The organism is Flagellimonas eckloniae, from assembly GCF_001413955.1.
GTDB classification, from domain to species: Bacteria; Bacteroidota; Bacteroidia; order Flavobacteriales; family Flavobacteriaceae; genus Flagellimonas; species Flagellimonas eckloniae.
In genome coordinates this window covers 2565929-2623599 of record NZ_LCTZ01000002.1, presented here as the reverse complement: position 1 = coordinate 2623599, position 57671 = coordinate 2565929, and the positions used below count along the sequence as shown (strand labels likewise).

Annotated in this window: 59 protein-coding genes, 1 tRNA gene and 1 pseudogene (2 of these 61 running past the window's edge); 29 read left to right on the top strand and 32 right to left on the bottom strand. The window is 37.7% G+C overall.

All coding sequences use genetic code 11. The features are described from left to right. A protein-coding gene (locus AAY42_RS11205) for a polyphosphate polymerase domain-containing protein (RefSeq protein ID WP_139063724.1) crosses the window boundary here: on the bottom strand, window positions 1-328 show its start. The gene continues 428 nt to the left of window position 1, outside the view; 328 of the gene's 756 nt are visible here — the first part of the coding sequence; its start codon is at window positions 326-328; the stop codon falls past the left edge of the window. A gap of 264 nt (window positions 329-592) precedes the next feature. Then, the gene (locus AAY42_RS18575; protein WP_262491955.1) at window positions 593-721 is read right to left on the bottom strand and encodes a hypothetical protein; all 129 of its coding nucleotides are present in this window, start codon (window positions 719-721) and stop codon (window positions 593-595) included. A 34-nt stretch (window positions 722-755) separates the two neighbouring features. Here AAY42_RS18575 and AAY42_RS11200 point away from each other — a divergent pair, with 34 nt between their 5' ends. From AAY42_RS11200 to AAY42_RS11180, 5 genes are all read left to right on the top strand, one after another. Continuing rightward, a complete protein-coding gene (locus AAY42_RS11200) occupies window positions 756-1388 on the top strand; it encodes a Crp/Fnr family transcriptional regulator (protein WP_055397899.1) in 633 nt (210 codons plus the stop codon). Between the two features lie 65 nt (window positions 1389-1453). Further along, window positions 1454-3187: a SulP family inorganic anion transporter gene (locus AAY42_RS11195; protein WP_055395212.1), complete on the top strand. Its 1734-nt coding sequence runs from the start codon at window positions 1454-1456 to the stop codon at window positions 3185-3187. Between the two features lie 57 nt (window positions 3188-3244). After that, on the top strand, window positions 3245-4654 hold the full coding sequence (locus tag AAY42_RS11190) for an MBL fold metallo-hydrolase (RefSeq protein ID WP_055395210.1): 1410 nt from the start codon (window positions 3245-3247) through the stop codon (window positions 4652-4654). Between the two features lie 8 nt (window positions 4655-4662). After that, window positions 4663-5049: a rhodanese-like domain-containing protein gene (locus tag AAY42_RS11185; protein WP_055395208.1), complete on the top strand. Its 387-nt coding sequence runs from the start codon at window positions 4663-4665 to the stop codon at window positions 5047-5049. Between the two features lie 60 nt (window positions 5050-5109). Beyond that, complete coding sequence (locus AAY42_RS11180; protein WP_055395206.1) at window positions 5110-5979, top strand: DUF5694 domain-containing protein; 870 nt, start codon at window positions 5110-5112, stop codon at window positions 5977-5979. A gap of 10 nt (window positions 5980-5989) precedes the next feature. On the opposite strand, the gene AAY42_RS11175 is transcribed toward AAY42_RS11180, so the two are convergent. After that, window positions 5990-6865 carry a sterol desaturase family protein gene (locus AAY42_RS11175; RefSeq protein WP_055395204.1) on the bottom strand — a complete coding sequence of 292 codons (876 nt, stop codon included), beginning with the start codon at window positions 6863-6865 and terminating at the stop codon, window positions 5990-5992. Between the two features lie 247 nt (window positions 6866-7112). Between AAY42_RS11175 and AAY42_RS11170 the strand changes: the two genes are divergently transcribed. From AAY42_RS11170 to AAY42_RS18500, 5 genes and pseudogenes are all read left to right on the top strand, one after another. Further along, window positions 7113-7319, top strand: coding sequence for a YgaP family membrane protein (locus AAY42_RS11170; RefSeq protein ID WP_055395202.1), 207 nt, complete (start codon window positions 7113-7115; stop codon window positions 7317-7319). A 2-nt stretch (window positions 7320-7321) separates the two neighbouring features. Next, window positions 7322-7879 (top strand): YeeE/YedE family protein, encoded by a 558-nt coding sequence (locus AAY42_RS11165; RefSeq protein WP_055395200.1) that lies wholly within the window; start codon window positions 7322-7324, stop codon window positions 7877-7879. Between the two features lie 2 nt (window positions 7880-7881). Next, entirely contained in the window at window positions 7882-8295 is a 414-nt protein-coding gene (locus AAY42_RS11160; protein WP_055395198.1) for a DUF6691 family protein, read from the top strand. A 48-nt stretch (window positions 8296-8343) separates the two neighbouring features. Next, window positions 8344-8415: transfer RNA gene (locus AAY42_RS11155), tRNA-Arg, on the top strand. A 45-nt stretch (window positions 8416-8460) separates the two neighbouring features. Further along, a pseudogene (locus tag AAY42_RS18500) lies at window positions 8461-8648 on the top strand (hypothetical protein); the annotation flags it as partial. Window positions 8649-8767: 119 nt separating this feature from the next. Here AAY42_RS18500 and AAY42_RS11150 read toward each other — a convergent pair. Then, window positions 8768-9604 (bottom strand): helix-turn-helix domain-containing protein, encoded by an 837-nt coding sequence (locus tag AAY42_RS11150; protein ID WP_055395197.1) that lies wholly within the window; start codon window positions 9602-9604, stop codon window positions 8768-8770. 93 nt (window positions 9605-9697) lie between these two features. Between AAY42_RS11150 and AAY42_RS11145 the strand changes: the two genes are divergently transcribed. From AAY42_RS11145 to AAY42_RS11105, 9 genes are all read left to right on the top strand, one after another. Next, on the top strand, window positions 9698-13687 hold the full coding sequence (locus AAY42_RS11145) for a hybrid sensor histidine kinase/response regulator transcription factor (protein ID WP_055395195.1): 3990 nt from the start codon (window positions 9698-9700) through the stop codon (window positions 13685-13687). Window positions 13688-13797: 110 nt separating this feature from the next. Beyond that, window positions 13798-15081 (top strand): OmpA family protein, encoded by a 1284-nt coding sequence (locus tag AAY42_RS11140; RefSeq protein ID WP_055395193.1) that lies wholly within the window; start codon window positions 13798-13800, stop codon window positions 15079-15081. Between the two features lie 10 nt (window positions 15082-15091). Continuing rightward, window positions 15092-16042 carry a PPC domain-containing protein gene (locus tag AAY42_RS11135; RefSeq protein WP_055395191.1) on the top strand — a complete coding sequence of 317 codons (951 nt, stop codon included), beginning with the start codon at window positions 15092-15094 and terminating at the stop codon, window positions 16040-16042. 34 nt (window positions 16043-16076) lie between these two features. Next, window positions 16077-16745 (top strand): hypothetical protein, encoded by a 669-nt coding sequence (locus tag AAY42_RS11130; protein WP_139063723.1) that lies wholly within the window; start codon window positions 16077-16079, stop codon window positions 16743-16745. Window positions 16746-16755: 10 nt separating this feature from the next. After that, complete coding sequence (locus AAY42_RS11125) at window positions 16756-17172, top strand: hypothetical protein (protein WP_055395187.1); 417 nt, start codon at window positions 16756-16758, stop codon at window positions 17170-17172. Beyond that, entirely contained in the window at window positions 17159-18064 is a 906-nt protein-coding gene (locus AAY42_RS11120; protein ID WP_175288761.1) for a DUF2059 domain-containing protein, read from the top strand. The genes AAY42_RS11125 and AAY42_RS11120 overlap by 14 nt, the downstream gene beginning before the upstream one ends. 153 nt (window positions 18065-18217) lie before the next feature. Then, window positions 18218-18985 carry a hypothetical protein gene (locus tag AAY42_RS11115; RefSeq protein WP_055395183.1) on the top strand — a complete coding sequence of 256 codons (768 nt, stop codon included), beginning with the start codon at window positions 18218-18220 and terminating at the stop codon, window positions 18983-18985. 263 nt (window positions 18986-19248) lie between these two features. Next, window positions 19249-19659: a lipocalin family protein gene (locus tag AAY42_RS11110; protein ID WP_139063722.1), complete on the top strand. Its 411-nt coding sequence runs from the start codon at window positions 19249-19251 to the stop codon at window positions 19657-19659. A 57-nt stretch (window positions 19660-19716) separates the two neighbouring features. Then, window positions 19717-19929, top strand: coding sequence for a hypothetical protein (locus AAY42_RS11105; protein WP_055395179.1), 213 nt, complete (start codon window positions 19717-19719; stop codon window positions 19927-19929). A gap of 418 nt (window positions 19930-20347) precedes the next feature. On the opposite strand, the gene AAY42_RS11100 is transcribed toward AAY42_RS11105, so the two are convergent. Genes AAY42_RS11100 through AAY42_RS11075 form a run of 6 tightly spaced genes read right to left on the bottom strand, consistent with a single transcriptional unit; the run spans window position 20348 to window position 25211 of the window. Beyond that, window positions 20348-22030: a PhoX family protein gene (locus AAY42_RS11100; RefSeq protein ID WP_055395177.1), complete on the bottom strand. Its 1683-nt coding sequence runs from the start codon at window positions 22028-22030 to the stop codon at window positions 20348-20350. A 16-nt stretch (window positions 22031-22046) separates the two neighbouring features. After that, window positions 22047-22451 (bottom strand): Fur family transcriptional regulator, encoded by a 405-nt coding sequence (locus tag AAY42_RS11095; RefSeq protein ID WP_055395174.1) that lies wholly within the window; start codon window positions 22449-22451, stop codon window positions 22047-22049. 11 nt (window positions 22452-22462) lie between these two features. After that, window positions 22463-22921 (bottom strand): hypothetical protein, encoded by a 459-nt coding sequence (locus tag AAY42_RS11090; RefSeq protein WP_139063721.1) that lies wholly within the window; start codon window positions 22919-22921, stop codon window positions 22463-22465. After that, on the bottom strand, window positions 22905-23345 hold the full coding sequence (locus AAY42_RS18495; protein ID WP_055395171.1) for a hypothetical protein: 441 nt from the start codon (window positions 23343-23345) through the stop codon (window positions 22905-22907). The genes AAY42_RS11090 and AAY42_RS18495 overlap by 17 nt, the downstream gene beginning before the upstream one ends. After that, on the bottom strand, window positions 23338-24588 hold the full coding sequence (locus AAY42_RS11080; RefSeq protein WP_055395169.1) for an ABC transporter permease: 1251 nt from the start codon (window positions 24586-24588) through the stop codon (window positions 23338-23340). Before AAY42_RS11080 ends, AAY42_RS18495 begins: the two co-directional genes overlap by 8 nt. Next, window positions 24585-25211, bottom strand: a complete 627-nt coding sequence (locus AAY42_RS11075) for an ABC transporter ATP-binding protein (RefSeq protein ID WP_055395167.1) — start codon at window positions 25209-25211, stop codon at window positions 24585-24587. Before AAY42_RS11075 ends, AAY42_RS11080 begins: the two co-directional genes overlap by 4 nt. A 134-nt stretch (window positions 25212-25345) precedes the next feature. On the opposite strand from AAY42_RS11075, the gene AAY42_RS11070 reads away from it, so the two are divergent. Next, window positions 25346-25756 (top strand): MerC domain-containing protein, encoded by a 411-nt coding sequence (locus AAY42_RS11070; protein ID WP_055395165.1) that lies wholly within the window; start codon window positions 25346-25348, stop codon window positions 25754-25756. Between the two features lie 127 nt (window positions 25757-25883). Here AAY42_RS11070 and AAY42_RS11065 read toward each other — a convergent pair whose 3' ends face one another. The 12 genes from AAY42_RS11065 to AAY42_RS11015 all read right to left on the bottom strand — a co-directional run bounded on the left by AAY42_RS11065 (window position 25884) and on the right by AAY42_RS11015 (window position 43836). Next, complete coding sequence (locus AAY42_RS11065; protein ID WP_055397896.1) at window positions 25884-27305, bottom strand: DUF3526 domain-containing protein; 1422 nt, start codon at window positions 27303-27305, stop codon at window positions 25884-25886. Continuing rightward, window positions 27302-28738, bottom strand: a complete 1437-nt coding sequence (locus tag AAY42_RS11060) for an ABC transporter permease (protein ID WP_055395163.1) — start codon at window positions 28736-28738, stop codon at window positions 27302-27304. The genes AAY42_RS11065 and AAY42_RS11060 overlap by 4 nt, the downstream gene beginning before the upstream one ends. 61 nt (window positions 28739-28799) lie before the next feature. After that, window positions 28800-29660, bottom strand: a complete 861-nt coding sequence (locus AAY42_RS11055; RefSeq protein ID WP_055395162.1) for an alpha/beta fold hydrolase — start codon at window positions 29658-29660, stop codon at window positions 28800-28802. Continuing rightward, window positions 29647-30861 carry an alanine racemase gene (gene alr, locus AAY42_RS11050; RefSeq protein WP_055395160.1) on the bottom strand — a complete coding sequence of 405 codons (1215 nt, stop codon included), beginning with the start codon at window positions 30859-30861 and terminating at the stop codon, window positions 29647-29649. The genes AAY42_RS11055 and alr overlap by 14 nt, the downstream gene beginning before the upstream one ends. A gap of 206 nt (window positions 30862-31067) precedes the next feature. Beyond that, window positions 31068-32297, bottom strand: a complete 1230-nt coding sequence (locus tag AAY42_RS11045; RefSeq protein ID WP_055395157.1) for a DUF4374 domain-containing protein — start codon at window positions 32295-32297, stop codon at window positions 31068-31070. A gap of 26 nt (window positions 32298-32323) precedes the next feature. Then, on the bottom strand, window positions 32324-34621 hold the full coding sequence (locus tag AAY42_RS11040) for a TonB-dependent receptor (protein WP_055395155.1): 2298 nt from the start codon (window positions 34619-34621) through the stop codon (window positions 32324-32326). Between the two features lie 423 nt (window positions 34622-35044). Beyond that, window positions 35045-35347: a hypothetical protein gene (locus AAY42_RS18160; RefSeq protein ID WP_139063719.1), complete on the bottom strand. Its 303-nt coding sequence runs from the start codon at window positions 35345-35347 to the stop codon at window positions 35045-35047. A 154-nt stretch (window positions 35348-35501) separates the two neighbouring features. Beyond that, window positions 35502-36467 (bottom strand): CE1 family esterase, encoded by a 966-nt coding sequence (locus AAY42_RS11035; RefSeq protein WP_175288760.1) that lies wholly within the window; start codon window positions 36465-36467, stop codon window positions 35502-35504. A gap of 16 nt (window positions 36468-36483) precedes the next feature. Beyond that, window positions 36484-38109 (bottom strand): leucine-rich repeat domain-containing protein, encoded by a 1626-nt coding sequence (locus AAY42_RS11030; protein ID WP_055395151.1) that lies wholly within the window; start codon window positions 38107-38109, stop codon window positions 36484-36486. Between the two features lie 146 nt (window positions 38110-38255). After that, window positions 38256-38999 (bottom strand): LytR/AlgR family response regulator transcription factor, encoded by a 744-nt coding sequence (locus tag AAY42_RS11025; RefSeq protein ID WP_055395149.1) that lies wholly within the window; start codon window positions 38997-38999, stop codon window positions 38256-38258. A 9-nt stretch (window positions 39000-39008) separates the two neighbouring features. Further along, the gene (locus tag AAY42_RS11020) at window positions 39009-41000 is read right to left on the bottom strand and encodes a tetratricopeptide repeat-containing sensor histidine kinase (RefSeq protein WP_055395147.1); all 1992 of its coding nucleotides are present in this window, start codon (window positions 40998-41000) and stop codon (window positions 39009-39011) included. 145 nt (window positions 41001-41145) lie between these two features. Further along, window positions 41146-43836, bottom strand: coding sequence for a leucine-rich repeat domain-containing protein (locus AAY42_RS11015; protein ID WP_055395145.1), 2691 nt, complete (start codon window positions 43834-43836; stop codon window positions 41146-41148). 202 nt (window positions 43837-44038) lie between these two features. On the opposite strand from AAY42_RS11015, the gene AAY42_RS11010 reads away from it, so the two are divergent. Next, window positions 44039-44479, top strand: a complete 441-nt coding sequence (locus AAY42_RS11010; protein ID WP_175288759.1) for a molybdenum cofactor biosynthesis protein MoaE — start codon at window positions 44039-44041, stop codon at window positions 44477-44479. A gap of 3 nt (window positions 44480-44482) precedes the next feature. Then, a complete protein-coding gene (gene moaC / locus AAY42_RS11005; RefSeq protein WP_055395143.1) occupies window positions 44483-44914 on the top strand; it encodes a cyclic pyranopterin monophosphate synthase MoaC in 432 nt (143 codons plus the stop codon). On the opposite strand, the gene AAY42_RS11000 is transcribed toward moaC, so the two are convergent. Beyond that, window positions 44911-45858 (bottom strand): NAD-dependent epimerase/dehydratase family protein, encoded by a 948-nt coding sequence (locus tag AAY42_RS11000; RefSeq protein ID WP_055395141.1) that lies wholly within the window; start codon window positions 45856-45858, stop codon window positions 44911-44913. The two genes, moaC and AAY42_RS11000, sit on opposite strands and share 4 nt — an antisense overlap. 64 nt (window positions 45859-45922) lie before the next feature. On the opposite strand from AAY42_RS11000, the gene AAY42_RS10995 reads away from it, so the two are divergent. Then, window positions 45923-46420 carry a hypothetical protein gene (locus tag AAY42_RS10995; RefSeq protein WP_139063718.1) on the top strand — a complete coding sequence of 166 codons (498 nt, stop codon included), beginning with the start codon at window positions 45923-45925 and terminating at the stop codon, window positions 46418-46420. After that, the gene (locus tag AAY42_RS10990; RefSeq protein WP_055395137.1) at window positions 46410-46907 is read left to right on the top strand and encodes a nuclear transport factor 2 family protein; all 498 of its coding nucleotides are present in this window, start codon (window positions 46410-46412) and stop codon (window positions 46905-46907) included. The genes AAY42_RS10995 and AAY42_RS10990 overlap by 11 nt, the downstream gene beginning before the upstream one ends. Before the next feature lie 3 nt (window positions 46908-46910). Here the strand turns inward: AAY42_RS10990 and AAY42_RS10985 are convergent, their stop codons facing one another. The 4 genes from AAY42_RS10985 to AAY42_RS10970 all read right to left on the bottom strand — a co-directional run bounded on the left by AAY42_RS10985 (window position 46911) and on the right by AAY42_RS10970 (window position 51309). Then, the gene (locus AAY42_RS10985; RefSeq protein WP_055395135.1) at window positions 46911-47606 is read right to left on the bottom strand and encodes a hypothetical protein; all 696 of its coding nucleotides are present in this window, start codon (window positions 47604-47606) and stop codon (window positions 46911-46913) included. A gap of 125 nt (window positions 47607-47731) precedes the next feature. After that, window positions 47732-48106 (bottom strand): hypothetical protein, encoded by a 375-nt coding sequence (locus AAY42_RS10980; RefSeq protein WP_055395133.1) that lies wholly within the window; start codon window positions 48104-48106, stop codon window positions 47732-47734. A gap of 121 nt (window positions 48107-48227) precedes the next feature. Continuing rightward, the gene (locus AAY42_RS10975; RefSeq protein WP_055395131.1) at window positions 48228-49037 is read right to left on the bottom strand and encodes an SDR family oxidoreductase; all 810 of its coding nucleotides are present in this window, start codon (window positions 49035-49037) and stop codon (window positions 48228-48230) included. After that, window positions 49030-51309 carry a M28 family peptidase gene (locus tag AAY42_RS10970; RefSeq protein ID WP_055395129.1) on the bottom strand — a complete coding sequence of 760 codons (2280 nt, stop codon included), beginning with the start codon at window positions 51307-51309 and terminating at the stop codon, window positions 49030-49032. Before AAY42_RS10970 ends, AAY42_RS10975 begins: the two co-directional genes overlap by 8 nt. Before the next feature lie 121 nt (window positions 51310-51430). Here AAY42_RS10970 and AAY42_RS10965 point away from each other — a divergent pair, with 121 nt between their 5' ends. Continuing rightward, window positions 51431-51901 (top strand): CBS domain-containing protein, encoded by a 471-nt coding sequence (locus AAY42_RS10965; RefSeq protein ID WP_055395127.1) that lies wholly within the window; start codon window positions 51431-51433, stop codon window positions 51899-51901. A gap of 6 nt (window positions 51902-51907) precedes the next feature. On the opposite strand, the gene AAY42_RS10960 is transcribed toward AAY42_RS10965, so the two are convergent. Together AAY42_RS10960 and AAY42_RS10955 are read right to left on the bottom strand one after the other, a co-directional pair. Continuing rightward, window positions 51908-52261 (bottom strand): hypothetical protein, encoded by a 354-nt coding sequence (locus tag AAY42_RS10960; RefSeq protein WP_055395125.1) that lies wholly within the window; start codon window positions 52259-52261, stop codon window positions 51908-51910. Window positions 52262-52271: 10 nt separating this feature from the next. Further along, window positions 52272-52844, bottom strand: a complete 573-nt coding sequence (locus AAY42_RS10955; RefSeq protein WP_055395124.1) for a pentapeptide repeat-containing protein — start codon at window positions 52842-52844, stop codon at window positions 52272-52274. Window positions 52845-52974: 130 nt separating this feature from the next. Here AAY42_RS10955 and AAY42_RS10950 point away from each other — a divergent pair, with 130 nt between their 5' ends. Both AAY42_RS10950 and AAY42_RS10945 read left to right on the top strand, forming a co-directional pair. Beyond that, entirely contained in the window at window positions 52975-53724 is a 750-nt protein-coding gene (locus AAY42_RS10950) for an SDR family oxidoreductase (protein ID WP_055397892.1), read from the top strand. 37 nt (window positions 53725-53761) lie between these two features. Continuing rightward, window positions 53762-54343, top strand: a complete 582-nt coding sequence (locus tag AAY42_RS10945; RefSeq protein WP_055395121.1) for a TetR/AcrR family transcriptional regulator — start codon at window positions 53762-53764, stop codon at window positions 54341-54343. 4 nt (window positions 54344-54347) lie between these two features. Here AAY42_RS10945 and AAY42_RS10940 read toward each other — a convergent pair whose 3' ends face one another. Together AAY42_RS10940 and AAY42_RS10935 are read right to left on the bottom strand one after the other, a co-directional pair. Beyond that, window positions 54348-54824, bottom strand: a complete 477-nt coding sequence (locus tag AAY42_RS10940) for a DUF6265 family protein (RefSeq protein WP_055395119.1) — start codon at window positions 54822-54824, stop codon at window positions 54348-54350. A 36-nt stretch (window positions 54825-54860) separates the two neighbouring features. Continuing rightward, window positions 54861-55565: an SIMPL domain-containing protein gene (locus tag AAY42_RS10935; RefSeq protein WP_055397890.1), complete on the bottom strand. Its 705-nt coding sequence runs from the start codon at window positions 55563-55565 to the stop codon at window positions 54861-54863. 127 nt (window positions 55566-55692) lie between these two features. Between AAY42_RS10935 and AAY42_RS10930 the strand changes: the two genes are divergently transcribed. Next, the gene (locus AAY42_RS10930) at window positions 55693-56829 is read left to right on the top strand and encodes a glycerate kinase (protein WP_055395117.1); all 1137 of its coding nucleotides are present in this window, start codon (window positions 55693-55695) and stop codon (window positions 56827-56829) included. On the opposite strand, the gene AAY42_RS10925 is transcribed toward AAY42_RS10930, so the two are convergent. After that, window positions 56826-57422, bottom strand: a complete 597-nt coding sequence (locus AAY42_RS10925) for a GNAT family N-acetyltransferase (RefSeq protein WP_055395115.1) — start codon at window positions 57420-57422, stop codon at window positions 56826-56828. The two genes, AAY42_RS10930 and AAY42_RS10925, sit on opposite strands and share 4 nt — an antisense overlap. Window positions 57423-57586: 164 nt before the next feature. Between AAY42_RS10925 and AAY42_RS10920 the strand changes: the two genes are divergently transcribed. Then, window positions 57587-57671: the beginning of a carbonic anhydrase family protein gene (locus AAY42_RS10920; RefSeq protein ID WP_055397888.1), read on the top strand. It continues 665 nt past the right edge of the window; only the first 85 of its 750 coding nucleotides appear in the window; its start codon is at window positions 57587-57589; the stop codon falls past the right edge of the window.

The following is a 57671-nucleotide window of genomic DNA, read 5'->3' as shown; positions in this document are numbered from 1 at the left end:
TCTGTTTAATTTCAAGAAAACAAGTATTGGACTCCACGTATTTTCGAATTCTAATTTTTGTTCTACGGATTTTTTTATTGTGATGATCCGTATAGAATTTTTTTAAGGGTGTATCAAAATACAATGACGAATAGGTGATTATCCTATGTTTGTCCGTTTCAAGAATCCTATATTGATTTTGAATGCTTTCCAGAATGGAGGGCAGATCTTTTTCATGAATTACAAACTTGGTGTCTGTTCTTTTCATCAATCTCACCTCGTCCATTTCTTCCAAAGAAATAGGGGATAATTTTTGGGTCAGTTGTGTTATGTCTTGTGCTATTTTCAATGTTATGTAAACTTTACGTCCCGATTGTTTCTCCCATTAATTGAATTGGTATGTTAACTCATGGGCCACTTTTTTTTGAATCTTAAATTCTTAATAGGCATTGACACACATAGTGTTAGGGACTTTAGAAGTTTAGATGTGATTGTTTTTAAAAACTTGCGGTGTTAACTTAAACTTATATTATTGTTAAGTGTAGCGGACTATTTTTAGAAGGTTACTGAAGAGGTTTATCAAAAAAAGTGTGAGCCTTTTTCAACCCAATAATCAACCAGCCAAGTTTACATCGTCAAAAAAGGGTAAGCTTACGGGCATATTTTGGTCATTGGTGGATTGTCTGGACCCCGCCAAAGTGTGGTTTTTTAAAAGCTCTGTTTCCAACTGTATTTTCCTCATGGGTGAACTACTTATTAATGGGTATTTTTGCTTTATGAAAGAGGAACTTCTAAACACCTTTGGAGCACAATTTGAACAACCTTTGATTGATGAAATTGCCCAGACCGGGAAATTGCATGAAATAACTGCAGGTGAAACCATAATGGATATTGGAAACTATGTAAGAGCAATACCATTGCTTCTTAATGGGGCAATTAAGGTTTTGCGTGAAGATGAAGAAGGCGATGAATTGCTATTATATTATCTGGAAGAAGGAGAAACCTGTTCTGTGACCATGGCGTGTTGTCTAGGACAGACCAAAAGTGAAATCAGGGCCATTGCGGAAACGGAAACAAAAATTATTATGGTCCCTGTCCAAAAAATGGAAGAGTGGATGGCAAAATATAAGGGGTGGCGTAACTATGTTTTTGAAAGCTATCATAATCGTCTGAACGAATTGTTGCATACAGTGGATAGTATTGCCTTTAAAAATTTGGATGAGCGGCTGGTGGAATACCTTAAAAAGAAATCAGAAGTTACCAATGATAACCGCATTCGAAGTACGCATCAGGAAATTGCGTATGATCTTCACACCTCAAGAGTTGTAGTTTCCAGATTACTGAAAAAGCTGGAAAAAATGAAAAAACTGGAACTCCACAGAAACCATATTGTAATTGTAGATTTATAGCTTTTGTCTCTTTTGTTACTAAGAAACAGTAGTTAACACTGTATTTTTGCAAAAAGAAGTGCTAAATGTTCAAACGGTATTTTCCAATCTTATCTTGGATAAAAGAGTATAATCGTTCCTTCTTTTATAACGATTTAATTGCTGGTGCCACCCTTGGTATTATGCTGATTCCGCAAGGAATGGCATACGCAATGATTGCGGGAATGCCACCTATTTATGGGCTTTATGCCGCCTTGGTTCCACAATTTATTTATGCTCTTACGGGAACATCAAGACAATTGGCTGTAGGTCCCGTAGCTATGGATTCCTTATTGGTTGCAGCAGGGATTGGCGCTTTGCAGCTTTCCAATATCCAAGACTATATTTCAGTCGTCCTATTTTTAACTTTGATTATTGGAGGGATTCAATTGATTTTGGGCTTTTTGAAAATGGGCTTTTTCGTCAATTTCTTATCCAAGCCAGTTATTAGTGGGTTTACTTCTGCCGCTGCAATATTAATTGGGTTGGGGCAAGTGAGGCATGTTTTGGGAATTGAGTTTGCCCAGTCAAGTAAAATTCATACCCTACTCGAAAACATCTTTGGAAACATAAATCAAACCAATATATATGTTCTTTTGTTGGGCCTGGGAGCAATCCTTTTTATACTTCTCATGAACAGAATCAGCAAAAAGATACCTACTCCACTCATACTGGTCATTTTAGGTATAGTTGCAGCAGTATTTCTTGGTCTTGAAGCAAAAGGCGTGAGAGTTGTTGGTGAAATTCCGAAAGGATTGCCCATGCTAAAAGTCCCTAATATCCATCTCTCAGAACTTGGTTCATTAGTACCAATAGCTATAACCATCGCCCTTTTTGGATTTATGGAATCCATTTCCATAGGGAAAACCGTTGAAGAAAAACATGCAGAGTATGAACTGGATGCCAACCAAGAACTTAGGGCACTCGGACTTTCCAATCTTTTGGGGTCCCTCTTTCAATCTTTTCCGGTATCTGGAAGTTTTTCCCGAACCGCCGTTAATGAGCAAGTAGGTGCCAAAACAGGGATGACACTAATCTTTAGTGCTGTCATCATTGCAGGTACACTTTTGTTTTTGACACCGCTTTTTTACAATTTACCAACTGCGGTCCTCGGTGCAATAATCATCGTTTCCGTGATAGGGCTCATAGATGTTAAATATCCAAATGACCTTTTCAAACATAGAAAAGATGAGTTTTTCCTATTGGCGATTACTTTTTTAATGACCCTTTTTATTGGTTTGATAGAAGGAATAGTTTTAGGGGTTTTACTCTCACTTTTGTTATTGGTGTATCGCATATCCAATCCGCATATAGCCGTGTTGGGAAGAATACAAGGAACAAATTATTTCAAAAATGTGGCCCGCTTTAAAGAAGAAGTCGAGGTAAATACCAATACATTGATCTTTAGGTTTGATGCCCAACTTTATTTTGGCAACAAGGACTATTTTAAAAAGGAATTGTACAAACAAATTGACTTAAAAGGAGTGGGCCTGAGGTATGTCATTCTAAATGCTGAGGCAATCAATTATATTGATAGTAGCGCTGCTGCAATGTTGGAACGTATTGTGAAAGATTTACATTCAAAGGACATTCAGTTTTTGATTGCCGGAGCAATTGGACCAACCCGGGATATTTTTTATAGCAGTGGACTTATTGATGTTATTGGAAAAGAAAACCTTTTTGTACAGACCTTCGAAGCAGTTGATTGCTGCTCCAACCAAAAGGGAAGAAGTGAGATTCAAGAGAAAATTTCACTACAATCCAGAACAAAGCATTTGTAACTTTAGTAACTGTAAAAGTAGATTGGGCAAAATATCTTTGAAATAAAATTAGAAAATATGAAAATTGAACAGATATACACAGGGTGCTTAGCACAAGGAGCTTATTATATTGAGAGCCAAGGAGAAGTTGCCATTATTGACCCCTTAAGAGAGGTGAAACCCTATATAAAAAGAGCTAAAGAAGATGGAGCTACCATAAAGTATATTTTTGAGACGCATTTTCACGCCGATTTTGTTAGTGGACACGTGACACTTTCCAAAGAAACAGGAGCAGCAATTGTGTATGGCCCAAATGCAAACCCCTCTTTTGATACCATCATTGCAGAGGATGGGCAAGAATTTAAGTTGGGAAATTTGATTATAAAAGTGCTTCACACTCCTGGACATACTATGGAAAGCACCACCTTTTTACTGAAAGATGAATCAGGAAAGGACCATGCTATTTTTAGTGGGGATACCTTATTTCTGGGAGATGTAGGAAGACCTGATCTGGCCCAGAAAGTAGCCCATATGACCCAGGAAGAATTAGCCGGGATTTTATTTGATAGCCTCCGAAACAAAATAATGCCCTTGGCCGATGATATTATCGTTTACCCAGCCCATGGAGCTGGCTCAGCTTGTGGAAAGAATATGATGAAGGAAACCGTGGATACGTTGGGAAATCAGAAAAAAATGAATTATGCTCTACGTGCAGACATGACCAGAGAAGAATTTATAAAAGAGGTCACCGATGGCCTATTGCCACCACCACAATATTTTCCTTTGAATGTAAAGATGAATAAGGAAGGATATGAGGATATTGATGACGTTTTACAAAGAGGCACACAAGCCTTAACACCGGATGCTTTTGAAACGGCTGCAAACGAAACTGGAGCAATAGTTTTAGATGTGAGACATCAAAATGATTTTGTAAAAGGACATGTGCCCAGATCTATATTTATTGGATTGGATGGAAGCTTTGCTCCATGGGTGGGAGCATTGATTGCAGATGTTGAACAGCCCATTCTTTTGGTGGTTCCTGAAGGAAAAGAAGAAGAGACCATTACACGCCTTTCACGAGTAGGTTTTGATGGCACCCTTGGCTATTTAAAAGGAGGTATACAAGCTTGGAAGGATGCAGGAAAGGAAGAAGATACTGTAGAAAGCATAGATGCAAATGAGCTTAAGGCACGTTTGGAAAATGGGATTCCCGTATTTGATGTTCGGAAGGAAACGGAATTTAACGCAGAACATGTTGAAGGTGCCAAATTAACTCCATTGGATTTCATCAATGACCATTTGGCGGAATTTCCTGAAAAAGAAACCTTTTATGTGCATTGTGCCGGAGGGTATCGTAGTGTTATTGCAGCATCAATCCTTAAAAGCAGAGGCATTCATAACCTTGTTGATGTTGCAGGAGGTTTTAAGGCAATCAAGGACGCTGGGATTTCAGTTACAGATTTTGTGTGTCCCACCACCCTAAAATAGCTATCGTTTTGAAAAGTATACTAAAGACAATAGTATTCGTTTTTTGTTTTTTACAACTTGTTTCATGTCAATCCCAGCAGGAAGAAATCATCAAAAAAATTGATAAAGAAACACTTAAGGAGAATGGTATTGGCAAAAATGTACAGTTGATAGATGTGAGAACCCAACCGGAGTATGAAAATGGACATATAGCTGATGCCTTGAATTTCAACATAAATCAGAAAGAAACATTTTTAGAACAAATCTCCACACTTGATAAAGCCAAACCGGTTTACCTTTATTGTAAAAAAGGTGGGCGAAGCAATCGCGCTGCTGAATTATTAAAGCAAAGAGGTTTCAAGAAAATTTATGACTATTCTGGGGGATACGATGAATGGAGCAAAAAAATTGATTAGTTCTTTTTTACTGTAACAAATTTATAGTGTCTTACTCTTTGAATTATAAAATTCTATAAGATGAGAGTACTTCACCTTTCCACACTTTTTTGTTTATGTTGTTCAATGACATTTGGTCAAGTAAAGGACAATGATGAAAAAATAAGCATAAAACCACCTTCTGAATTTTTTCCCAAAGAAAGAGCACAGGTACTTGTGGTTGGGTCTTTTCATTTTCACTATCCTGGATTGGATAGCTTTAAAACGATGGAGGAGGATAAAATCGATGTGCTAAAAGAACCCAAGAAAAGTGAAGTAGCAGAACTGGTTGAATACATTAAACGATTTAAACCTACTAAAGTGGCCATTGAAGCTAGACCAAAATGGAATGCTACTTCAAAGCTTCGGGAATATAAATCTGGAATGCACAGGGATAAAAGGGATGAACGCTATCAGCTTGCAATGCGAATTGTCAATGATTTTAGTATGGATACATTATATAGTATTGATGTACATTCCCTAAGTCAAGACCTGTATAAAAAAGACTCGGTTTTTTTAAAGTCAATTACAAATAAAATTGATTGGAACGCCCAAGACCCATATTGGGATATGGCTAAAGAATGGTTGAATTACAGAGAGAAGATGCTCAATAAAGTACATATATTGGATTTTTTTAAGCACATCAACAGTAGGGAATCGCACAATGCAAACTATGGCACTTATCTCACAGGAAATTTTACTGCAGGAGATGTTCAGGGAGCGGACAATCTTTCCATTTGGTGGTACAACAGGAATGCACGTATTTTTTCCAAAATCATACAACTGACTGAAAGTACTGAAGATAGAATTTTAGTGGTTATGGGCAATGGACACGCAGCCATACTGCGACAATTTTTGGAAGCCTCACCCCAATTTGATTTTGTGGAATTCGGTGATTTGGAAAACTATTGAATGGGCAAAACTACTCTTTAACTTTTGAGAAACCATAGATTAACTGCCTCCAGAAACTTTTTGGCACAGTTTCATCACCAGAGAACCCTAATTTAATTGTGCCACTTTGTTCAGGAATATAATTGGTCTTAAAAAGATAGTCCCATAAGCTTAAGCTTATTCCAAAGTTCACGCCATATTTTTCATCTGGCAAAGTATAGGAATGGTGGTATAGGTGCATTACGGGATTGTTCAGTATATATTTCAGCGGCCCCCATGTCAATTTTAAATTGGCATGGTTCAAATGTCCAATAATGATGGCTGCAAAATGAACAATATAGGCATGCTGTGGTTCAAAGCCGCCCAAAAGCATAATCCCAATTGTTTTTAAAGGTTTGTAAAGTATATTTTCCATCCAATGGTACCGCAAATGAGCGGCAAATCCCATTTCTTTTACACTGTGGTGTATTTTATGAAATTGCCATAAGAAAGGAAACTTATGTAATAGCACATGGGTAAACCATTGAACAAAATCCAAAACAATAAAGAAAACAAGAAGCTGTAGCCATTGGGGCCACATGGATAGATTAAAAATCACCAAGCTTTTTAGGGTAATCCCCAAATCCCCAAATAAAACCCCTAGAAATTTATAGATACCGCTAATTATTATGGCAAAAATGAAGAAGTTGAAGAACATATAAAATGCATCCAACCAAAAATCTTTTCTAAAGATGGATTGCTGTTTTCGCCAGGGGAACAGAATTTCCAGACCCCAGATCAACAATGAAATTACAATCAATCCCCAAAAATAATTGGTGTACCAGGGAACTTTAAACAATATAGAATTCCATGTCCATTGCAAAGAACCTATAAAACCATTTTGTAAACTTTCCCAATATAGTTCCATCTAATGCATAGTTCTTAAAATGAAGACTGCCTGCCCAATTTCTAGAGTCTTTTTGTTGAAATAAAAGTAATATTTTAAGGGAGTTGGGAGTGTAACAAAAGTAACATAATAGTTATAGTGCATTGTTTACATTTGGGAGTGAAATTAAATAAGGCGGCCAAACTGGGAATCGTATGCATACTTTGTATTGTAATTGTTTCGGTGATAGTTTGGTTTGTTGAGTACTTTAAACAATAAACGTAATCTTATGAAAAAGAATATGGGCAACATTGATAGAATTATTCGTTTTGTCGTTGCCGTAATAGTAGCAGTGCTATTTTATCAAAATGTAATTTCAGGAACGTTGGGCTATGTACTTTTAGCTCTTGCCGGAGTTTTTTTAGTTACCAGTTTTGTAAGTTTTTGTCCCCTGTACACCTTGGTAGGACTAAACACATGTAAAGTTAAAAAGTAACTATGGAAATACTTTTAAAGCCGTGGCCGTGGTATATAGCGGGCCCATTACTTGCGCTTACAATGTTTTTATTGATTATGCTTGGCAAGCGATTTGGAATGTCCTCAAATCTTAGAACACTTTGTACCCTCTGCGGAGCTGGCAGGCATTCAGATTTTTTCAAATTCGATTGGAAATCACAGCGATGGAACCTAGTTGTAGTTGCCGGAGTTGTGTTAGGAGGATTTATTGGTAGTAATCTATTGTCTTCTGATACATCTGTTGCTATTAATCCAAATACCGTAGTGGAATTACAAGCTCTTGGGTTTGAAAGTGCTGGAACAGCCTACCTTCCAAAAGAGTTGTTTGATGTTGAAGTATTTTCAGATGTGAAGGGGATAATTTTATTGGTTCTTGGTGGTCTTTTTGTTGGCTTTGGCGCGCGTTACGCAGGAGGTTGTACTTCAGGACATGCTATTTCAGGCCTAAGTAATTTGCAACTTCCCTCATTGATTGCGGTTATTGGGTTTTTTATTGGAGGCTTGTTTACTGTTCATGTTTTATTTCCCCTAATTTTTTAATTATGAGAACACTTGCGTATTTTTTGATTGGGCTATTTTTTGGAATTGTATTATTCAAATCGGAAGCAGCATCTTGGTTCCGAATTTATGAGATGTTCCAGTTTGATGCATTTCATATGTATGGAATCATAGGGTCTGCAATAACAATTGGTGTAATTGGGATTCAACTTATAAAGCGATTCAATATAAAGTCTTTTTCCGGAGAAGAAATTGTTTTTACACCCAAAGAAAAAGGAATTAGAAGGTATTTGTTTGGAGGAATCCTCTTCGGGTTGGGCTGGGCTTTGGCCGGTGCATGCCCTGGTCCAATATTTACCTTGCTAGGCGCTGGATTCTTTCCAATTTTGGTTGTGTTGATATCTGCTGTTCTTGGGACCTACCTTTATGGCCTGCTAAAAGATAAATTGCCCCATTAAAAATTCTTTTTCCTAAAAAACATATTTTTGCAATCCATTTATGGGAATGGCCCCGTAGTTCAATGGATAGAATAGAAGTTTCCTAAACTTTAGATGCAAGTTCGATTCTTGCCGGGGCTACTTTTTAATATTTGCGGGAAATGGTACAATTTGCCAATATTCTAAGAGAACTTCATTTTTCATAAGGCTAGGCATACCTTTGCGATAACAGTTACCCTTACTAATGGCGTACCCATTGAAAATATTTCAAAAATGTTGTGTCATTCCTGACTACTACACAGATATATGCAAAAGTTCTTGAAAGAAAAGAACGCTCACTTTCTGTGCCCACAAAGACAAGAATTAGAGAATAATGTCAAAACAGAAGCCTAACTTTAACTGAGAAAGGTTCTTTAAAACGTTTGCGGCTAGAAGTCCTTATTTTTTATAAATCTAGATTTTGAATAATTATGAACTCTTTTAGGCAACATGTTTAAATCCCCTTTCTCCCCATATAGGTTTTGGTATATACATGTTCGCTTTCAAGAAATTTTTCAGGACTATTACCAATTAACCTTTTAAAGTCATTGATAAAATGGGATTGGTCATAATAACCATGATCCAGAGCTAAATTGAGCAGTTTTTCTCCTTGGGGTGAATTAATAGCTTCAAAAATGGTGTTTAGTTGTATCACCTTGCAAAAAAATTTGGGTGGCACACCAATAATTTCTTTAAATTTCCTTCTAAAATGCCGCAGGCTTATACCAATCTGTTCAGAGAGATGATTTAAACTAACTTGTCCATTTTTTGCATAGATAGTTTCAAAGGCCTTGTCCAACCATGAAATTGGCGGCAATCTGTTTTCCACCAATGCTTCAAGATACTTAATGATAATTGGAAATCTTCCCAATGGATCTGCACAGTTGTTCAATTCTTTTTCAAGTTTAGAAGTATCCATTGGACTGGTCTTATCAAAAGGCACCCATCGGTTCAACGAAAAATCACCGAGTTTATGAAACAGATAGTAAGGTGCCATGGGATGCAGTAAAAAACCTATTTGTCCAAAATACCCATTGACTCTTATGTTTGGGTTGTGATTAAATATTTGACCTGCCAAGTTTAATCTGGATACTGCCGGAGTATAACCTTCTGGCAAAAACAAATCTGGCATAGCTCCATAAACGTTTATTATTACAGGGAAACCGGTCGGAAAAATGGGAATAGTCAAGTCCACCTTATTTTCCGTACTGCCATGAATTGCCATTACCAAATGCGGTTGAAGTTTTTCCGGAATTTCACAATCTACTTTTTCTGCAAATGATTTAATCATGTCCCCTTCAATATTTAAAAAAGCACGCCATTAGATGGATGTCCCTTTTTTCCAATCACTTCTGATAGAATAGCGATACTTTTTCTTAAATATATGAAAAGACCTCTAAACCTCGCTGATTTTAGTTTAGCTTATACCAAGCATTTTTGTCTGCTCTTTTGCTTTATTTTACTTTTTATATATAGTGCAAATGCTCAAAATCAAATTTCTTTTCGGCAGTTAACAGTTAAGGAAGGGCTTTCCCAAAACAGTGTGGTTTCTGTTGCACAAGATAGTTTGGGTTATTTATGGTTGGCTACCCAAGATGGCCTTAACCGTTATGATGGTCGGTCCATAAAGCAGTACCCATTTCAATTTACTGATATTACTAGACCGACTTTTAGCAGGTTGGGTAAAATTTATGTAGATAGAGAGGGGCAGGTTTTCATTATACCATCGGACCACAAGGTTTATAAATATGACAAAGACATAAACGACTTCTTAGCATTGGATAGAATAACCAATGCCTCAACCATTTGGCAAGATGCTTCAAAAAAATATTGGGTAGGTACTACAACTGGACAGGTTTTTTCATTGGAGCAAAATTTGACTTTAACACCATCTAATTCGTATACGCAAATTAAAGGCCAAATAAAAAAAATTGGGACCTGGTCAAGAGACAGTCTTTTTGTTATTTCTGAAAAGGCGTTGTTTTATCTCAATAGTAAAACCCTAGCAAAAAAGGAGATTGCCCTTGAAACCTTATTGGGCGAGAAAATACCCTCAAATTTGAGTACAGCAATTATCGACGAAGGGCAAACACTATGGATTGGTTACCATGGTGATGGACTATTTTATTATGATAAGGCAACCAAAAGCATAAGAAGATTAAGAGACACCTCTTTTGATGGGTACCTTCCTAAAGATTTAGTGATTCTAGACCTGTCTTTTGATGATGAAAATAGACTATGGATTACTACCTATGGGGATGGCCTTTATCTTGTAAACTTTACAACTAATAAAATCATACATTTTTCAGAGCAAAAACAGAATCCCAGGGCGCTCCATTACAATGATATTTTATGTGTCTTTCAAGATGATTCCAAAACTTTATGGTTTGGAACAGATGGGGCCGGTGCTAGTTTTTACGACGCCTACCTGGAAAAATTTAATTCATTCACAAACTATCAAACACCGGCCAATATCAGTATTGATGTAGTCAGGGCAATAACGCTAGATAATACGAACAATGTTTGGATAGGCACATCAGGCAAAGGACTAACCAGTTACGAACCGGCAACAAACAGTTGGATTACGTATACCACACTTAATTCAGATATTTCTTCAAACCGTATCATGAGTTTACACTATGATTCGGATAATGAACTTTGGATTGGAACCCAAAGCGGCGGACTTTCCATTCTGGGCAAGAACAATGTTTTTAGAACATACAACGAAACCAGTAAAATTCCACTATCCTCTGAAACAATATGGGATATTTTTGAAGACCAACAAAATAACATTTGGCTGTGTACGCGCGATGATGGTTTAATTCAATTTGACAAAAGGAAAGGAATTGTCAAACAATATCAGCGATTTAATGTGAGGGACTCAACTGTAACTAGAAAGAACATTCGCGTTATTGTTCAAGACCCAAAAGGCTATTTTTGGATAGGCACGGATAGAGAGGGCCTTATTAAGTTTGACCCGTCAACAGAAAAATCTGAAATCTTTATTACTGATGATAAAATGCCATCCATCAGCTCCAATAGTATAAAATCCTTATATCATGATGAGAATAATGTGTTATGGATAGGAACATCGGGTGCAGGGTTGGATGCTTTAAATATCCAGCAAGGAAAATTCCACAACTACTCTTCTAAATATGGACTACCAAATAATGTGATCTATGGCATACTTCCTGATGAGGCGGGTAACTTATGGCTAAGTTCTAATAAGGGCATTACTAAATTTAAAGTGCCCAAGGACTTTAATGAACTGCCAGAAATCACCAATTACGACAATTATGATGGATTGGCCACTGAGTTTAATACGGGAGCGTATTATAAACACAACAATGGTCAATTATATTTTGGCGCCCTAGAAGGTTTTTATTGGTTTACACCTCAATCCATTTCTGAAAACAAATATTTACCCAAAACAACCATAACTGATTTTAAAGTACTCAACGAAGTAAAGTCGATTTATTTTGATACTATAATGAAGCACAATGAGAACACCATCGATTTTTCGTTTTCAAGCCTTCAATTTTCAGAGCCAGAAAAAAATCAATACAGGTATCGTTTATTGCCCTTAGAAAAAGAATGGATTGAAACTGGCAACAAAAATTTTGTCAGGTATACCCATTTGCCTCCAGATGAATATGAATTTCAGGTGATTTCGAGCAATTATGACGGCAAATGGAACCAAAATCCTGTAGAACATACTTTTAGTATTGCTCCTCCTTGGTATTTTAATATTTGGTCAAAATCATTTTACACACTTCTACTTTTAATCACAGGGCTTTTGGTGTACAGATATCTAAAATGGCGTTGGAAAATGAAACTCGATCTGCAATTGAAGCAAGAGGAAGCTAATAGGTTTAAAAAACTGAATGATTACAAATCGAAAATCTATACCGAGATTGCTCATGAATTTAGAACTCCATTGACCTTAATATCAGGTCCTATAGAATCTAAACTTTCCCAGACAGATATTTCGGAAGAAGAGATTTCCAGGTTTTCAATGATTGAACGTAATACCACAAGATTGACCAACCTTGTAGATGAACTGTTACAATTGGCAAAGCTTGAAGAAGGAAAATTTCAATTGCAAAAAAAATGGGGTAACCTTGGGTTGTTTCTAAAATCGACCGCATCATCATTTAGTTATGAAGCTGAGAAACATAAAATGGATTTCGGCTATAAAGTTCAAGATATTCCCAGCGCATTATATGATGGCGATGTCTTGGATAAAATAATTGTCAACCTTATATCCAACGCGATAAAGTATGGCAAGAAAGGAGGAAAGTGTGGGTTAACCGCATCGCTTAGTGATGGAATTTTGTTTTTGGAAATTTCAAACGATACTAAAACGGAGATTGAAGATGTTCAAAAAATATTTGAACGGTTCTACCAGACCGATAAAAACTCCAAAGGAGCAGGTATAGGGTTGTCCTTGGTAAAAGAATTGGTAAAGTTGTACGATGGAACGATTGAAGTTCTGCAAAATGATGGAACAATTCGGTTTGTTGTTGAGATTGCCATAAAAACGGAACATGATAGGATAAAAACGGAGCCACCCAAGATTTCAAAATTGGAAGTTAAAAAGGATGGGGAGAACTCAAATAGACCCATTTTATTGGTTGTTGAAGATAATGTTGATGTTCGCGATTTTATAACTGTTGAATTTGGGAAATCCTATAAGGTGATTAAAGCTGAAAACGGAAAAATAGGTATTGAAAAAGCTTTAGAACACGTCCCTGATATTGTTATTTCCGATGTTAAAATGCCAGTTGAAGATGGTATTGCACTTTGCAATACTTTAAAGACTGATGAACGAACCAGCCACATCCCGATCATACTACTGACAGCAAGTATCGATAAGCAAAACGAACTAAAGGGATTAAAGGCAGGTGCCGATGATTATGTGACCAAACCCTTTAAGATCAAAATCTTAGAAAAACGGGTTTCTAATTTGGTAAAGTCCCGTAAAATGCTTCGTCAACGTTATAGCCAAGAAAGTTTTCTAAAACCAAAGGACCTGGCGATTACGCCTACTGATGAAGTTTTCTTGAACAAAGTTCAGGAGATATTGGATGAGCATCTAGTAAATCCTGAGTTTAATGCAGGCAAATTCAGCAATTTAATTGGCATGAGCCGTATGCAATTGCATCGAAAACTAATTACCTATACAGGCATATCCACATCAGGGTTTATACGTTCGCAGCGTTTAAAGCAAGCTGTTCAAATTCTAAAAACTTCAGATGCAACTATTAACGAAGTAGCTTATACTGTAGGGTTTAATACCCCTTCTTATTTTATCAAATGTTTTAAAGAAGTCTATAAAAAAACTCCAACAGAATATTTTCAATCTATTCAATAACAGCACTTTACATCACCTGTTACATTTCTTGCATACATTGTTACATACCAGCGATTCCTTTTTGTTTCTCCAAGATACTTTTGATTCCAGAACGATGAAAAAATGGAATCATGAAATCAAAGCTTACATTAATAATCACTTGTTTGTTCTTTTTAGGCCATACATCTTCAAATGCCCAGTTCTTTAAAAAATTAAAAGAAAGAGCCAAACAAGCTGCTGAAGAGACGGTCAGCAGAAAGACTGAGGAAAAGACTTCCGAGGCTCTTGACAGTCTTATTGAAAAACCTTTTAAAAAGAAGAAGAAACGAAGAAGCCAGAACGGTGAAGAGGACTTGTATGAAGAGTCAAACGAAGATTATACAGATGAAGGTTATGAAGAAGATACTTCAAACAATACACAACCCCAATTATGGTCGCAATACAATTTTGTGCCAGGAGATAAAATCATTTTTAACGATGATTTAAGTATAGAAGAGAATGGGGAGTTCCCCTCACGTTGGGATTTACTCTCTGGAAATGCGGAGAACGCCAGTTACGGAGAAAATCTTGTTATCAATCTGAGTCATAAAGCTAAAATCACTCCTTTGATGGATAAAACTGAGTATCTGCCCGAGGTGTTTACCATTGAGTTTGATGCCTTTTTTCAAAGAACAAAGGGCCCAGGGTATCAAGATTATTTTATAAAACTCTGGTCAGACGGAGGTAAATATGGCTATTCTAATGACCGCAAAAGTTATTGTTCAGCAATAGTTGTTAACATGCATGGTGCGTCATTAAACTGTAATAGAAATGGGAGCTCAAATGAATACGAAACCTTTGAGGATTCGATGGTTGTGGGTGTAGATGAACCGGTATGGCGCCGTGTAGCATTGGCCTTCAACAAACGAAGCTTAAAACTATTTCTTGATGAAAAAAGAGTGTTGAACATTCCGAATTTAGGCTACCAACCTGAAGCCCTTGTTTTAGAAGTATTTGCCGTTTATAAAGAATTTTCGGCCATCAAGAATATTCGAATCGCTGAGGGGGGCAAAAAACTCTATGACCGTGTAGTGGCAGAAGGTAAGTTTGTGACCCGGGGTATTCTCTTCGATGTGAACAGTTCCAACATAAAACCTGAATCAGGCGGTGTACTCAAAGAAGTGGTCGCCATGATGCTAGACCATCCCAATCTCAACTTTAGAATCGAAGGCCATACCGATAGTGATGGTGATGCCGAATACAACCTGTCACTTTCCGCTGAACGTGCGGAGGCCGTAAAATGGGCTTTGGTCGAACAGGGCATAGCAGAGAATCGTTTTGAAACCAATGGCAAGGGAGAAGCCGTGCCCGCTGCTGAAAATACTACCCCCGAAGGTAAGGCGAACAACCGCCGTGTAGAATTTATAAAACTTTAAAATAAAAATCATGAAAATAAAAATCACATGTATCAGTATAGCTTTGTTGGCAACTATTATTGTCAATGCGCAAATAACAACAGTAAATAGAAATATTAAAAAAGAAGTTTCCAATGTTGATGCTACAAATTTGTACAAGGATATAAAGCGCAATGCGCAAAGCAGGACAACGTTACTCAAGAAAATTGCCAATAAAAATAAAAAAGGGCATATCAATGCAGATTGGGCCAAGTCTGGTGAAACAGATGAATATCGCGGTTTAATTAAAATTCCTGCAATTTCCTTTCCAGGGTATGTGAGAGTAACCTTGACACATGCCGATAAAGACCTGGGCCCCAAAATGAGTATAACAGCTGCTGGGAGTAAAGGAGGGGTTATAATCACTGGAAGCCCAGGAGCTACAGAAAACAACCGTACACGAACGGCTCATTTTTCCGTACACCCAGGAATGACGTACGATGTTATAATAGAACCGCATAACGATCCCGAATCTTACATTCCACCTATTCCCTATAAGCTAGAATGGGAATATACAGGCTTGGAAGATATTTATGAACCTAATGATACGCAGAAGCAAGCAAAATATATAGATCTTAATAAAACTGTTACTGCTTATGCCATTGTAGGTCATATAAAGAATGGCGTAGCTGGGAATGATGAAAACCTAAATGATTGGTATAGTGTTGTCTTGGACGAAAGCAAAAAAATCCACATAAATACCTTAAGCGCACCGAACGATACTAATCTTGATATAAGATTGTATGATGCTTCTGGTAAATCATTGGGTATTTCAAGAGGGTTTAATTCCATTACTTCTTCTCGCAGTCTTAGCAAGGGTGTTTATTTAATACAAGTAAAATGTCTCTTAAAAAATAATGGTTACCGAAAAGTGCAATACCAAAGTAAGCCCGTACCAGACCATTTTAAGAAGCCTTATAAGTTTATGGTATCAAAAGTTTAAGGTTTCATATTTATTAAAAACAACAATAAAGAACATGAGAATCAAAACTATATTTTATACAATGATGGTGCTATTCTTAAACATTAGCTTAAAAGCTCAGATTTCGAACAAACAATTACGCAGTGTTCAACTGGACAATAATTTAAGGTTACCTCTTTTAACGGCTACTAACTTGGATAAGAATAAAAAGTTACTTTCTAGAGATTTTATATTGAAAAACTATCCTAAGAATAGTGCTACAATTGTACCAAATGCTTATTCAACTTCTAACGGGGCAAATTATAAGTTAACTGCCAAAAAGCACTGGATTCCGGGTGCTGGATTGGATTATAAAGGACGGTTCGATTCATATACTCGAACAATAAGAATTGAACCAAATAATAGTCAAAAATTAAGGGATTTTCTATCATTTTATTTTGATACTAAAAAAAACAAATCATATCGAATAAAGATGAAGCTCCAAATTGGTTGTACAGGCCTTGGAAATAATTCAATGCTAATCTTGGAAATGGGTGGTGCATCAACTGGCCTAAGTGTAAAACCAGGAACCAATTTTTTAGACTTTATAGTTAAATCTGAATATGGTGGTTATGTGTTGGTTAAAACGCTATTTAATCAAAATCTTTTTTCCAGTGGAAAACCAGTTTCAGAAGATTTGCATTATACTTTTTATGAGCTGGAAATCAGAGAATTACAAAACTAGTTTTTAGAAAATGAAAAAAATATTTGTTGTATTACTGTTGTTTCCTTTGGTGTTATTGGCTCAGACAAAAACTACCCAAGAAACCCAAATAGTGATTGCAGTAAAACTTACTAAAAATGAAATTTATGCTCTATACCTTTTGGCAATGATAAAAAAGAATCAAAAGGTACTTCAGGACTGTATGGACTGCAGCTATTTTTTAGGATTATTATCAGGCACCTACAAACAAAAAGGGATACGGATTAAACCTAGTGAAGGAACTACTATAACCGTGTTTAAGGACCAGGAGGTTTTTACGGAAAAAAAACAGTTTCCCGAAGACGACTTCAAAATAAAAAATGAAGTGACTCTAGGAGGTTCCAAGGCCATTATCATAGCCAACAAAGAAGGAGAACTCATATTAAAAGCAAAAAATGATGAAAAATAGACTAATAATTTTAGCGGTTGTATTGTTGGCAATTACAACTACGGCTCAGGCTCAAGCTCCTGAAAACGAAGAAGAGGCAAAAAAAATGATGGACAGTATCATGAACAAAATGCCTCCAAGTATGAGGAAGATGATGGAACAAGCAATGCAAGATGAAGAAAAACGAAAGTCTGAGAAAAAACAAGCCAAAAAAAATCAATTGACTAAAAACAAAGCAGCCCAAAAGCAAAATGAAAATGAATTTTATTGGCGCAACAAAATAGCTAGTGACCTCCAAGGAAAATTTGAAAACTGGTCATACGGGCAAGTTGAAATTAGAACTAGTTATCAGGATCTTGACAATAAAAAAAATGAAATAAAAATTGGCAGCGTTTCTGCTAATGGGCAAGTCAGGATAAACCTACCCAAAATAAATACGCTTACAGTAAAACCCATGAGCGCTGCACAGCATGGAAGTGAACGGCTAGTCGGAAACCCATACTTAGAATTGGATTACTCTAATAAAAATACAAGCTACTTTTCAACAAGACATAATATGAATGTCTATTCAGGGGAAGAAAATATAGGTTTTATTGATATTGGCAATTCCATAAAACCAGTGGTGAACCTGAATTCCCCCTGTTGTCTTCATAAGGCCGGTAATGGGTACACAGCCTATTGGGTGCATACAGGTCAGATCAATAGCATCAGTGGAGTAAATATCACTAAAGATAGGGCAGGTAATGAAGGCGAAATAGTCTGTGATTTAAATTTTAAACCCGGATGGAACCTGATCATGGAACGAGTTGATGGGACTAAAGAAAAATCCTCAGAATCATGGAAAAATCAATACTATACTGCTACTACTACCTTGCCCGCAGATGCGAAATACTATTTTCATTTAAACCAATAAGAATGGAAGTCAACATATTAAACAAACTCATCCATTTTCTTTTTGCCTTATTGTTGATTACACTATTATTCGCAACTATAATGATTACTAAACCCTGAAAAAATGGTACTTTTTCGACAAGTAAAAAGGTCTTTACTGATTATATGTCTTACCATGGGTAACATAATAAATGCCCAAAATGTTGAATTAACAGGAGTTGAATTGGCAAAAGCTCCAGCTGATTTTGTAGATGTGCGCCCATACCATTTTGGTACTAAGCTTACCTTTTTTGTAAAGGATACCACAGCAGTAACCGGGCTTGCTTCGTCTTCTTACATTAAGCAGTGGGTCACCAATACAGATAAAGATTTGAAGCATGAGCACCAACAACTTGTAAGTGTTGCTTTATATAAAAATTATTCTGTGCATAAGGACACTGCCCTGGTACTAACGCAGCGTGATTTTTGGCCAGAAAAAAATGTTGGATTTTCATTTAAAATCCATAGTTGGGCACTTCCAGATAGGTCAGCTACCTCAATTTCGGTGAAGGGAACAATTGAATACACTGCTTTGGAGCCAGGTGAAGTACTTGTAGAGGACATAACCCATCTGTCTGGTAATATTGAAGGTCTTACCAGTCTTGAGTTTATTGGAAATTCGATTGACTTGAAACCCAAAGTTTATGGTAATGGTGCTGAAGCTTATTTGACATTTAATGCTACTGTTACCAATAAGGCTTATCAGGTTGCCATTCAAACCATGCAGTTTTTAGATAATGAAGGAAAACTGTTGGATGAGCTTTACTTTGGACTAAGCAATAATTATAACACGAACACAAGAAATCGCATTGACTTAAAAAATACAGTCGTTATCAGAATGCACTACCGTAAATTAAAAGTTAAGAAGGTTGTCGTCGACAACACTTTTGGATTGGGTTTTTAAACCAATTTATTTTCCCAATACTATAAATCGAATAAACATACCTGACTGCATTTTATGATTTAGTGCTATAAATTGGCCGTTGTACGAAAAGACCTGAAAGTGTTGTGAACATGTTTGACTCCAGGTCCATTTGCCGTTCTTTTTGGTAGTTCCGGTAATTTTTTTACGGAACAAAGAAGGTACATTTAAACGATAATGTATGCACAATTCTTCGTCAGAATATAAAAGGAACAGTATTTGATTGAAGTTTGAAAACCGACATCATGAAATATAAATTCCTTTTGCTAAGCTTAACAGTCATGTTTGGACTTCAATTCAGTTTTGGTCAAGAAAATACAATATTTGATTTTAATGCTGATGAGTTAATTGGAACATGGCGTCCAACCTATGATAATAGAACAGCCGAGTTGACCTTTGAAAGACAAGTGGAAACTGAGCGCAAATATGGATTAAGGATTGAGATCTTGAAGAGCGGAGAATTTAGAAGTCGCTATTCTGCACCTTGTGGGAACGACTCGATGCTTCGAACCCATAATTACAACGGAATCTGGAGTTTGGACGAAGACGAATGGATATTGACAACATCTGAACCAATTAATCGAAATGGAACATTGTTCAAAATAGTTGAGTTAAAATCTGACAAAATGGTTCTTGCCGAAATCAAAATAGAATAAGTGAAATTACATCGAAGGTCTGGCATACACCAAAGTTCAAATAAAGGATAATTAACAATGTTGGATAAGGATTTCAGTTCAGATAGATACCCCGCCCTTCTCGGAAACTTGAGAGATAATGGGTATCTGTCCCAAGGAGATATCGATGTTCTGCTAAAAGATTCTTTCGTGAAAAATTCAGTTGTTTTGGCAAACATTAGCGAGGATAAAGCTGAAATTGTCAGAAGAACTATTTTGGAAAATAGTAAGCGAAGAAAGTTCTATTGGTAGATAACCAATCTGCCAAAATCAACTATTTGCGTTGGTTTATCTATATTTGATATGACGTCAGACAAATCAATCACAAAAGTTCACAAATCGTCAACATCTTGAAAATAAAAAGTGGAAGCCCCAATAAAACTGGGGGTCAGGAGAAAAAGTTCGATTCTTGCCGGGGCTACTTTTTAATATTTGCAGGAAATGGTACAGTTTGCCAATATTCAAAGAAAACCTCATTTTTCACAAGGTCAGGTATACCTTTGCGACAACAGTCACCCTTACTAATGGAGTTACCATAGAAACCATTTCTAAAATGTGGGGATATAGTAGCTATCTATCACATGGATATACGCCAAAGTACTGGGAAAACCCTAAAAATCGTTCATTTTATGAAACCTAATCGTATTCTGTAGCCAGTTGCTAAACTGAGTTAGGCCCTTTCCAGAATATGTAATTTGTTCATCTTTTCAATAAGGTTACCTGTGATGGCCACGACGGATGATTTAGGGATACCATCTTTATCAAAGGGCCATTTGCTAGTTGGGTCATTGAGATCGGTCGTTTGCTCACCAGGGTGTTGTACACTTAGAAACAACGTTTTTCCATCGGGTGAAAACCATGGGCCTGTGAGCTCGGCATCGTTAGGGGCCGAAGCCAAGCGAATAATTTTGCCTTGGTCTTTTCCATGGCGTGGAACCACAAAAAGACTATTGTTCTTGAAAGCCATGTAGAGTCCGTCTTCCTTATTCATTTTGCTGCCAGACATATCAGAGGTAAACCACAGATTACCGGCCATATCAAAGGCCAGGTTATCGGGGCATGAAAATCCATTTTCTTCTCCACCCGCCATAAAAGTTGAAGCGTTAAAGGTCAAAGCATCATACTTGCCATCGGTTTCCTCTATTTTCAGTATAGATCCGTGAAAGTCATTTTTATCATAATTATTGGTGAGCGATACAAAAACACTACCCGTAATGGGGTCAATTTCAATATCCTCAGGGCGGTTCAGTGGCGTGGCTCCCAATATTTTGGCTGCTTCCCTCGTACGTACTAAAACTTCGGTCTGATCTTTAAACCTATCTTTCAAAGCTGGCTGGGTTTGCCAGTCTAGCGGCAACCATTTGCCATTTACCGTATCGGCAACATAAAGCGTTCCCTCTTTTAACGACCCTGGCTCGGACGAGATGAATTTATACAAATGCTCATTGTTCTTGTCATCACCTGAATAGGCCACTATACGCTTATCGGACAGTTCATAAAGTGTACAACATTCATGGGCATAACGGCCAATGGCCACATGCTTTTGGGCGGAACCGTCCTTTGGGTCTACTTCGACCACCCAGCCATAGTGCTCCGGGGGATAAGGGTAAAATTTTTCCCAGCCCTTCGAACTATCTCGGTGTGCAGGTCGTCCGTCTTGGTCATAAACAGTTTCTCCAAAAAAACTATCATAATTCTCTTCGCAAGTCAGAAAGGTCTTCCAAGGGGTGATGCCTCCCGAACAGTTACTGTGGGTTCCAATAACGGTGGAGGCCCCTTTAATAGGGTGGTCCCAGTTGAGTTCCATTGGGGTTTTTGCAGTGATTCGACGGTTGTGTGGATCGTTCTTTATGACCTTCCATTTTCCATCTTTTTCTTTTATGCGAACGATACTACCACCAACATTGTACATTTCTTTGTCTACCTGTTCTTTTGTTCGATGTGCCGTTGGGTTTTCATATTTTTCGAAGTCAAATCCAGAGACAAAAAGGGGATTGACATACTCATGATTGACCCAAAGTAATCCATCCGTGGGATCATCATCGTCAAACGGGATAAAACAAGTAAAATCATTATTGAAACCAAAACGGTCATTCTTACTGATTTCATCGCCCCAACGAATGATGATATGATAATCCAACCCCGTGGCTAACAACAAATCGTCTTTATTGGATGGTGAAAGCCCATTGAGGGGCAATTTTTTTAACCTATCCAAAATTTGACTGTCCATTTTCAAGGTTTTTGCTGTTGGAGTGGACGTATTGCCACAACCTATCAAAAAAGGAGGTAATACTGCAGTACTCAAGCTGGCCTTTCCTAAAAAGCTGATAAATTTTCTTCTATTGTATTCCATGGTTTAATTTTCATTTTCAACAATCAGCACAGGTTCCACGAATTATGGTCTGTACCTTGTTCGCCTTGAATCCTTTTGGGACATCCAACTGCAGTGGTGCCAACCCATCCATACAATATACCGTTTCACAACATTCACATACGAAATGGGCGTGTTCGTTGCCTTGTATGGGGGCTTCGCCAAATGCATATTTGGTGACACCTGAATGGTCGTTGATACTGTGTATTAGCCCGACCTGCTCAAAAGCGGTCAGGTTTCGGTATAGGGTTGATTTATCGGTTGCTTCCGTCAGGGCCAGCTTGATATCGGCATATGACTGTGCATGTTGGGTTTTGATAAAATACCGTATCAATGCATGGCGCAACTTTGTCTTCTTTAGTCCCTTTCGTTGTAACAGTCGTTCGGTTTGTTTATAGTCCATTCCAGTTTTTTTTATTCAAGACGTAGGGCATCGGCCTTTTCAAGTCGATAATAATAAAGGTTCGGATTGTCACGGTTCAAACGAAGGATACCTTGCACGGATAGTAGATTATCCATGGTGAAGAAAGGCTTTTCTTTAAACTGTAGACCTACAACCGTTTCAGGTCCGCCATTACCACAGAAAAAACAGGAAGCCATCGGATTTTTGGAAAGCATATACATTGATTGTTTGCCATCCAACACCAAAAAAAAACCGGTTAGTATAACCTCTTTGCCTTCTAATGCCGACAACTTTTCGGAAAATGTTGCTTCATTAAATCCAGGAAAAGGGTTTTCTAAAGAGAGGGTTTGAAATGAAATACCCCCGGTGAGGTCTGACCAATCTAAAATGATCTGTGCGCGGGCATTGGTTCCCATACAAAACAAAAGTATCAACAGATAAAATCGCATATTCTTAATTGACCAGTTCACCTGTGGCCTCTTTTAAAATATAATTACAATGGTCCACATTATTTCTATTCAATTCCAGCACTCCGGTGATCGTTACAACTTGGTCGGTACGAAAAGGAGGGTGCTCCTTGAAATTGACTTCGATAATGGTCTCTGGCCCAGCCGCCCCGCAGAAAAAACAAGATGCCATGGGGTTTTGTGAAACCAGGAACACTTCACCGCTTCCTGAGATATCCAGAAAATATCCTTTAATACTAACTTGTTTGCCTCTGAACAACCTGATTTTTTTACCAAAGGTAGGCATCAAAAAACTGACACCATACTCTTCATTGTATACTGGCGCAAAATCGACATCGGCGAAATCTCTCCAGGTCAATTGTTCTTGAGCCATCGTAAAAGTGCATATAAAAGTTACGAATAAAAAGATGAAAAAAGATTTACCCATCTGATAAGGTTTTAGCAACATTTAACTTAAAAATTGAGCGGGACGCCAATAGGGTGGCCAAGGTGGCCAGTATCAGTATAAGACCCAATAGAAATAGTTCAACTGGTTCCGGGACTTTTATCTTCAATGCGTATCCGTATGAGGCTTTTAAGTACAGGGAAACACCCCATATGCCCAAACGGCCCAAAAACCACCCTAATACAAAACCAATAAAAGCCAGAAAAAGTCCCTCCAAAAGAGCCAACCTGAGAAGTTGTCCGGTACTAAGACCATAAGTTCTCAATAAAGCCAACTCCTGTTTTCTTTCCCTGATGGTCTTTAAAAGACTGATAAAAATACTGAGGGCAGATACCAAAAGAATGGCCAGGGCAATGCCGTTTATGGTCTGAACCCCTGAACCCAAAAGTCCCATAAGTCGCTGTATTTCAAAACCGGGTAGGGCCGCTTGCATAGAAGTATTTTCATTGATGAATCTGGGAAGTTGTACCATGCCCAAAGGACTCTTAAACTTTACCAACAATGCCGTGATTTCTTTTTTGGTATGAGGCTCATTATCCGAAGTTTCGTCATGATGTTTATCTTCTTCTTGATGGGGATTATTGGTATCGTGACTGTCTTCTTCGCCATGATCATGGGCTTTCCAGATACTCTCGAGATTGGTGATCAACAGCTGGTCGACAACGGCCCCCGTGGGTTTCAAGATACCTTTTATGATAAAAGGATGTTCGTCGTGCGTTTCACCATTGGTAGCAGCCAGTCCGTGCGAGCTTATGAAACCGTCTCCCACTTGTAGGTCCAATCGCTGGGCAACGTTGCTTCCTGCAACCACTTCAAAGGGCTGCTCATAGTGTGTTCCTTCCGACAGTTCGGCATCATAATGATCAAGATACCCATATTCAGTCCCCAAAATCCGAAAACCTTTGTAGTTGTCTCCATAAGAAACCGGAATGGCGGTTTGTACAAAAGGATGCTTTTGTAATGCGGCTACTTCTTTCAACTTGATATTTCCGGTTGGTGCATCAACATGAAGCACAGCCGACAAAACAAGCTGTAAGGGACTTCCTTTGGCGCCTATAACCATGTCAAAAGGGGCGATGTTCTTGCTCAATTGACCGTTCAGCTGTTGACTCAATTGCAGAACAAAGGTGACCAACGACACGCTTAACAGCAGCAACAATAAGCTCAATAATAAGTTAAGTGGTTTTGAAACCATGTTTCTAAAAGCGAGATAGCCCAGTTTCATAGCACTACTTGGTTTTTGAAATGGGACTTTACCCGTTGGTCATGTGTAATAATCAACAGACTACTTTTACATATTTTGGCCTCTTCTTTGAGCAGGTCAATCACCTTTGTACAGTTAGAATCATCCAAATTGGAAGTTGGTTCATCAGCAAAAATGATTTTTGGTTTATGGATTAGGCCCAGGGCAATACCCAGCCGTTGTTGTTGTCCATGGCTCAATGCGTTGACTTTCTTCTCAAAATGTTGGGTAAGCCCCAACCTTTCAGCAAGTTCATACCTTCTTTTAGTATCATTGATGTTCTTAGGGAAGCTTTGCCTTAGGCGAAGATTATCGGAAACGTTCAACGATTTGATAAAATGATATTGTTGAAAGATGAGGCCGATATGTTCCCCCCTGAATTTATCGATTTCTTTTCGTGATAACGTATTTAACTCCGTTCCGTCAATGGCAACGGTACCTTTTAGCGTAGGCAACAATCCAGCCATCAGATATAATAGCGTGGTCTTACCTACTCCTGATGGACCAATGACAAGCATGTGTTCGCCAGGTATTAGCGAAATATCCGGAAAAACCAGAGCTTCACTATTGTCATAGGTGTAAGAAAGGTTCGATGTCTCGACCATCTGAACTTTTTTACAAAAATAAAGAGAAATTCAAATGCAACCTAGTTGCATTTGAAAAAATTGAATACTTTTGTCTCCCCATTTGAAATAGGCTTGGGGTTCTTTAATTATTAAAAGCATTAATTACTCAGTTCATGACCAATCTGGTAAATCTTAGATATAAGTCCGACATCATTGGAGCACTTGCGAGCACCTTATGTTTTGTACACTGCTTGGCGACGCCATTCTTTTTTGTAGCGCAGGCTGGACTTGCTATAGGGGAAACACTGCATCCTTGGTGGTGGGGAACTTTGGACATACTGTTTTTAGCCATTGCCTTCTTTGCCGTGTACTGGTCGACCAAAAACACTTCCAAGCCAAGAATAAAATATACTTTTTGGGTTCTTTGGATGTTATTGGGCATGATTGTTTTTAACGAGAAATTGGAGATTGCCCATCTGGCAGAGGAAGTCATTTACCTTCCAACCTTGGGCTTGATTTCACTTCATTTTTACAATCGCCGTTATTGTCGCTGTGAAGATGATAACTGCTGCGCTGATAAATAAAAGCAGTAGTAATGGTTTCCAATTACTTTTGGAATATACATGCTGGAATTTTGAATCGGTTTGGTAGCATTTACCCTTGTAGATTGATGCTTATAGTTGCCGTATTACTGTTATTCGTTTTTTAGTTTTATTCAGCTCTTTTTAAAATCAATATTCCACGAAAAAAAAAGATAAAAGCCAACAAGGCTACTATGACAGTATCTAGATACACCGAATACCAATCGGTTCTGCCGTAGTATGGATCAAAGCGGGGCCTATTAGAGTAATCTTCAAGCGTGATTTCCTTATCCATAAAGAGACGTTCAAAATAAAAATCAGTAATCTGCACATGAAAGCTGGATAGTTCCGTTTGAAAGTCTAGGTAATTGGAAAGGTCCGTGTGTACGATTCTTGATAACGATTCTTGAACCGTAACAGCAGGATTAAGCCAATTAAAACCAGATGTCCAACGTGATCTCTCATAAATCGTTTTATTGTACCTGTCTATTGTTTCCCTGCTATCCTTATCTTTTAAAAAGGTATGGGCAGCGTACGCCTTTGACATCAGGTTTTTATTATTTGAGGAGTTTTCTTTAGCAAATTCGGGCCGGTATTTCAAAAATTTAGCAATTACCTTTTTAGACTCCTCTTCATCATTTTCATCATCCAACCCAGTCCGTCGGGTTAGTCCAGCAATTTCTGTACTGTTCAATGGGTAGATGCTGTCCAATGTAATATTCAGTATCGCAGGAATAACCATCAGAATCAATACCCATGCCCCGACCGAACTAATGGCATTAAAGGAAGTACTCTGACGAAAAGCAATGATAAAGAATAAAAGCCCGAACCAAAATGTGCAATATACTATAACGACAGCTGACCAAACCAATGCAACATAACCGTTTATACCCCCAGAGACTAAAAAACCAATTAGAGATAGCAACAGACCTAGACCAGTTGTTAGCAGGAAATAAAATGTGAGACGAATTAAAAGTATCTTTTGAATACTCACACTTTGAACACGCAATAGTGGCAATATTCCCAAGTCCTTCTCCCCAGAATATATTGAATAGCAAAAAACTATAATCAATAGCGGAAGGATGTAGATAATCATAAATGATAGATCTAGGTTACCTATTTTTAAATAAAATGGATTAGCTATCTCGTTTTCATAGAGTTGATATTGTAAACCCATTCCGGTAAGCCGATAATAGTACCGATAAAGGTCCCTTTGTCCAATCGCCAAATCTGCGTAGTCATGCGGGTATGAAATAACATGATATCCATGCCGGAACCATGCGTAATTTGGTTTACTGGCTAAATCGTGTAACTGTTTTGCTTTTTTCGAGACCAGTTCGTTTTGAAAACTGTCCGTGTAACTTTCAAATTCAGCAACCTCTCTTTCCATCAATTGAACAATAGTCTGCCGTTGCCCTTCTATATAGGTTTTTCCACAGAAAATGGCATATACACCAAAAAGGAAAAAAGTAGACAACAAAACAATCTGTGTTTTATTCCGGCTAAATGTAATCCACTCATAGCGCCATATTGTTTTATATACTATACTCATATGTTCCATCTTTTTTTCGAAGTCACCGTACTCAATAGAAATAAAGCCAAAAACAACCATGCTAAAAGACTTATTAATTCCCATTTGTAGGCGTGAAGTACCTTGTTCATAGTTGGCATTGTGTAGTTGAATTCCTCTATCTCTTTCCATAAAGAAGCTCCGGCTTTATATTCATAGAACCCGCCGTAACGGGAGTTTTGGGCCATATCATTGTTCATTTTTTCAACCAACGCCCTACGATAATGCTCTACTTCGTCCTCAAAATCTATGGCAGTATACATGTCAGTTCCCGAAAAGGCCATCGATAGGCGTTGCACGGCGATATAAGGATTCAGAAGGCTTGAATAGGCAAAAAGCGTATTTTGCTCTTCGAATATAGACCGCAACTGTTGCCAATGAACATCATATACCTTGTGGGTATGCTCTTCACCAGCTTGCATACTAATACCGTCAAAATTGAATGGAAGCTGATGTAGGGAATCTACCTCATAGGCTTCCAGATATTCCTGTTTTAAACGAGCCATTCGTACTGAGCGTGACGTTTTTCCATCAAGACCATTATCAATATCATTTTGTATGTTACTTTTAAAAGTATGCATACTTGGAAGCGAGTAGGATGTTCTACCCAGATTCGAGACTGTTTTGGGTATTAGCACGGTCAGCAGTACCCAAAAGACCAAAAGTTTCAATAAGGCATTTCGGCTCGTTTTTGAATAGAGTGAAGTACAAACTGAAAATACTATAAAAATGAAAAGATAAACTGTATAGACAAGGAAAAGGAAAACTAAGCGCCATGGAGAAAAAGCTAACAGATCCATTGGTTTCAGTAATGTAATACCCACGACTGTAGCCAACAAAATTGGAAGTAAGATTAACAACAGAATTAAGCCATAAGTCAATATCTTGCCCCAAACGAATGAATTAATGGGAACGCCTTGCGCGGCCACCAATCTGAGCGTGCCGCTTTCACGTTCTTGTGTGATGGATCTAAAAGCAAGAATAATAATAAGTAAGGGTGTAAGCACCTGCAGTGCCATAGCCATTGTAAGCTCACCAAAACGTACCATAGTGCCCTTATCCTGGGCAGGTCTGAACATAAACTCGTGTTGGTAATGGGCCTCTAAATAAATAGATGTGCCTGTATATCCATCCAGCCCGCTATCAAAAATTCCCAAGATGGATTTTGGTTTGAATACGTATGTACCATAATGGGCCGCAATGTGAGGATGTTTATCCCCTTGAGAAAGCCATTCAGTTCTTTTTTGTTCTTGTTCTTTGGTAATTTTTAAGTGTTCCTGTTGAAAATTCCTATATCCAGATATTAGACTCACACCCATGAGTAATAGGATAATGGATCCCAATAGGAGTGCTAGGCGCTCTCTAACGGCCAACTTAATTTCCTTTTTTATTATTGTTACGATACTTTTAAACATATTATTTGTTGGGATGTTCTCTCTCTGTTACCATAGATGATAGGTTTGAGATGGACTACTGTCACTTTTTATCAATGTTGGTGTTTAGAAACGTCGATAATATTTGATTGAACTTTTTCGGAGACTCCCAAAACATTGCATGGCTAGATATGCTAACAACTTTTGAGTTCGGAGTAACTTGCTTAAGCCAGTTAGTTGCTTGATCATACCAGAAAGCTCTTACCATGAAAAATACGGTTACCCTGCTCTGTATCAAAGCGACTTCTTTCGTGTAGTCAGAGGCAATACCATCTACATACAGGCTTAGGGCAATATGCTGTGGGGTCATTAAAATCTCCTGATTCATCCATGCTCTGGTACTGCTATCAATTGGGTTAGCGAGCATCCAGTCAATAATTTCGTTTGGATCTGAAGGTTCGGAAATGAGATTTTTTAAACTCCCTCTATAGTCATCAAAACTCCCATATACCCATTCTGTATCCACATCTCCTATCCATTTAGGTGGTTCATCAATGAATATCATTTTATCAATTTTATCGAAACGATAAGCGCGTATATACTCATACATGGTAAGACAACCACTCGACCAACCTACAAGGATTACATTTTTTAAACTTTTCTTCTGCAGTATTTGGTGAAGATCTCTAGCATGGTTAGCATAGGTGTTTCCAAAAAGCGTTTTATCGGATCTACCTTGTCCTCTTGGATCATAACTTAATACATGGTACTGATTCGAAAAATACTCCTTCTGTTTTTCAAAAAACCGATGGGTCATAGTCCAACCCGGAATAAATAGAATTGTCTGTCCACTACCTAATTCTTCGATGTACAATTGGGTACTATCATCAAGAGTAATGTATTCACCCTGGCCGAATGACCGATAGACCCATAGACAAATCAAAATGATACTAAAAAGTCTCATAAATGTGCTTGGTTATAGATTCTTTATAGTTGATTTGCAAATAGTTGTGACCTTTAACAAGTTTTCCAAATCCCTCTGGTGTAATCTCAGGACAGTCTGGTCCGATTAGTGTTGCGATGTCCCCTGCTGTTATCATGGTATTTTCCCCGAGTGAAATATTTGTATGGCTAGCGTTTACGTTCACAACTGGATAAAGTGTATCGCCAAGTAGAACTTTTGCACCACTCTCAGCAGAACTATTGTACCCATCAGCCCAACCAATAGGCAAAGTAGCAATCCATTCATCTTTTAATACCTTATAAAAACGTGAAAACCCGATAGTATCTCCTTCACTTAATTTTTCTACACGAATTACAGGAGCTTTAAGACGATAGCCCACTTGCAATGGATAAATTTTGGCTTCGGCCATGTCAATTGATGGGAAAGAACCATGTAGCAATATACCTGGTCTCACAGCATCTTGATGAGAGTTATGTAGGTCAATTAGTGAATAAGAAGGAGCTAAATGTTTTAATCCTGTACTTACTCCTTTTTGATTCAATTTCAATATGATTTTTTCGAATCTCAAGATTTGTTCTTTTGCAAATTCCTTTGGAGTGGTTAATGTCGAAAAGGTCTGCACAATGTTTATTTTAGGATTCTTGGCAATCTCCTTGGCAATCTCTGCAACTTCTTGATAAGGAATACCCATTCTTCCAAGTCCTGTGTCAATATAAAGTGCTACCTGAATGGAGGTGATCGAGTTACGTGATATTTCAGTGATTTTAAGTAGGGAATGTTTGGAATAAACACTCAAAACAATATTCTTATTAACAAGCTCCTGCGATAGATTTTTATCAAAATCACCCATTAACAGAATAGGCTTTGATACACCTTTTGACCGTATGGCCAAAGCACGTTCATCTTTTACTACTGCAATTCCGTATACATCACTCGACTTATCCAATATATTTGCAACTTGTACATCGCCAATGCCATAAGCATTGTTTTTCAACACTGCTATTATTGGCTTTCCGCCCGCCATTTTACTAATAAGCGAAGCGTTATTGAGGTAAGCTGCTTTAGAAAGTTCAAGCCAGGGTTTACTTTCGTACCGTTTATCAGTAAAAAAAACTTTTTGGCTATTACATACAGGGCTTAAAGATATCATTGCAAATCCTGCTATTGTTTTTTTGACAAACTGACGTCGATTACTTTTCATTTTATAATATTTTAATTTTACTTGTCCATAGCTAAATTAGTTTCTCAGGTGTACCCAAAGTCATAAATGGGTTTACAGTAGTTAATTTTCTGATTTCGTAGTATCCAAAAGACTCATTTGACCATACTCCCAGATTAAGGTATAGGGAACCTATGACTTTAGATTCCCATACCCTTTATCTAAGTACTTTAAAAATCATTTCGGATTCAATTGAGTGTTTCCAATCCGTTAATATATCCACCCGTAGAAACGAATTTTTTGCTTGTGGAATTAGTAGCTCCATCAAAACTATATACCGCATTCTCATCGTTGGTAGCATTGGTGAAAAGAAATTCTTCACCATCGAGGGGACGAATAATCATACCTCTAGAACCGTAGGTAGTGGGAAGCCCTGGTACTGCGCCTTCACTGGTTCCATTCAATATGTTTATTTCATAATAGGTAAACTGTGGTTCTCCTGTCTGAAATTCGAAAAAATCATTCTCGTCCTCCACTTTTGATGTAAATGCACGTCCGTTGGGCATTAGGTTAATACCATAGCATACATTGCCTGTTGCGGCTTGCATGTCCATAAAATAATCCGAATCGAAATCGGTTTCCCCATTGGCGATTTTCAACAGACCACTCGGACTTGCACCTCCACTTAGCGTAGTGCCTAGACCTTGTACATATATATCACCATTTTCGGTCTTTACCATACCTGTGTTCGCTGCCTGACCTCCGAAAACCATACCGGTTCTATTGTCCGAAAGAATTTTCTCCACCGTTCTTGAATTCAGGTCAATGACTGCAACATATGCAGAATCATTTACAGGTACAAAATTGTTCTCATAATGTACTCCCATAAACAGTTTATCCTCACGTTCTATCATATCGAGATAATAGGTACGGGTGGCTTCAGGAAAACGGCTCGTGACAGAGCTCAAAGATACTTCATCAGTTATACGCATGGTAGTGGGGTCAAATACAATCAATTTTGAAATGCCCCCGGCCACGGAGCCATAGGCCACGGTTTCACTTTCAAAATATAGGGTGGAGAAAACGTTTGCACCAGGAACTACAATACGCTCCTCTTCAACGGTGTTCCCTTCATCGTCAAAGACATACTTTACCAATGTCGCCGGTGCACCAAATGGGGAGGTATAAAGTGCCTTGTTATACGATACTGTTCCTGCTCCACCATTGGCCGCTAATTCCATTGCCTGATCGTTGCCTATAGTATTGAAATTCAAATCAGTAAGTCCTTGGATATAGGTGGTTTGGTTTGGGAAGGCCCCACCTACAGTGGACAATCCAAAATTGATTGCTATAGGGTCTGGCATAGGCGTGGTGTCGTCCGTTGGGGAATCATTGTCACTACTGCAACTAATAGAAACGAATCCCGTAAATGCCATAATTGCAAGAAACTGCCAATTTTTAAAAAGTACTTTTTTCATTTTGCTTGGATTTAAAGTGTGTATAATTAATTTAAAAATGTTCTTAGTGTTATGTAAAAAGCCCTACCAGGGCGTTGTACGCTAAAGTTGTCAAATACTTTTTCATCGAATAGGTTGGTACATTCCAGGGATACTGTGGCTTTATTGGCCAAAGTTGTACAGGATATTCCTATATTCTGAACAAACTGCGAAGGGATGGTATTTTTAAAATCCTGATTACCATCGATCTCCCAGAAAAGGAAAAACTCGTTTACGTAGCTGCCTGACCACCATGTTGACAAGATATTTTCTGGACCGAAAAGGCCTTTTTTGATGAAACGCAATTCCCCATTACCAAATAAGTACGGAATGTTGGGTAAACGTGCATTAAAATAACGATCATCTACAACTCCTGTAACGCTTTTGGGAGAACGATTTCTCAAATCTTGATACGTAGCATTGGCGGTAATTTCCAGAAATTCGAAGGGCAGCAAACGAACTTCCATATCCACCCCCATAGTCCGCGCTTTTAATAGATTCTGATATTGTGCAAAAAATTGAGAGGTCCTCAACCATATGATATTATCGGTATCGCGATAAAAAAAGTTGGTATCCAAATTCATTCTTTTGCGATTCCATTGTAACCCAAAGTTCAGGTTATGGCTTTGCTCTGGTTCTAGAAAGGGATTGGGGCGGATGAGCGTAAAATCCCCAAAAAGTTCAAACTCATCCGGAAGCCTAGTGGCATATTCATATGAGGTCTTGACCAAAATTTCTTCTGTAAGCTGATAACGAAGAGACTGCAAAAAACCAAGATTTGAAACTTCTTGTTCGTTTGGTACGAATTCAAGATTTTGAATAGCATATCCCTCTGCGTCCAGCCAAAAATGTTTCGCGGCTGAATAACTCGTCAATTTTTTCGAAAAGTCATGTTCGTAGGCTAAACCTGTAGCGTTCTTAAAAAGAACGGTTGGGTTCGCGAAAAAGTCCTCTCCATAAAATTCGGCAGCCACTGGGTCTTCTCCTGTTCGCCTAAACCTGGCAGAAAATATATTTAGAGTAAATTTTCCCTTTTCCCATGGGCTATGGGTTATGTTTAACCTACCTAGTAGGCTCTTACTGTTAAGTTCCAATAGATTTCTGGAGGTTGAGATTTCACCGCCATCGGTACGGCGATCGAAGACTTTTCCATCCCAAGTATATACGTTCAGCGTAGTATCCACAAAATGCCCAAGGGTTTGGTTGTAGGCACCGTACCATTTCATATCTGTATTCTTTAAGATTTCTTTTTTCTCATATTCTAGGGAAGTTCCTATGGTAGCCTCGTCATAAGTTACCTCTCCATAGGGCTGTGCCATTATCGCGTTATGCTGAATATCATCTTCAAGACCTGAATAACGGACACTTAAAATCAAGCGGTCGGCATATGTTTTATCAAAAACACCCCCATACAAACCCACCAAATAATTAGAAAACCCATCATGAAAACGTTTTACGGTGGCAGGGCTGGGGTTGCCGAACTCATCTGGAATCTCAATATCGACCTTGTAATCATTATCTGAGTGGTTATAAAAAGAATTGATGCCAATGGTCCACTGCTTTTCGGGATGCACCCATTGCCCATTTAAATTGATTTTATGGCTGTTGAAAGATCCACCGGAATAAGAAGCATCTAGATAATTCTTATAGGATTTTCGGGTAATGACATTGATACCTCCGCCCAATGCATCCGCTCCAAGATGCACGGGCACCACTCCTTTATATACTTCAATTTGATCCATGAGACTGGCTGGAAGCACATTCAGTCCAAGTCCAGAACCATAGTAAGACAAAGGAATACCATCAAGAAAAAAGGGAACCGATTTGCCTGTCATCCCATTGAGATATACTTCGGCATTACTCCCAAAACCACCGGTCTGTCGAACGACAACACCGGGAATCTGTTTTATAATATCACTGGTGTTCGTATTTCGGGCAAGAAATTTTTCTGTCTGCATTACCGAAACATTAACCGTACTTTCTCGAAGCTTTTGAGCCTTGGACTTACCAGTGACTACAACCTCGTTGAGGACTGCTGCCTTTTCGATGAGACGGATATCTCGCAGAACAGGAGTATTGTCAGTTACGGTAACTACCTCTTCGTAGGGTTCAAACCCCAAGGATAAAAAAATCAGTTTGTAGGTACCAGATTGAATCTTTAAAAATTCAAAATTCCCTGTTTCATCGGTCACAACGTACCTTTCCGTAGGTTTCAACTGGATTGTTACTCCCATTAAAGGAACTTTATTGTTATCGATAACGGTCCCCGACAATCGATTTTGCTGGCCGAAGGATAATGTAGCCATCAACAATAAAGTGAACAAAATTGTTTTTGTAAAGCAATGTGTCAAATCATTTGTGGATTAAACAGTTCAAAGTACCCATACTGTAAAATTGACATGATGAGGCTTTATTTTTTGATTTGTATATCATAATATGTTGATCTTAAAATAGAGGTATGGAATTATACCTATGAAAAATGAAGTTATCTTTCCAGGACTGATTATGGAGTTATATTCTTTCCGTCCGCACTTCTTATAAATGACAGCTTTTTAAAAAAGCAAAGTAGAAACGACGAACCATCATATCGACTAGCCAGTAAAACAACGCTAATACGATGGGGATGTAAGCAATCTTGAAAGTCAGGTTTAATATAATTTCATAACCATTATACCCAATTGAAATTACTAGATTTCTAATTGGGAAGAAGGTCTGATAACAGATGGCAATTAAAGAAAAGAAGAAGAAGGAGGAGGCCTATAAAACAGGTTGCTTCTACAAGAAACTCTAGAGATTTGAAAATCTTGGGAAATAATGCAGGGCTTGTATGCTGACAATTCGTTAGGCACTTTAATGACTGCCGATGCCTGCAATAGTAAATCTGATTGTTGACTATCAATCGCAAAGAGACAAAACTCACATGAGCCTGTTTTATCTTCGTGGTCATCATGGTGCTCATAAACATGGAAGGCCGATACCTTGATTAAAATCAAAGTAATCAAAAGAAAGGAACCTAAGTGTTTTATCTTCATGTTCACGTTAGGGCAAATCTAAGGAATTTTACTTTGGCCTAGATGTTAGCACTTGGAATTTATTAGAAAATAAGGGCCCTAAGAAATTACCGGTTAATTGGATGCCTTTTCAAAAACTCCAATTCTTTTTCTAGCAACTACTTCTTGTTTATTCTTAGTTATCATAAAATTCAAAAAACTCCCACAATACATCGGCGGCACCTGGTCGGTCATCTGGATTAGGGAAAAAATGCCCCAAGTCTTTCCAAAGCGTAAATTTCATTAAATGCTCAGGACTTCCTGAATTGCCCTGAAAAGTCGCCGTTAGGGTATGTTCGGTAGAATCTGTTACCGTGTAATTGGGATTCAAGTCAAAAGTTTTGACATAGGTTTGTGTAATGCCTCTTAAGGTTGGGTCTAAGAATAGCTGTTGAAAACTCATTGGGATTGTATCATTAAAAATAGTCCTGGAAGCAATTTTTTCATCCGTTGTGCCCAGCATTATATGTACGGGTAAAATTCGTTTTGGTGCATAGATAGTGTCTTCAGGAAAGAAACCGGCCAAACCACCTATTGCGGCTATTCTATCGGATAGTTCTACGGCAAGGCGTGATGTCATACCAGAACCATTTGAAAAACCCGCCATATAAATTCTAGAGGTATCAATACTGTACTCATCGACCAACTCATCTATTATTTGATTGAAAAAAGAAGTGTCGTCCCGTAGTACTTCACTTGGACAAACTTCTTTTGGTAAGTTGTAATTGTTCCATTTTGTCACTAAATCATTTCCACAGCCATTCAATTTAAGGTCATAGCTATATGAAGTAGGATAAACAACAATTAGATTGTGTATTTCGGCCAATTCGTTCCAACCAGAAATAGTATAATATTTTTCGCCGTCTCCACTACTTCCGTGTAGTTGAAACAGTAAAGGGGACTCATTAGTTTCATCATATGTGGAAGGGATATAGACGATATATTCTCGCTGATCTCCATTATTTAGGGTAACCACAGTTTTGGTAATGGCATTAGCTGTATTTTGATTTTCCCTTGATGCTATATCATTATCAACATCACTACAGGAAGCACAGAACAAAGCCAGAAACGATAGCAACACGAAGCTGAAATTCTTTTTCATTTGATTAGGGTCCATATTATGGGCATCCACTGGCGATTACCTGATCCGCATCTATTCTTAATATACCTTGACTATACAAATCGCATATTGAAGGTGACAGGGCACTTGTTGGGTTGTTTCCGAAATCAGCACTTATCAATTCGGGTAATTCCGAAAGTTCTTTGGGTATCGTTGTAATCTTGTTGTCTGAACAGACCACACTTTTGAGTGCCTTAAGGTTGCCGATAGTACTTGGGATAGCATTTAGATTATTGAATCCGATATTGAGTTCTTTAAGACTTCCCATGTTACCAAATTCATCTGGTATTTTTATGAGTTCATTGGCCTCAGCAACTAAAACCACAAGATTTGTCAACGCTCCTATTTCCGTTGGAATTGTTTCAAGGCTATTGAAAGAAATATCGAGTACTTCCAAATTCGAAAGTTTTCCTATTTCTGGTGGTAATGAAGTAAGATTATTAAAGAATAGATTAAGTTCTTGAAGACTGGTTAATTTCCCCAATTCTGATGGAAGCACAGTAATACTGCATATAGACAAATCAAGAAACGTTAGTCCTTTGAGATTCCCTATTTCGGGAGGAAGGACACCAACTAATGAGCTCTCTAAATTTAATTCGGAAACTGCACCATTTGAATGTAAGGTAACGCCTCCCCAACTTTGCATACTGGTATCGTTCAAATCCCAATTTAGTTGACTTCCGGGATTTGCATCATAAAGTTTGACAAGAGCTTCATAATGATACGTTGCCAAATCGCAACGTACTCGATTATCCTTAATAATTGTTGTTGTACCGTCTTCTTCAAGATTGCATATTTCTTGCGGGATTAGGGTCAAGTCATTATTCTTCAAATTCATCGCATTTAAGAGGTGAAGATTTCCAAGCTCTTTGGGCAGTGTACTCAATTGATTTTCATTTAAATTAAGAACAGTCAACTCGGTAAGATTCCCAATTTCTGCTGGTATTTCAACAAGTTGGTTGCTGTAAAGCGACAAGAGTTGCAATGCTTTTAGGTTTCCAATTTCAACCGGTAAGGCTTCCAAAGAATTACCATATAAGTTTAGGATGATAAGCTGTTCAAGAGCTTCTATCTCCGGGGGAAGATTTTTAATATCATTGTTGGCTTGTGCGTAGAGCTCCGTTAGTTGTCCCAATTGACCTATTTCGGCGGGTAGTGCGGTCAGAAGGTTACTTTCAACGTGAAGGACGTTCAATTCGGTAAGCTTCCCAATTTCTGAGGGAAGCTGCGAAATAGAATTGATACCTACATCTAAAGAGGTCAATTTTTCTAAATTCCCGATTTCGGGAACCAAAACGGTAAGAGCTTTATCTTTTACATCCAACTTTACAACTCTTTCGCTTTCCAGTTCAACGCCACTCCAACTCTGCATTGTGGTGTCATCCAGATCCCAACCCAAAGTGTTGCCGCTATTGGCATCGTAAAGTGCTTTTAGTGCAAGATAATCAGCGGTTAATTGCGGTTGTTGGCCCCCAGGGTCTGTCCCTTCTTCATTGTCCTCGTTTTCTTCTTCCATTTCCTCTTCCTCCTCTTCAGGTGGTGGAGCGTCGTCTTTACTGCAAGAAGTGTTCAAAATGAATAATGACCAAACAAATAGCGCCAAATAAATTAAATTACTTTTCATAATACCTTTTTAGTTAAACATTAAAATTTGGGGGAACCTTTCTAAATTCAATGTAAAACTAATGGTGTGCCTCTAGAGGTTTTATGCTAAACTAGTAAGCGGTATAGGTAATAAAGTAACTGATTGAAAACGCCCGTTAAGTGGTTTTAGGCTTGGTGCAGCATTTGTAAGAATTGGTCTTTCTTTCTTCGACTCACGTTCAAATGGTTGTTGTTGGAGATAATAACATATCCTCCCTCGCCTTTAATGTACTTGGTTACATGAGCCATATTGACCAAAGTGGAATGGTGTATGCGGCAGAAATCCCCTTCGGGTAATATATTTTCAAACTCCTTTAAAGTTTTTGAAACGGTTATTTTTTTACCTCCAGATAGATATAAAGTGGTATAGCTGCTATCTGCTTCACAATAGATAATATCAGCAATTGGTTGCATAATGATTTCATTATCTGAAGGAATGGCCAAGCGTTTTAATTTTTCCATGCCCGGTTTCACATTTTTTAAAAGTGAACCGTATTGGGCGACCTTGTTTTTCTTTTTCTTGGATATTTTTTCAACAGCATTGACCAACTCATCAACATCAATAGGTTTTAGGAGATAGTCCAACGCACTGAATTTTATGGCCTTTATGGCATAGCGATCGTATGCGGTAACAAAAATAACCTCAAAATTGATTTTGGAAACCCTTTCCAATAGATCAAACCCAGACATTTTAGGCATCTGTACATCTAAAAAAATAAGGTCCGGTTTTAGCGCATTTATTTTTTCAAGGCCTATTTCAGGAGATTCGCAAAGCGCTAATATCTTTATTTCTGGACAGTATTTTTCCAATACCAAACGAAGCCCTTGCCTAGCTTTAGCTTCATCATCTATTATGAGTGCCTGTATCATATCCAAATTTTAAGTAAGGGGGATTTGTATATTCACCTGTGTGCCCAATGCATTATTGTTGTCATCTTTTAAATCAATGATGCTGATGACATCTTTTATCTTTTGTTGGGTCAACAGTTTTAACCGATCTGTGGTAATCTTTATGCCCATGGATTTCTTTTTTAATCCGCCCTCTTTTTTTAGTGTTAATGATTTTTCGCGTCCAACACCATTATCGATAATACTGCACAATAAATTATCGACACTTTCCTTAATCTCAATGGTCAAAAGTCCTTTTTGGTTTTTATGCAACAAGCCGTGCCAAATAGCATTTTCAACAAAGGGCTGCAATACCATGGAAGGTAAAAAGGTTGATTCTTGATCAATTTCTGGGTCCACTTCAATTGTATAGTCCATTTTGTTGTTGAAACGAATGGCTTCCAACTGAATGTAGGCTTTTAACAAATCAATTTCATCTTTTAAAGAAACTTTGGGTTGCTCTGAGTTTTCCAATAACAAGCGAACAAGTTTCGAGAATTTTGATAGATACTTACTGGCATTTTCGGTTTCATCGCTAAGGATCATGGTATTGATTGAATTTAGGCTATTGAACAAAAAATGCGGATTCATCTGTGCCCGTAGTGCCTTCATTTCCAAGGTCTGCAATTCTTTTGAAAGCTCAGATTTATTCAGCGCTTCATTTTTTGCCGCCAGTATTTTTTGGTTTCGTAGCCGTTGTCGCATGGTATAAAAAAGTAATCCCCCAATAATTGCTAACAATAAAAGCCCCCCAATCAATGCTCTGCGTAAGGTTGCTTCTTTTTCTGATTGGGCTTCTTGCAATTTGTTTTCTTGAGTCAACAAAGTAATTTCCTTGTCTTTTTTGGCGGTTTCAAAACGTAGCTCCAATTCTTTCACCTTATTTAAATGATCTTTATTGATAAGACTATCTTTCCATTGTTCGTAGGTTCTTCTATAGTTGAGCGCTTGTTTGTAATTCCCCATTCCTTCATAAGCATCAGAAATATTACGATTCATATTTTTTATTTCCTCGGTGTTGTTCAGTTTTTCTGCCAATACAAGATTCTGTTTTAATACGGAAATACCTTTATTATAATTGCCCGTTTTTATATAATGCATACCAATACTATGGTCTGCATATAAAATCCCAACTTTATCATCTATGGAGGTCGCAACATTTTTTGCCTCTTGAAAATAGGGCAATGCTTTATTGTAATCTTTGCTTTGAGCATATAATGAGCCTATATTTTGTAGGTTGATGGCCTCGCCCATTTTCATGTTATTTTTTCTATTGAGCTCCAATGATTTTTGATAATAGACCAATGCCTTTTTAAATTGATTTTTTTGCCTGTAAATAAGTCCTATATTTCCCAAAATACTCGAGATTGACATTTCAGCTGGATTATTTGTTGATTCTAAAATTTCCAAGGCAGTCAGATAATTTTTTAGTGCTTCGTCTGGCTGGTTCAGCTCCCAATAACTTCCGCCTATGTTAATGTGGCATTTTGAGATAGCCATGGTGTCCTTCAAAATTTCATAGACGTTTCTTGCTTCTAGAAATTTTTCTATCGCATTGGAATATTGACCTCCCCTATGTTCGACTATGCCCTTTTCCAAATAAAATTTGGCATTAATTTCTTTATTTGTGATACGGGATATTATTTTCTCCACTTCTGCCAACGCTTCCTTAGAAGAATTTAGGTTGCCACGTTTCCAATAGTGATTGCACTTTACCAAATATGCCTGCGAAAGGCGATTAACGTCATCGATTTGATTACTTAAAGAAATTGATTTATTCAAAAATCCAAGAGCTTCAGAAGTATCTCTGGCAACAATTTCTTGATATAGTTTTATCGAGAGGTCTATTTTATTGGAATCACTTTTGGCCAATGCAAGTGTTCGTTTTAAACTGTCGATTTTTATCTCGTTCTGTGCGTTAAGTCTAGGACAGAAAAGTACATACCATAGGAGAAAGAAATAAAGAATGGAATCATATTTCATAGGGTTCAATTTAAAGGGAGGGGGAACTGCCCTAAATTAGTCATTTTTACTATCCGATAATCGAATTATTAAAATCCTTAAAGAATGGAGAAAGCCTACGTTGTATAAAAATCCCGTAGGCTTTTTCTATTTTTTTGATGTTAGGCTAAGGGCACAATATATCTATATCCACCAAACTACTACTTACATAAACAGTCAGTCCGTTATTACGTAAATCGCATATTTCTGATGGCAGCTGTAGGTTGACGTTTGAATCAAAAATATACAGTTCTTCGAGGTCTGTCAATTGTCCAATAGCCGCAGGCAATGTCAATAAATTGGGGCACCTCGAGAACAACAGTCTTTTAAGGTTAGTGAGATTCCCAATTTCATTGGGTATAGCTGCTACTTCAAATGGATTCCCCGAAAGGTCTAATGATTCAAGACTTGTTAGCGTTCCTATGTGGCTGCTAATGACAGTTAATTGGTTTTGGTAAAAATTGAGTGCTTTAATGGCCGGTAGCGAGAAAACAATGGAGGGGATTTCGGTATAAAGATTTCGTGCCAATATCAAGGTTTCCAGGTTACCCAAACTAGGGAGGGTTGCTGGTAAGTCCGTAAGCTGATTGCCATCAATAGATAATGTTTTCAAAGCAGCTAACCCACTTATTCCGTCCGGTATTGCGTCCAATTCATTATTGGACAGATAGAATTCCTCTAATTTTGGTAATCCACCTAAATCATTTGGCAAGTTTTCAATCTCATTGTTTGCCAAATCCAATTTTACAAGATTGTTCAGGTTTTTAATACTACTTGGAAGTTCTTTAATATCACTGACCTGTATGGATAAATAGGTAAGTTCTTGTAAATTACCAATAGTTTCTGGCAACCTTTCTAACAATGGTTTACCAAATAGATCACCGTAATACGTAAGGCTTTTTAAGTTGGCTAAATTACCAATGCCATCAGGGAGTTCAGTAAAGGAATTGTTACTTAAAGTCAAATGTTCCAAGGCCGCCATGTCGCCAATTTCATCTGGGAACGATATTAAGAAATTACCTGTGAAATCAGCAACGACAAGCGCATCTAAATCTCCTATTTCTGAAGGTAAAGTAATCAAATTATTATAACCGATATTAAGGTAACTTAAGAATGCTAATTGCCCAAAAGAACCTGGTAAGGCATCAATATCTTTATATGTAATAGCTAGCTCTGTCACATGGCCCCCGGTTATAGTCACTCCTTCCCACGCTGCCATGGTCTGGTCGTCTAGGCTGTCGCCCCAGTTCAATGAATTATTGGTGTTGGTCTCGTACAATTCTTTGAGGACTTCATACTCGCTTAGTGCAACAACAGTATCATCTTCACAAAAAGTGTCATCATCCAACAAAATGGTAGTGGCCGGGGTCTTGTCTTTTAGCGCACAGATTTCCTCTGGAATTTCAGTGAATGTATTTCCTTGAAGGTCAAACACTGTTAAATTGCTCATGTCACCATATTCCACTGGAACTTCGGTCAGCATATTGTTGGGAAGGTAAAGCCCATTAATGGAAACGTTGACCAACTCGGTGGGCAAGGTAGCTATTGTGTTATCACCAAGATTAAGGGAGCTTATCAAGCTGAATTCGACCAATTCCATTGGAAATTCTGAAAAATCATTTTGTTTTAGATTCAACACCAAGAGGGTTCCTAGGTCCTTTATTTCTTCAGGCAATGCACTTAGACTATTGTTGTCCAAGTGAAGCTCATCCAAAACGGACAATAACCCTATTTCAGCTGGTAAGCTTGTAATGTTGTTTTCGCTCAGGTTTAGGCTGCGCAATGCGGTTAATGCTCCAATTTCTGAAGTAATGTTGGAAACTTGTTTTCCAGAAATATCCATGCTTATAACGGCTCCCTGATCAACGACCAGCCCTTCCCATGTTTCCATTGTGGTATCTGTTAAATCCCATCCCAGTGTATTATTAGGATTCGCATGGTACAATGCATGCAGTGCGGTATAATTTGGAAAAATGTAACCACAGCTAACATTTGTATCTTTCGAAATAGTAGTATCATTATTGGTTTCCAAATCACATACTTCTTGTGGTATTACGGAAATCTGGTTCTGTGCCACCCATAGCTGTTCCAAGGTGTTCAAACTGCCCATTTCAATAGGCAGAACAGTTAATTCATTATTGCTAAGATCTATTTCCTTAATTGACACAAGCTGCCCAATGGTATAGGATACCGAGCTTAACTTATTGTAACTGAAATACAGCTTTTCAAGTTGTATCATCTTACGAATTTGTTGTGGAACTAGGGTAAGCACATTGTAGCTTGCATCAAAAATGACAACATTATCCAATGATTCTAGTTCCAATGGCAATTCACTAAGCTGATTTCCCATAACATGGAGTTCAATGAGATTTTGCAATTCCCCAATCTCTTTGGGAATATTGGTTATTGCATTTTCATTGATTGAAAAGTAGGTCAGTTTTGTCCATTCCCTTATGGCTGAAGGAATGGTAACAATGTTATTGTCGTTGGCGGTAAAACTGGTCAATTCTGAGAGTTCCCCAATTGTATCAGGTAATGTGGTAAGACTTTTACTTGAAATATCCAATTCAGTTACCCTTTCTCCTTGTAAACTGACACCAGACCAACTTTTCATGGTTATATCATCAAAATCCCAACCAAGGGTATTGCCGGAGTTGGAATCATGTAAATTTTTCAGTACCACATAATCTGGTGGCAAAACCACCTGTGGATCGGGAGTTATTTCCATTTCCCCATCATCATCTTTTTTGCACGAGGTGAATGAAAGAATAGCGCATACAATTAATAATGCAGCATAAAACGTTCTTGATCTTTTCATGATTTTATGTTTTGGGGTAAAACTAGAAGAGATGTTGGCCAGGGTCTAGTAGAAAAAAGTACATGGTCAATATGTACTATTAAATGGTAGAGAATCTGAATTATTTGGTAGTTGAAAAGGGTCCTGAAGATATTTGGTTGAAATTCCAAAATGACCCCCATTTACATTTTTCTTGGTTACCTTAGCGCTAAATGATTTCTATATGGAAAAGAAAATCAAAAACGTATTTGTTCAGGGACCCATAAGTCCAAATTTCATTGCTGATTCCATTGCAAAGCACCAATCCAAGACCCAAATAGGGGCACACAATATTTTTTTAGGGCAGGTGAGGGCCGATGTAATTGAAGACAAAACTGTAAGTGCCATTGAGTATACCACATATGAAGAAATGGCAAATCTTAAATTCCATGAAATACGGGAACAGACCTTTGAGAAGTTTGAAATCACCTGCATGCATATCTATCACAGTTTAGGCAAGGTTGCGGTTGGGGAGGTCTGTCTTTTTGTTTTTGTTTCTTCACCACATCGAAAAGTTGTTTTTGAGGCAATTCATTTTGTAGTTGAAGAAATAAAAGCACAGGTTCCAGTTTTTGGAAAGGAACTTTTTGAGGATGATTCTTATCAATGGAAAGTGAATACATAGCACATGGTTGATATTACACAAAAACAAGCTACCCATAGAACAGCCATTGCCCAAGCGGTAGTGAAGGTAAGTTCCAAAGAAACCATAAAGGCGATCCAAGAGAAAACTGTTCCCAAAGGGGATGTTTTTTCCATGAGTAGGGCCGCTGGGTTTTTGGGAGTAAAAAAGACAGCGGATTTGCTGCCCGATTGTCATCCTTTACCCGTTGAGCATTGTGCTATAGCGTATGAGATAAATGGCCTGGACATAACTGTTAAAATTACGGTAAAGACTTTTTATAAGACTGGAGTTGAGGTTGAGGCAATGCATGGTGCAAGTGTTGTAGCACTCAATATGTATGATATGCTGAAACCCATTGACAAAGGGGTTGAAATCCATCATATAAAACTCCTGAAAAAGACAGGTGGTAAGTCAGATATTGGGACTGCGACCTAAAGTGCTTGTTTAAGATTGCCCAACATTTCCTTCGTGGTAGTTTCCAAATCAAATTTAGGTTTCCAATTCCAGTCATGGGCTGCAGCGGAATCATCAATACTACTTGGCCAAGAATCCGCAATTTGTTGTCTAAAATCCGGGGCATAGGTTATTTTAAAATCTGGAATGTTTTTCTGAATGCTCTTAGCCATTTCTTTTGGAGTAAAACTCATACTGCCCAAATTATAAGATGACCTCACAGAGAGTTTTTCAGGTTTACTTTCCATTAAGCTCATTGTTGCCGTAATGGCATCATCCATAAACATCATGGGTAATTTGGTGTCCTTATCCAGAAAGCATTGGTATTTTCCGCTTTTCAATGCTTCATGATATATTTCAACAGCATAATCCGTAGTGCCTCCACCAGGCATCGTTTTCCAACTTATTAGCCCAGGATACCGAACACTGCGCACATCAACCCCAAATTTTTTAAAATAATATTCGCACCAACGTTCTCCAGCTTGCTTGCTTATTCCATAGACCGTACTGGGTTCCATTATCGTATTTTGTGGTGTATTTTTTTTAGGCGTATTTGGACCAAAAACAGCAATACTGGAGGGCCAAAAAACTTTATTTATTTTTCTTTCCTTGGCAAGATTGAGTACGTTGAAAAGAGAGTTCATATTTAAATTCCAAGCACGCATGGGAAACTTTTCCGCAGTGGCACTAAGCATGGCGGCCATTAAAAAAACCTCATCAATTTCGTAATGCATCACCACATCTTCAATAGCTTCGTAGTTTGTGGCATCCAAAAGTTCAAATGGGCCAGAGTTCATAAGCACTTCGCTACCTTCCCTAATGTCGCTCGCTATTACATTTTCAGAACCATATTTGGCCCTTAATTCAAATGTTAGTTCTGTGCCTATTTGGCCACATGCACCAAGAATAAGGATAGGTTTTTGCATTTAAATTAGAGTTAATTGAATTGACGAGTAAAGATAGCCTTTATTAAAATTTGTACATTCGCCTATGCGAAAATTGTTATGTATAATCGTAGTTTTTACACTCGTAATGGGGTGTAAAAATAGTGATGGGCTTTCTAATGAAAATGAATCTACGGAGCTTGTTTTCAATTATCAGAAAATGCCAAAGAAGTTTGTGATGAACCCAGAGGCAACTGCTATTTTGGAAGAATGGGTAGAATTTAGGGATTTGACAAGTAGTTTTGATGTTTTGTACAAAGCAAAAAACAATGAAGATTTAATTTTGGCCATTGATGACCTTATTGAAAAGGAGAAACTTTTGTACAAGGCCGAATTTCCAGAGCCGTTTGATGAACTTCAGATCAAGAGTAGATTACGGGTGCTCAAAACCTATATGCTAAAAGTAAAGGCAAGTATTTTAAACCATATGGATGCTACCCAGCCCACAATAGAGATGTTAACGGCTTATAATGCATTGCGAAAGCAGTTTAATGTTGTTATGAATAGTCAGCTGGACAAAAAAATGATTTTAAATGAGAACTAAATTAATACCACATCTGCTGCTGGTTTTAACATTGGCAGTTAGCGGCCAAACAAAGGAAAAAGATGCGATTGCTCAGTTATTGGATGATTGGCATCAGGCTGCTGCAAATGCCGATTTTGATTCCTATTTTGACAAGATGACCGATGATGGGGTTTTTATTGGAACAGATGCCACCGAAAATTGGCAAAACAAAGCTTTTAAGGAATTTTCAAAGCCTTATTTTGATAGGGGCAAAGCATGGAGTTTTACGGCTGTGGAACGTAATATTTATATCAATGAAACCAAGGATTTTGCCTGGTTCGATGAATTGCTGGATACCCAAATGAAACTTTGCAGGGGTTCTGGTGTTGTAAAAAAGGAAAACGATGGATGGAAAATTACCCATTATGTCCTTTCAATTGCCGTACCCAATGAAAATGTCACGGAACTTATCCAACTTAAAAAAGAAAAGGATAGCATATTACTTCTTTCTTTAAAAAAGAAATAATTTTTATTCTTGTCCTTCAGGTTTTTCCTTTCTAGCTTCCAATGCCTGTTTACTTAAACTAGCTAGGTTGAAATTAGGTTCTAGCTGCAATGCCTCATCAATTAAAGCAACCGCAGCATTAATATTGGCTTTGTCCTTATTGTACGCAATCAAACCTTTTAAATGTAAGAAAGCAGCTTTTAGAGGAACTTCGTAAGGTTGTTGTCTTTCGTAAAAGGCATACTTCATATCATCCTTGGAATTGGCAATGCCAAATTCAACATTCCCCGCTGCGCCATCATTATCCCCAGTTTGTATTTTAAGATCTGCCAATTCATAGGCCAAGTATGGTGATGGGCTTCTGGTGAAAAGGATTTCAAAATGTTCTAGTGCTCTTTTGGGTTGATTCAATGCCTTTAGGGAAACTGCTTTTACTTGTACGGCCAAATCAGAGTCATCCTCATTTTTATCAATTCCGATAGTATTGAGTGCCTGAAGATGCTGATTATTGTTCATATATACATAGGCCAAGGTATCTTTTCGTTCTTTGGATGGAGAAAGCACGTTAAGATGAGTCATGGCATTTATAACTCCATTAACATCACTTTGCAGACGCATTTCTTTATAAAAAGCCTCATAGTGTTTTAACAATTCACTTTTGGTCTGTGAAACAGCATTTACCCCCACAAATAGAAGTAATATCAAAACAATCTTTCTCATGTATCTTAGTTTAGTGCGCCAAAACTAAAAAAATTATTGGTATAATCCTGTTAAAGAATACTATATGCCTTAAAAACAAAAAAGATACCCTTGGGCATCTTTTTCAATTGCGGTTTTCAATGCTTTTAAAGCACTAACATTGAAATGTCTTTATCTGTATGTTTTCGCAGTAAACTGGCATAAAAGGCTAGACTTTTTACATCTTTCAATAAACAAGACCTTAAAAAGGAGGCTAAGTCCTTATAAAAAAGATTTACCGGGATTGTACACACCACTAGGTTTATGGTATTGGGATCGTATTCTTGATCGTTAAGTACCACATCCATTTTTATTCGTTGTCTATGATAGTCTATTTCCACGTCTGCAGCATTGTAGTGCTTTCTTAGAATAGATTTATGTAAGTCTTGAAATCTTGAGGTTATGTTTTCTCTTGTACTACTCTTTGTAATCAAATTCTCCATTTCCATCAAGATTCTTGTTGTTAATCTTGAATTTCCCATGACACTAATAAATTAATCTGTTACAAAGATAACGGCAGAGCATTTAACTTATTAAAAATCAGTGTATTAATTAACTTAAAATTATCCTAATTGTTGTAAAGTGCGATTTTTTTGTTGTCAATCAAGATATAATTGAGGTAAGGAAATGATGTGATTTATCAGTAAAATTCTTACAAATAATCAATTTACCTGCTCCTTCTTTACTATTCTCTGCATAATGCGGTGGAGAAATGCCTCTTTTTCGTGCCTCTTCTGTATAATATTCTTTTTTTATGGGATGTAATGGATATACCCCATTGAACAATTCCCCCCAATACCCATTTTTGATAATGGTCATTATCATATGGATGCAATCAAACAAATGAATGAGATTTACAGGGTCGTTTCCATTGCTTAAATTTTTTCGTTTTGATAGCATGGTCACTGGGTTTCGGTCTGGGCCTATTAATCCACCGAACCTAATAATTGTTGTACTCAATGCGGAATCCTTCATAAAAAGTTGTTCACTTTCATAAAGCTGAATTCCTGACTCTGTAAATGGTAGTGAAATGGTTTCTTCGGTTACCTCGCCATAAACATTCCCATAAACAGAGGTACTGCTGACAAAGATTACTTTAGAAACTGAACTTTTTTTTATTTCTAAATGCAATAGCTTCATTTTTTCAATAAAACTCTCTGTGTTTTTACCTCTTAGTTTTGGTGGAACATTAACAATGAGAATATCAACATTGGATAAAAAGCCATAAATATCACCATGAATACCATCGGCATTCAATGATATTTTATAGGGCTCTATTTTCTCACTTTTTAAAAGGGCCAATTTTTCTTGGGATGTAGTGGTCCCATACACCGAATGATTCTCACCAACAAGTTTTTTTGCCAGTGGAAATCCAAGCCATCCACATCCTAAAACACCGATTTTTTTAATCAAATTTTTTCGTTTTGGTAATTAGAATTGCATCATTTAGTACAAAGGGCATTGGAATACTATTTTCTGGTCTTTCTGGAATTGTAAACACAGGGTTTGTGAGCAGATCATATGAAGATTCGTAAAGAGTAAGATCTAGCGTCTCGTTTTTTGGAAAACTCACTTCAAGTTCCGTGTACTCATTATTACTGATATAGTGGGTAATCAATCTTTTTTTCCTGTTTTCCAGAAAATAATCAGAAAGCTGAACATTATTGACCTTGGCAGAATTTAACTTGATGGAATTGGTATAAATATCCAACCGATTGACATTTCTTTTTGGTGTGATACATAATTCAACAAATCTTTCATTTCCAATTATTGTGTCTTTAACCGTATCTATCCAAGGGATTGGTATATCTTTTTTGGGAGCGTCCTTTATATACGTAAATTCAGTACGGTATTTACTTGTTAGTGTTTCATATTCTCCAGGGTTTGGAATTCTCTTTTCGTTCCCTAAAAATTGTTTGTTCCAATCAATTGGTTGATTGTCATAGGTGGCCCAAACGGCGGAATCCTTATCTGTATCGTACACATATAAAAGGCTACTTGGTTTTGGCTGCTCTTTGTTGAAACCTGAGTCGATATGTGCTGAAATGCTAAATATGAAAAATAGGAAAAGAGCAGCATAGGCCAAACGTCCTTTGTTTTTCAACAGTCCAAAAAATGGAAGTAAAAGGAAAAATAAAAGCGTCGTTAAAACAGTTGTTGCAATTATCATTTTTAATCCAAGTCCAACAGGAAACATTTTTATTAAAGGAGCGTAGATGAAAATAGCTGGGAGCGCCAAAAACAATAATAAGAAAGGGTGCGGTTCATCCTGATTGTTGATTACCATAAAAGAAATCAACAAAGCAAAAAGCGGAAGAATAAAGAAACTAGCTCCCTTTAAATAGGCAGCTACAAGCGCGCAAATCAGCAGCCATAAAACAATGGGTGCAACCAAAAGATTTTGGGTCTTGACTTTTCTGAATTTATGATATATCCAAAAACAGACCGACAAGGAAAAAAATACAAAGACAAGAATATAGGTGTGCCCATTATAAGTGAAGCCCTGTAGCATATCAATAAAATCTGGATACCACCATTTGATTACAGTCCACCCAAAATACCCAAAAAGACCATTTAAGATCAAAGCGAAGAAGAGTGGAGGAAACCCTTTTAAAATTTCATTCCCTTTAAGCTTCTTTACTTTAAGACCTGAGAACAAAAAGAATACAAATAGAAGTAAAGCTCCACCAAACATGGGCCAGATCCATTCATAGGGATACGAAACCAATCTAAAAAAGGGAAGATTGAAATATACATAGTCATCCAGACTTTTGAGGTTGTTGAGGTCAGCATTGCCAAAGTGAGACAGCATAGGCATAAGATAACTGCCTTGGTGCGCTAACGAGGTTTTGTCCAATCTTTCATAGGCGTCCAGTGCGGTATGATAATCATAGTGATCATCTATGAATGCAAAATTGAAACCCTCTATATCACCATTTTCTCTAAAAACGGTTAAATCCGTATCATTTGGTAACATTTTGTAGACACTATAGGCCAATGAATTGGCAACAGGATATTTGGGATTTGCTTTTGTAAATTCTTTTATGAGTGTTCCATTGCCCTTATTGGTTTCAATCAACATATGACTGGGCCCGCCGCTACCTCGAGCCTCAAAATTAATTGCTAATCCAACCTCTTTCGCCCATGGGTGCTTATTAACAAAAAGAATAGCTCCATTAAGTCCCAATTCCTCAGCATCTGTAATAAGGATAATTATATCGTTCTTTGGAGCTTTGTTTTCTTCCAAAAAGGCCCGTATACCTTCAAGAATGGTTGCAACTCCGCTAGCAGCGTCACTTGCGCCGAAGGAGGAGTGTGGTTCGCTATCATAATGTGACATTAAAAGCAATGCTTTTCCTTCTCCCGAGCCTTCAATTTTGGCCAAGATGTTTGTGGCCTTACTGAAATTGGCCCAATCTCCAGCATTAAACCCTTCCTGGGTAGTAGTTTCAAGCCCAAGTTTTTTAAGTTCAGCGATAATATATCCTCTTGCATTTGGGTGCCCTGGAAAACCAACTGCGTGCGGTTCTTTAGAAAGGTTTTTAACATGGGCCAAAGCCCTATCTGTGGAAAAGGATTGTAATTGGTTGTCCTGATTACTTTGATAGGATGGCATTAACGATTTATAACTCCAATACACTGCAAAAACAAGTAACAAAAGGGCAAGAGTTCTAGAAAACTTCATAGTTAGACAGGGTTGGTATCCAAAAGTATGAAATTATGAAAAGTCCTCATATTCAGGCGCTAAAATTTAGATAATTCGCAAAAAATTCCTATATTGATAGTTCAACCTTAAAAAAATCCCTATGGCAATCAAAAGTTTTCAAGGCGTACGATTAAAGGGTGCTTCAAAAAAAGAATATGATGCCCCTATATTGGTGGAGGATTATATGACTAAAAAATTGGTCACGTTTACTCCAGAGCAATCTATTTTGGAAGTGATGGAATCTTTTGCCAAAAATCATATTTCGGGAGGGCCCGTTATGGATAAAAATGGGTTCCTGGTGGGAATTATTTCTGAGGCGGATTGTATGAAGCAAATTTCGGAAAGCAGATATTTTAACCAACCAATTTTAGATAAAAGTGTTGAAAAGTACATGACAAAAAATGTACAGACCATACCTCACGATATGAGCATTTTTGATGCTGCAGGGGTTTTTGACAAGCATAATAGAAGGAGACTTCCCGTAATGAAAAGTGATATTTTGGTTGGGCAAATTAGTCGTAAAGATATTGTTGTCGCCGCATTAAAGCTTAGTGCACAAAACTGGAAATAAAAAATCTTACTCTCGCTTTACAATCATATAATAGTCGTTGTCTAGTGGTAAATACCCTAGGTCATATACAAAGTAATAGGTGCTCCCTTTTTTTGTGGTATATAAATTTGTGATGTACTCAAAGTCAAAACCTTTGTCCATCAAACGCATTTTGGTTGTTCTTGTCTTTCCTTCTTTTAAGGGGAAACTGTTGAGTATACGGTAATTCTTTCTTAGTTTATTGTTGATGTTTCTAACAAGGTTTTTACTATCCTTGTTTAGTCTGTTGTTATAGGCATTTCTACAATGGTCGGAACAGTATTTTTTATCTACCCTACCAACAAGTTTATCTCCACATTCCAAACAGAGTTTATCAGACATAGGTAAGCATTTAGGTAACTACAATATCGTGTTTTTTTAGTAAACCAATGAGGTTTTCCTTACTGAACCTGGCCTTTTTGAGCTTGTTTTGCTGCGGGTCAATATCAAAATTGAAAGAAGTTCTAAAATCCGCTTTTTCAAGAATGGTCTGATTGAAAATAGCCCTATCAATATTACAATTGGTAAATGTGGACAGTGTTAGGTCTGCTTCCGTAAAGTCTGTTTCAATTAATTTGCAATCTTTAAATGGGGTGTTTTTGATTGAGAGTTGAAAAAAAGAGGCAAAACTCAAATCACTGTTTTCAAATTCAACGGCCAATAAAAAATCATTGCAATCTTCAAAACGAAGTCCCATCAATTTAGAGCTGGTGAACAGGCATTCTTTAAAAATGGTATGTTTTACGTTCGCATTTGTCAGATCACACTCTAAAAACTGACATTCCATAAAGTTTTGATTGTCCAAAAAACCATTTGAAAATTTACAATTCTTGAAGATGCAATTCTCATAATCAGCTTTCTTCAATCGTGTCTCACTGTAATCTTGGTTATCAAAAGTTTTATCGGCAATAAAAGAATTCGACATGAAAGGAATTTTGAAATTAAATATAAACAAATGTTAAACATGAAATTTTATTTGGAACAATCATTCTGTTATTTATATGTTTGTATCGGAACAATCGTTCCAAAATAAATATAGCAACATATATAGTATTATGAAAAAACTAGAAAACAAAGTAGCAGTAATTACAGGAGCAACAAGTGGTATGGGCTTGCAAACAGCAAAAAGGTATTTGGAAGAGGGCGCAAAGGTGGTCTTGACGGGTAGAAGTCAGGAGAAATTGGCTGCGTTGGAAAATGAACTTTCAGGGGACTACCTTTTGGTAAAGGCGGAAGCTTCAAGTATTTCGGACAGTAAGGATTTGATTGCAAAAACCGTTGAAAAATTTGGAAAGATTGATGTATTGTTCCTAAATGCAGGAGTATTTAGATTGGAGACCATTGATGGTCTTACCGAAGAAATTTTTGATGAAGTGCATAACATTAACGTAAAGGGGCCACTATTTACTGTGAAGGCAGCTTACAATGATTTAAATGAAGGGGCAAGCATTATTTTTAACACCTCTATCACAAATGTAAAAGGATTTGGTGGGATGGCCGCTTATGCAGCCAGTAAGGCCGCCTTGCGTTCTGTGACAAGAACCTTAGCCTCAGAGTTTGGTCCAAAAGGGATTCGCGTGAACGCCATTGCCCCAGGACCGATTGACACTCCGATTTATGGAAAACACAATGTGCCACAAGAGAATATAGATGAACTAGCTACCAGTCTACCATCTATGGTATCATTGGGAAGGTTTGGCAATGCGGATGAGGTGGCGACAACCGCTTTATTTTTGGCTTCCTCCGATAGTAGTTATATAACAGGTGCCGAAATACCGGTGGATGGTGGTCTTGCACAAGTATAGTTTTTTTCAATAAATTTGGAACAATTATTCCAAAATAATGCCAAGAATAAAGCAATTTGATGAAAAGGAAATATTGAACAAGGCAATGGAACTCTTTTGGGAAAAAGGGTTCCATGCCACTTCAATACAAAGTTTGGTATCCCACTTGGGAATCAATAGGGCGAGTCTCTATGATACGTTTGGGGGTAAGGATGAACTTTTTAATCGAGCTTTTGAGGAATATAGAAACACGGCAGGAAAACAGCTCAAATCAATTTTTGACAAAGAAAGCACAGTGCGGGAAGGAATTAAAAAACTGTTTGATGTTGCTATTGAGGAAGCCATCACCGATGAAGCCCGCAAAGGTTGTTTTGTTGTTAATACCACCACCGAGCTTATTCCAGGGGATGAAGCCCTTCGTAAGGTGATACAGGATAACAATATAAACGTGCAACGTCTTTTTATCAATTATATCCAAAAGGGTATCGACAAGGGGGAGTTTAAGGCCTCAAAAGATGCCAAAAGCATTGGGTTAATGCTTTTTACACTGTATAGTGGCTTGCGGGTTGTGGCCAAAGTGGATGCTGCCCCCAATAAATTAAGACTTATGGTCAATGCGGGTTTGTCCGTACTGGACTGATTCCTCAGGATTTCCGATACTTAAACAACACTTCCTTTCCTTCAACCAAGACATACACATGCATTTCATTCTCACTGATCAGCTCATAGGTAATCCCTTCAAAATATACCTTGTTCGCTTCTATTTTCACCAGTTTAAAATCTACGGTTTCGTCTTTGCTTTCCCAGCCTTTGAGATTCCCATCAAAATGCTTTAACTGCATCAGAAGGGTATTGTCAATTTCCCGCATATGTCCTATTTCATAAAAAGTGACCTTACCTTCATTGACCAATCTAAAAACGAACATCATGGAATCTCCATCAGGCGCACTCCAGATTTCTTCTGAAATACCACCAAAGACCTCGCCCTGCCAATGACCGGTAATCCAGGATACTTGTTCCAAGTTCCCTTTAGGGGGATACTGTCCTTCTTGGAGTTGCAGTGTATCTTGCGCTGACAGCCATGCACAATTCAAAAGAAATACAAAAAATAGAGCCCTCATAATTACCTGTTTGTCATAAAGACGAACGATAGGCACTTATTTGGACAACATGAACTTAATATTTACCGTGGTCTCTACTTTTATTTTCTCAAAATCGATGTCCAAAGGCTCCGATTCGGCCATATCCATCGCCATTGTTTTCATCTCCATACGGGGAGCTTGATTGTATCTTGCGTAATAAGGAGTTGAAGTATCCAAAATATGGATGGCTAAACCTACTTTCTGATTAAGGGGAGTGGTCAATGCTTCAGCTTTCATTTTTGCTTTTTTAACGGCCCTCGACTTCAGTTCCAGCTCCAATGCATCCATTTTTGAATATTCGGTCTTTTCAAGAGAAGCATTGGCAATATCAAGTTTTTCCAGGGCGACCATAACTTTTCCAGCGGTTAAGCCATCGTATACTTCCAAGGAATATTGCTTGCTTTTAAGTACTTCCTTTGAACGTAAAAAATACTTCTTAAAGTTACTGCTTAGGTCTTTGATCACCAATTGTTTGTCCAGGTCTATTCCCAAAGACCGTAGACTTTGGGCCATTTTGTTTTCCTGTTCCTCAACAGATTTTCTGCCTTTTGAATCTTTTTCCTGAATAACAATGTTCAGGTAAATTTTATCTGGGGTTACCAAGGTATCCACCTTTGCAGAGGTTTCAAGGTATGGAACATCCAAAAAGTTTTTGGATTGACCTATAACTAGAGTCGTAAATAAAAAACTGAAAACGGGTATAAGTAGCTGTTTCATCATTGAAAGTTTATTTAAAGGTAAATACTTTACTGGCAGGGGCAAAACGTATGCCATTTTTAAAAGCCAAACAAAATATCTAAATTTCCATAAAACAAGAAGTGTGCTTTTCTTCCCTAAATCATTTTAAATGAAGTTTGTAATTGCTCCGGATAAGTATAAAGGCTCTTTGTCAGGAAGGGAGTTCTGCGAAGCTGTTGACAGTGGGATCAAAATGGTTTTTCCAAACGCCTTGGTTATTAAAAAACCGTTGGCCGATGGGGGGGATGGCACCTTGGAAGTGGTTAAGGACTATTTGAATGCTTCTGAGGTCAAAATCGTTGTCAATGACCCTCTGTTTCGAAAAATTGAGGCCAAATACCTATTATCCAAGGATAAAAAAACCGCATATATTGAAATGTCGGAGGCTTCTGGCTATGCGTTGCTCAATAAAGATGAGATGAATTGTATGCATACTTCCTCACTAGGTACTGGGGAGTTAATTGCGGACGCTTTGAAAAATGGTGTCAAAGCAATAATTCTAGGTATAGGAGGGAGTGCAACAAATGATGGTGGAATGGGAACCGCCGTAGCTCTAGGATATAAGTTTTTGGATGAATATGGAAATGAATTGAAGCCCATAGGGGAAAACCTAATCAAAGTAAAAGAAATTGATACCAGTAGAATAATCAGTATACTTTCCGATGTTGAAATCAAAGTGGCTTGCGATGTTGCCAACCCATTTTATGGTGAAAATGGAGCTGCTAAAATCTATGGCCCCCAAAAGGGAGCTTCAAAAGAAGAAGTTGAATTTTTGGATGAAGGATTGAGGAATTTGGCGGATGTAATGAAAACCACGTTTGATATAGATGTACAAAAAATAGCAGGAGCTGGTGCTGCTGGAGGAATGGGAGGTGGAGCAATGGTTTTCTTGGATGCAAATCTTACCTCTGGAATAGATTTGATTATGGAATTGGCAAATTTTAAAAATACAATAGAGGATGCAGATTGGATTATTACCGGAGAAGGTCAGTTGGACCATCAAACCATATCTGGAAAAACCATCACAGGAGTGCTGAAATCTGCCAAGTCCAAAAACGTCCCCGTTGCTGCTTTGTGTGGCTCCGTAGATGTTTCAATTAATGAGATTCAGGAAATGGGCCTTGACTATGCGGTGTCCATATTAAATAAAATCCATGATTGGGAAGAAGCAAAGGCAAGCTCCCATAAAAACTTGGAACAAGCGGCATACAATTTTGCCAATCTTTTAAAAATAAGTAAGCACTAATACTTTCGACTCATCTTAAACTCCAATGAAGTTTTTACTGTTGGCCATTCGCTGTTCAAAATTGAAAATAAAACAGTGTCCCTTAAATTTCCATTATGATCAATTCTGTGATTTCTAATGATACCTTCTTGCTTGGCTCCTAATCTCAAAATTGCATTTCTTGATGGGTGGTTGTGAAAATGGGTCCTGAATTCAACGGCAACAGTCTTTAATGTTTCAAAAGCATGTTTTAGTAGAAGATACTTGCATTCGGTGTTGACACCTGTGCGTTGGACACTTTTGGCATACCAAGTGGAGCCAATTTCCACCCTTCTGTGAGGGGCATCGGCACGCAAGAATCTGGTTGTTCCAACCACCTTCCCAGAAGTTTTGTCCAAAATAACAAATGGGAGCGAACGTTTCTCCTGTTGTTCCATCAATGCATTTGCGATATAGTCTCCAACGGTATCTGGTGAGGGGACCGAAGTATACCATAACTCCCATAAATTACCATCAGAAGCTGCTGTCAACAAATCGGATTCATGGGAAATTTCCATTGGAATAAGTCTGACTAAATGGCCTTCAAGAGTTGTTGGGTTTAACCATGTTTCCATAGTATTTCTTTTTATACTCAAATATAAGTGTATTGTTTTTGAAGACCATAAATGAAAGTATTGCTATCATAATACAATAGTTTAACTATTAATTATGAATAGTAATAGTATTAGTTTAAATTAAGTAGCATATTTTCGCCATATACAATTTAAATGAAATGGTTATGAAAACAATTTGGATTACCACAGGTATTTTTTTAGCATTGACAACAATAGGTTTTGCCCAAGCAACAGATGGTTTCGAAACTT

Bases quoted from the DNA above. Each gene is read 5' to 3' on its own strand.
- AAY42_RS11015 (WP_055395145.1), bottom strand. From the start codon at position 43,836: ATGAAAAGATCAAGAACGTTTTATGCTGCATTATTAATTGTATGCGCT.
- AAY42_RS11035 (WP_175288760.1), bottom strand. From the start codon at position 36,467: ATGAAAAAGAATTTCAGCTTCGTGTTGCTATCGTTTCTGGCTTTGTTC.
- AAY42_RS11125 (WP_055395187.1), top strand. From the start codon at position 16,756: ATGAAAAAAATATTTGTTGTATTACTGTTGTTTCCTTTGGTGTTATTG.
- AAY42_RS11190 (WP_055395210.1), top strand. From the start codon at position 3,245: ATGAAAATTGAACAGATATACACAGGGTGCTTAGCACAAGGAGCTTAT.
- AAY42_RS18575 (WP_262491955.1), bottom strand. From the start codon at position 721: ATGAGGAAAATACAGTTGGAAACAGAGCTTTTAAAAAACCACACTTTG.
- AAY42_RS10940 (WP_055395119.1), bottom strand. From the start codon at position 54,824: ATGAGGGCTCTATTTTTTGTATTTCTTTTGAATTGTGCATGGCTGTCA.
- AAY42_RS11100 (WP_055395177.1), bottom strand. From the start codon at position 22,030: ATGGAATACAATAGAAGAAAATTTATCAGCTTTTTAGGAAAGGCCAGC.
- AAY42_RS11060 (WP_055395163.1), bottom strand. From the start codon at position 28,738: ATGTTTAAAAGTATCGTAACAATAATAAAAAAGGAAATTAAGTTGGCC.
- AAY42_RS10995 (WP_139063718.1), top strand. From the start codon at position 45,923: ATGCGAAAATTGTTATGTATAATCGTAGTTTTTACACTCGTAATGGGG.
- AAY42_RS10935 (WP_055397890.1), bottom strand. From the start codon at position 55,565: ATGATGAAACAGCTACTTATACCCGTTTTCAGTTTTTTATTTACGACT.
- AAY42_RS10955 (WP_055395124.1), bottom strand. From the start codon at position 52,844: ATGTCGAATTCTTTTATTGCCGATAAAACTTTTGATAACCAAGATTAC.
- AAY42_RS11110 (WP_139063722.1), top strand. From the start codon at position 19,249: ATGAAATATAAATTCCTTTTGCTAAGCTTAACAGTCATGTTTGGACTT.
- AAY42_RS11150 (WP_055395197.1), bottom strand. From the start codon at position 9,604: ATGATTAAATCATTTGCAGAAAAAGTAGATTGTGAAATTCCGGAAAAA.
- AAY42_RS11045 (WP_055395157.1), bottom strand. From the start codon at position 32,297: ATGAAAAAAGTACTTTTTAAAAATTGGCAGTTTCTTGCAATTATGGCA.
- AAY42_RS18160 (WP_139063719.1), bottom strand. From the start codon at position 35,347: ATGAAGATAAAACACTTAGGTTCCTTTCTTTTGATTACTTTGATTTTA.
- AAY42_RS11095 (WP_055395174.1), bottom strand. From the start codon at position 22,451: ATGGACTATAAACAAACCGAACGACTGTTACAACGAAAGGGACTAAAG.
- AAY42_RS11080 (WP_055395169.1), bottom strand. From the start codon at position 24,588: ATGAAACTGGGCTATCTCGCTTTTAGAAACATGGTTTCAAAACCACTT.
- AAY42_RS10925 (WP_055395115.1), bottom strand. From the start codon at position 57,422: ATGGAAACATGGTTAAACCCAACAACTCTTGAAGGCCATTTAGTCAGA.
- AAY42_RS11025 (WP_055395149.1), bottom strand. From the start codon at position 38,999: ATGATACAGGCACTCATAATAGATGATGAAGCTAAAGCTAGGCAAGGG.
- AAY42_RS11105 (WP_055395179.1), top strand. From the start codon at position 19,717: ATGTTGGATAAGGATTTCAGTTCAGATAGATACCCCGCCCTTCTCGGA.
- AAY42_RS10950 (WP_055397892.1), top strand. From the start codon at position 52,975: ATGAAAAAACTAGAAAACAAAGTAGCAGTAATTACAGGAGCAACAAGT.
- AAY42_RS11130 (WP_139063723.1), top strand. From the start codon at position 16,077: ATGAGAATCAAAACTATATTTTATACAATGATGGTGCTATTCTTAAAC.
- AAY42_RS11000 (WP_055395141.1), bottom strand. From the start codon at position 45,858: ATGCAAAAACCTATCCTTATTCTTGGTGCATGTGGCCAAATAGGCACA.
- AAY42_RS11195 (WP_055395212.1), top strand. From the start codon at position 1,454: ATGTTCAAACGGTATTTTCCAATCTTATCTTGGATAAAAGAGTATAAT.
- AAY42_RS11175 (WP_055395204.1), bottom strand. From the start codon at position 6,865: ATGGAACTATATTGGGAAAGTTTACAAAATGGTTTTATAGGTTCTTTG.
- AAY42_RS10990 (WP_055395137.1), top strand. From the start codon at position 46,410: ATGAGAACTAAATTAATACCACATCTGCTGCTGGTTTTAACATTGGCA.
- AAY42_RS11160 (WP_055395198.1), top strand. From the start codon at position 7,882: ATGAGAACACTTGCGTATTTTTTGATTGGGCTATTTTTTGGAATTGTA.
- AAY42_RS11010 (WP_175288759.1), top strand. From the start codon at position 44,039: ATGGAAAAGAAAATCAAAAACGTATTTGTTCAGGGACCCATAAGTCCA.
- alr (WP_055395160.1), bottom strand. From the start codon at position 30,861: ATGAAAAGTAATCGACGTCAGTTTGTCAAAAAAACAATAGCAGGATTT.
- AAY42_RS11200 (WP_055397899.1), top strand. From the start codon at position 756: ATGAAAGAGGAACTTCTAAACACCTTTGGAGCACAATTTGAACAACCT.
- AAY42_RS10930 (WP_055395117.1), top strand. From the start codon at position 55,693: ATGAAGTTTGTAATTGCTCCGGATAAGTATAAAGGCTCTTTGTCAGGA.
- AAY42_RS10960 (WP_055395125.1), bottom strand. From the start codon at position 52,261: ATGTCTGATAAACTCTGTTTGGAATGTGGAGATAAACTTGTTGGTAGG.
- AAY42_RS11075 (WP_055395167.1), bottom strand. From the start codon at position 25,211: ATGGTCGAGACATCGAACCTTTCTTACACCTATGACAATAGTGAAGCT.
- AAY42_RS11115 (WP_055395183.1), top strand. From the start codon at position 18,218: ATGGGTAACATAATAAATGCCCAAAATGTTGAATTAACAGGAGTTGAA.
- AAY42_RS10945 (WP_055395121.1), top strand. From the start codon at position 53,762: ATGCCAAGAATAAAGCAATTTGATGAAAAGGAAATATTGAACAAGGCA.
- AAY42_RS11180 (WP_055395206.1), top strand. From the start codon at position 5,110: ATGAGAGTACTTCACCTTTCCACACTTTTTTGTTTATGTTGTTCAATG.
- AAY42_RS11145 (WP_055395195.1), top strand. From the start codon at position 9,698: ATGAAAAGACCTCTAAACCTCGCTGATTTTAGTTTAGCTTATACCAAG.
- moaC (WP_055395143.1), top strand. From the start codon at position 44,483: ATGGTTGATATTACACAAAAACAAGCTACCCATAGAACAGCCATTGCC.
- AAY42_RS11170 (WP_055395202.1), top strand. From the start codon at position 7,113: ATGAAAAAGAATATGGGCAACATTGATAGAATTATTCGTTTTGTCGTT.
- AAY42_RS11040 (WP_055395155.1), bottom strand. From the start codon at position 34,621: ATGGCTACATTATCCTTCGGCCAGCAAAATCGATTGTCGGGGACCGTT.
- AAY42_RS10965 (WP_055395127.1), top strand. From the start codon at position 51,431: ATGGCAATCAAAAGTTTTCAAGGCGTACGATTAAAGGGTGCTTCAAAA.
- AAY42_RS11020 (WP_055395147.1), bottom strand. From the start codon at position 41,000: ATGAAATATGATTCCATTCTTTATTTCTTTCTCCTATGGTATGTACTT.
- AAY42_RS18495 (WP_055395171.1), bottom strand. From the start codon at position 23,345: ATGGGTAAATCTTTTTTCATCTTTTTATTCGTAACTTTTATATGCACT.
- AAY42_RS11070 (WP_055395165.1), top strand. From the start codon at position 25,346: ATGACCAATCTGGTAAATCTTAGATATAAGTCCGACATCATTGGAGCA.
- AAY42_RS11030 (WP_055395151.1), bottom strand. From the start codon at position 38,109: ATGAAAAGTAATTTAATTTATTTGGCGCTATTTGTTTGGTCATTATTC.
- AAY42_RS11135 (WP_055395191.1), top strand. From the start codon at position 15,092: ATGAAAATAAAAATCACATGTATCAGTATAGCTTTGTTGGCAACTATT.
- AAY42_RS11165 (WP_055395200.1), top strand. From the start codon at position 7,322: ATGGAAATACTTTTAAAGCCGTGGCCGTGGTATATAGCGGGCCCATTA.
- AAY42_RS10970 (WP_055395129.1), bottom strand. From the start codon at position 51,309: ATGAAGTTTTCTAGAACTCTTGCCCTTTTGTTACTTGTTTTTGCAGTG.
- AAY42_RS10985 (WP_055395135.1), bottom strand. From the start codon at position 47,606: ATGAGAAAGATTGTTTTGATATTACTTCTATTTGTGGGGGTAAATGCT.
- AAY42_RS11120 (WP_175288761.1), top strand. From the start codon at position 17,159: ATGATGAAAAATAGACTAATAATTTTAGCGGTTGTATTGTTGGCAATT.
- AAY42_RS11055 (WP_055395162.1), bottom strand. From the start codon at position 29,660: ATGAGACTTTTTAGTATCATTTTGATTTGTCTATGGGTCTATCGGTCA.
- AAY42_RS11065 (WP_055397896.1), bottom strand. From the start codon at position 27,305: ATGAGTATAGTATATAAAACAATATGGCGCTATGAGTGGATTACATTT.
- AAY42_RS10980 (WP_055395133.1), bottom strand. From the start codon at position 48,106: ATGGGAAATTCAAGATTAACAACAAGAATCTTGATGGAAATGGAGAAT.
- AAY42_RS11140 (WP_055395193.1), top strand. From the start codon at position 13,798: ATGAAATCAAAGCTTACATTAATAATCACTTGTTTGTTCTTTTTAGGC.